Genomic DNA, 57,671 nt, shown 5'->3' on the forward strand with positions numbered 1-57,671 from the left:
GCTGGTCGCCCGCGCCGGTGGGCTGGTCCCCACCAACCGGCTCTCGGTACGGGACCTGGTGGTGCACGGCGACGCCCCGCGCGACGTGCTCGCCGACCCCAAGCTGGAACGCGACCCCTCCATCGCCCACCAGATCTACGCCCTCGCGGCGCCCCAGCCGCGCGACGTGTTCGTGGTGGCGTCCCAGTCCGGCATCAACGGCTCGGTGGTCGAGCTGGCGGCGCTGGTCACCGAGCGCGGTCACCCGTTGATCGCGGTCACCTCGGTCGAGCACACCGCGCGGGTGGCGCCACGGCACCCGTCCGGTCAACGGCTCGCCGACCTCGCCGACGTCGTGCTGGACAATGGCGCGCCGTACGGTGACGCACTGCTGCCGCTCGAGGGCGGCGGCGCGGTCTGTGCGGTCTCCTCGGTCACCACCGCGCTGCTGGCGCAGTTGCTGACCGCTGAGGTCGTACGACGGTTCCATCAGGCCGGGGAGGTACCCCCTATCTACCTCTCCGCCAACGTCCCCGGCGGGGACGAGCACAACAACGCCCTCGAGTCGCGGTACGCCGGGCGTCTCCGGCGCACCGCCTGACCCGAATTCCACAAGGAGAGACGACGATGTCGATTACCCCCGAGCACCCGGCCGCACTCGACCGTCGCACGGTGCTGCGTCGCGCCGCCGCCGTGGGCATGCTCGCCACTCCGGCCATCGGCCTGCTCAGCGCCTGCGCGACGAGCAGCGGCGGTGACAAGGACAACGAGAAGGCCGCCGAAGGCACCAAGAGCGCGACCAACCCGCTGGGCGTCAAGGAGGACGCCCCCATCGAGGTGATCATCTTCAACGGCGGCTACGGCGAGAAGTACGCCACCGACGTGCACGAGCCGCTCTACAAGAAGGCGTTCCCCAAGGCGGAGATCAAGCACCAGTCCACGCAGGCCATCTCCACCGTGCTCCAGCCGCGGTTCGCGTCCGGCAACCCGCCGGAGTTCGTGAACAACTCGGGCGAGAAGCTGATGGACTTCGGCGCGCTGGTCGCCGACGGTCAGCTCCAGGACCTCACCGAGCTGTGGGACGCCCCGTCGGTCGACGACCCGGCCAAGAAGGTCCGCGACACCGTGGTGCCGGGCACCGTCGAGGCGGGCTCGTTCAACGGCAAGCCGTACGTGCTGTACTACGTCTCCACCGTCTTCGGCATCTGGTACTCGGCTAAGCTGTTCAAGGACAACGGCTGGGCGCCGGCGAAGACCTGGGACGACTTCATCAAGCTGCTCACCGCCATCAAGGCCAAGGGCATCACGCCGTACGGCTACGCCGGGGCGAACGCGGCGTACTACCAGTGGAACGTGATCCTCACCCAGGCCGCCAAGATCGGTGGCGTGGAGGTGCTGAAGAACATCGACAACCTGGAGGACGGCGCCTGGAAGCAGGACGCGGTCAAGCAGGCGGCCACGGCGTGGGCCGAGGTCGGGGCGAAGTTCAGCGACAAGAGCTTCGAGGGGCTCAAGCACACCGACGTGCAGCTGCGGCAGAATCAGTACAAGGTGGCCCTGTACCCCAGCGGTGACTGGCTGGAGGGCGAGCAGAAGCAGGACACCCCGGCCGGCTTCGACTACCAGCTCATGCCGGTGCCGAGCCTCACCGCGTCGGACAAGCTGCCGGCCACCGCGCTGCGGGCCACCGCGGGCGAGGGCTACTTCGTCTCGGCGAAGAGCAAGAACCCCAAGGGCGGCCTGGAGTACATGCGCCAGATGCTGTCCACGGCGGGCGCGAAGGGCTTCACCGAGGTGGTCAAGGCCCCGACCGTGGTCACCGCCGGCTCGGAGGGCTTCGCCTTCCCGCCCGGTGTGGCCAGCTCGCAGGCCGCGCTCAAGGCGGCCGGGCAGGACGTGTTCAACCTGTACTTCGACGGCTGGTACAAGGAGCTCGACACCGAGGCGCGCAGCGCCACGAACGAGCTGATGTTCGGCCGGATCAACGCGGACGCCTTCGTGGAGCGGATCCAGAAGCGCGCCGACGCGATCAAGAAGGACAGCTCGGTCGCCAAGTTCAAGCGCTGATCGATCGGAGCTAGGGTCATGCGGCACGGCAAGTATCCATTCGTGATCGGGTTCCTGTTCGCCCCGGTCGCGCTGTACGTGACATTCGTGATCTGGCCGTACGCCCAGGCGTTCCAGATCTCGATGACCAACTGGCGAGGGCTCTCCGCCCCGCAGTGGGTGGGCTTCGACAACTACCGGAAGCTGCTCGACGACGGCGCCTTCTGGAAGGCGGTCCAGCACCACGGCGTACTGCTGCTTGCCCTGCCGCTGATCACCATCGCCATCGCATTGTTCTTCGCCTTCCTGCTCAACGTGGGTGGCAAGAGCAGTGGCGGGCAACGCCAGGGGGTCTGGGGGGCGAAGTTCTACCGGGTGGTGTTCTTCTTCCCCCAGGTCCTGGCGGTGGCGATCATCGCGGTGCTGTTCCAGATGGTCTACCGGCCGAACGAGTCGGGTCTGATCAACGGCGTGCTGATGAAGCTCGGCCTGGATCCGATCCTCTTCCTGGTCAAGCCGAACCTGGCCCTCTGGTCGATCCTCGCGGTGCTGGTCTGGCAGGCCGTCGGCTTCTACGTGGTGCTCTTCTCGGCCGGGATGGCCTCCATCCCGGGCGAGATCTACGAGGCCGCGGAGATGGACGGGGCGACCAGGGTGACGCTGTTCTTCCGGGTCACCCTGCCCCTGCTCTGGGACACCCTCCAGGTCGCGTGGGTCTATCTGGGCATCGCGGCGTTCGACGCGTTCGCCATCGTGGCCGTGCTCTCGGTCGACGGTGGTGGCCCGGACGGCGCCACCACCGTGCTGGCCATGGAGATCTACCGCAACGCGTTCGTCTACTCGAAGTACGGTTACGCCTCCGCGATGGGCGTGGCGCTGTTCTTCCTCACCCTCACGTTCGCGGCGCTGACGCTGCGGCTCACCAAGCGGGAAAGCGTGGAGTACTGATGAACCCGCAGTCGACGCTGCCGCCGACGCCGGCGGCCCTACCGCCGAAGACCGGCGACCCGTCGCCCTCCGGCCGACGCGGCAAGGGCCCCCGCTCGGAGGTGCGGCTCTTCGCCGGCCTGGGACACATCGCGCTCGCCGTGTGGGCGGTGATCGTGATCGTGCCGATCCTCTGGACCTTCCTCGCCGCGTTCAAGAACACCAGCGAGATCTTCAGCAGCCCGTGGACGCTCCCGGCGGAGCTGCGGTGGGAGAACTTCGGCCGGGCGTGGACCAAGGCGCACGTCGGCCGGTACTTCCTCAACAGCGTCCTCGTGGTCTCGTGCAGCACCTTCGGCACCATGCTGCTCGGCTCGATGGCGGCGTACGTGCTGGCGCGGTACCGGTTCTGGGGCAACCGGGCGATCTACTACCTGTTCGTCTCGGGGCTGGCGTTCCCGGTCTTCCTGGCCCTGGTGCCGCTCTTCTTCGTGGTGAAGCAGTTGGGCATGCTGGACACCTACCAGGGCGTGGTGCTGGTCTACATCGCGTACTCGCTGCCGTTCACGATCTTCTTCCTGGCCGCGTTCTTCAAGACGCTGCCGAGTTCGGTGGCCGAGGCGGGGATGATCGACGGCTGCGGGCACACCCGGCTGTTCTTCAAGGTCATGATGCCGATGGCGAAGCCGGGTCTGATCAGCGTGGCGATCTTCAACATCATCGGGCAGTGGGCGCAGTACCAGCTCCCGTTGGTGCTGCTCTCCAACGCCAAGGACAAGTGGGTGCTCACCCAGGGCATCGCCGACATCTCGGTCAACGCCGGCTACGAGGCGGACTGGTCCGGGTTGTTCGCCGCGCTGACCATCGCCATCCTCCCGATGATCATCGTGTACGCGGTCTTCCAGCGTCAGATCCAGGCCGGCCTCACCTCCGGCGCGGTCAAGTAGGCCGTCACCTCTGGCGCTCGTCGGCGTGGGCGTGCCACGAGCGCCAGAGGGCGGCGTACGCCCCGCCGGCCGCGACGAGGTCGTCGTGACTGCCGATCTCGGTGATCCGGCCGTCCGCCAGGACGGCCACCCGGTCGGCGTCGTGGGCGGTGTTGAGCCGGTGCGCGATGGCGATGACGGTCCGCCCGACGAGCACGGCGGCCAGGGCCCGCTCGGTCCGCCGAGCGGTGCTCGGGTCGAGCGCCGCGGTCGCCTCGTCCAGGATCAGCGTGTGCGGGTCGGCGAGCAGCAGGCGGGCCAGCGCCAGTTGCTGGGCCTCGGCCGCGCCGAGCTGCCGGGCGCCGTCGCCGAGCGCGGTGTCCAGACCCTCGGGTAGCTCGTCGTACCAGTCGGCGCCCACAGTGGCCAGCGCGGCGCGCATCTGCTCGTCCGAGGCGTCCGGCGCGGCGAACGCGAGGTTGTCGCGTACCGAGCCGATGAAGACGTGGTGCTCCTGGGTGACCAGGGCGATCCGCCGCCGGCGTTCGGCCGGGTCCAGGTCGGTGACCGGGCAGCCGCCGATGCTGACGACGCCCCGTCGTGGCGCGTCGATGCCGGCCAGCAGCCGGGCCAGGGTCGACTTGCCGGCGCCCGACGGGCCGACGACCGCCAGCCGTTCGCCGGGCCGCACCTCCAGGTCGATGCCGTGCAGCACGTCGTGCCCCTCGGCGTACGAGAACCGCGCCTCGCGCACGACGAGCCGCTCACCCCGCGAGGTGGCCGTGGTCCCCGGCGGCTCCGGTGGGACCAGCCCGACGCCGAGCACCCGGGCGTACGACGCGAAGCCGCGCTGCGCCTGCTCCGTCCACTGCAACAGCCGGTCCAGCGGGTCGATGGCCTGCTGGAGGTAGAGCGCGGCGGCGACCACCGCGCCGAGCGAGACCCGGTCGGCGGCGAACAGGTAGCCGCCGACGAGCAGGACCATGGCGACGGGCAGCGGATAGCTGGCCTCCACCACCGAGAAGAACACGGTCCGCAGCGCGAGGGTCGCCCGGCGGGCCTGCCACACCCGGGTGACGCGGGTGGTGCCGTGCCGGATCCGGTCGTCGGCCAGCCGCAGCGCCTCGACCGTGCGGGCCCCCTCGGCGGTGGTGGTCAACGCCTCGGTCAACTCGGCCGCCTGGGCACCCTCGGTGAGGTACGCGGAGCTGGCCCGACGCAGGTACCACCGGGTCACCGCCACGATCGACGGCAGCCCGGCCAGCGCCGCGACCCCGAGCAGGGGATGCAGCAGGAAGACCGCCCCGAACAGCAACGTCAGCTGCACCGAGGCGATGACGATGGTGGGCACCACGTCCCGGACGGTGGTCCCGACCGTCGCCACGTCGACCGAGCTGCGAGTGGCCAGGTCCCCGGAGCCGGCGCGCTCGACGACCGAGACCGGCAGCCCGAGGGTCCGGGAGACGAACTCCTCGCGCAGCTCGGCGACGGCCCGTTCACCGAAGCGGTGGCCGGCGTACTGGGCGTAGCGGGAGAGCAGGGCGCTGACCAGGACACAGCCGGCGATCGCCAGTGCCAGCCGGTCCACTGTGGCCAGGCCGGCGCCGGCGGTGACCCGGTCGACGATGGCGCCCAGCAGCCAGGGCGGGGCGAGGCCGGCGACCGCGGCGGCGCTGTGCAGCGCCAGCACGACGCCGACGGCCCGGCGATGCCGGCTGATCATGTCCCGGAGGGCACGGCGTACGGTGCCGCGGTCCGCGATCGGCAGCCGGGTCACCGGTACGCCTCCTCGGCGTCGGCGGGCCGCTCGGCCGCCGGATCGTCGCTGCCCCGGGCCACCAGGTGCCGGTAGCCCGGGTCGTGGTCGAGCAGGTTCTCGTGGGTGCCGGTGGCGGTGATCCGGCCTCCGCTCAGGTGCGCGACCACATCGGCGCGGCCGAGCAGCAGCGGCGACGTGGCGAGCACCACGGTGGTCAGCCCCGCCCGAGCGGTCCGCAGCCGCTCGGCGATGCGCGCCTCGGTGTGCGCGTCCACGGCCGAGGTCGGGTCCACGAGGATCAGCACCTCCGGCTCGGCGAGCAGCGCCCGGGCCAGGCGTACCCGTTGGCGTTGCCCGCCGGAGAGCGTCCGGGCCCGGGCGTCCAGCGGGGTGTCCAGCCCGGCCGGGAGGGCGTCGACGATGTCGTCGGCCGACGCGGTCCGCAGGGCGGCGCCGAGCCGTTCGTCGTCGGTCCCGGGGCGCAGGACGTCGCGCAGCGTCCCGGCGAAGAGGTACGAGTCGTGGTCGGCGACCAGGATCCGGGCACGGACCTCGTCCAGGGCGACCCGGGTCAGCGGTAGGCCACCCCAGGTGGTGTCGCTGACGACGTACCGGCCCAGCCGGTCGGCCAGCGCCACGGCCGCCGCCGGGTCGTCGGCGGCCACCGCGGTCAGCCGGCCGGCGCGTACGGTCAGCCCGGTCACCGGGTCGTGCAGGTCGGCGGGGCCGTTCGGCGCGACCACCGCGTGCGGGTGGCGCGCGTCGGGGACGGCGGACGGCCACCGGCGACCCGGCCCGCCGACGTCGTCCGGGGTGAGCCGGAGCAGGTCGGTGATCCGCCGGGCGGCGACCCGACCCCGGATCAGCTGGTGGCTGCCCTCCAGGAGAAACCAGACCGGCACGATCAGGCTCGCGACGATGCCGTAGACGGCGACGAGTTCACCGACGCTGACGGTGCCGCTGACCACCATCCGGGCCGTGAGCCACACCACCGCCGCCAGGAACAGGCCGGGGATGGCGACGGTCGCCGCGTCGATCCAGCTGACGACCGCGCCGACGCGGTAGCCCTCGGCGCGCAGGTCCGCAGAGCGGGCCGCGTACCGTCGGGCGAAGAGATCCCGGCCGCCCACCCCGGCCAGCACGCGCAGCCCGGCCACGATGTCGCCGGACCGGGCGGTGAGCGCGCCCTGCTGCCTCCGGTAGATCGACTCCGCCCGTTCCAGTCGGCGCAGCAGCGGCCCGACGACCAGCGCGACCGCCGGCATACCCACCAGCACGCAGAGCGCGAGCAGCGGGGAGATCGACCAGAGCACCACGGCGATGACCCCGTACGCGACGATCGCGCCGACCCCCGGCCCGGTCAGTGTCAGCACCTGCGCCGACCAGTCGATGTCGGAACCGCCCACGGTGGCGACCTCACCGGCGGCGGAACGGCGGGGCAGCGCAGCGCCGACCCGGGACAGCTGACGCAGCAGCACCTCCGCCGAGCGGGCCTTGGCGTCCTCCCGGATGAAGGTCATCGTGCGGTGTCGCATGATGCCCAGGTACGACAACGCCACCCCCGCCACGACGATCGCCACGACCCACAGGGCCAGGGCGCGGCCGTCGCGGGCGCGCAGGCCGTCGTCGACGGCGCGGGCGATCAGGTAGGGCCGGGCCGAGAGCCCGACCATCCAGGCCGTGCCGAGCAGGCTGCCGCGCAGCACCCGCCAGGGCTGGCACCGGACCAGCCACCACAGGTACCGCATCGGACCGCGGGTGTCGGGGGTGCCGGGGTCGGAGTGTGGGATCTGGGGAGGCACCTGGCCACGCTATCGAGCACCGGGCCGACGCACCGACCCGTTTTCCTGTCGGAGGGGGAAGGCAGAATCACATTCGTGCTGGTGGCGGTGGTGGCGGGCGAACGCGGTGGGGGAGAGCTGCGTCCGCTCGACGCCGCCGGCCGACCCGTCGGCCCGATCGAGACCGTCAGCGACCTCGCGGCCGCGATGGCCGCACGGGAGGCGGCCGAGCACCCACGGTGGGTCTGGGCCACCGCGGGCGCGATCTACCCGGCGCTGTTGCGGGCCGGGGTGCGCGTCGAGCGGTGCCACGACGTGGAGTTGACCGAGGCCCTGTTGCTCGGGCAGGCCGGCCGTTGGGGTGAGCCCCGCTCGCTGGCCGCCGCCTGGGCCCGCCTGACCGGCGCTCCGGTGCCGGCCGACCCGCCGCCGCGCGCCGCCGCGCCGCCCGGGCACGGCCAGGGTGCGCTCTTCGACACGCTGCCCGGTCCGCCGGGGCCGGGCATCGAGGCACTGACCCGGGTGTACGCCGACCAGCTCGCCCGGGTCGCCACCACCGAGCACCCGGGCCGGTTCCGGCTGCTGGTGGCCGCCGAGTCGGCTGGCGCGTTGATCGCGGTGGAGATGGGCGTCGCCGGGCTGCCCTGGCGGGCCGAGGTGCACGACGCGATCCTCGCCGAGCTGCTGGGGGAGCCGTCCCCGGTCGGCGGGCCGCCGCGCCGGTTGGCCGAGTTGGCGGCCCGGATCGCCGACGCGTTCGGCGTCCGCCAGCTGCACGCCGACTCCCCGGCCGAGCTGCTCAAGGCGTTCGCCCGGGCCGGGGTGGAGCTGCCCAACACCCGGGCCTGGGTGTTGCGCGGGGTGGACCATCCGGCGGTGCCCCTGGTGCTGGAATACAAGGAGCTGTACCGGATCTGGACGGCGCACGGCTGGTCCTGGCGTGAGCAGTGGGTGCGCGACGGGCGGTTCCAGCCGGAGTACGTGCCGGGCGGGGTGGTCTCCGGCCGCTGGGCGACCCGGGGCGGTGGCGCGTTGCAGATCCCCAAGGTGATCCGCCGGGCGGTGGTGGCCGACCCGGGCTGGCGGCTGGTGGTCGCCGACGCCGGCCAGTTGGAGCCCCGCGTCCTGGCGGCGGTCTCCGGCGACGCGCGGCTGGCGGCGGCGGGCGGCGCCGGTGACCTGTACGCCGCGCTCGCCCGGGACTCGTTCGGTGGTGACCGTCCCCGGGCCAAGGTGGCCCTGCTCGGGGCCATGTACGGGCAGACCGGCGGTGCGGCGGTGCCCGCGCTGGCGGTGCTCAAACGCAGCTACCCGACGGCGTTCGGCTACGTCGAGGCGGCGGCGCGCACCGGCGAGGCGGGCGGGTTGGTGCGCTCGTGGCTGGGGCGCACCTGCCCACCCGGCTCGGTCGGCCTCGGTGACCCCGACGAGGGGCCGACCGATCCGGACGCCGCGGCCGATCGGCAGAGCCCTCGGGCGCGAGCCGCCCGGTCCCGGGGGCGCTTCACCCGTAACTTCGTCATCCAGGCCACCGCCGCGGAGTGGGCCTCGACGCTGCTGGCCACACTGCGCACCGAGTTGTCCGGCACCGACACCGAGCTGGTCTTCTTCCAGCACGACGAGGTGATGGCGCACTGTCCGGCCGAGCAGGCCGAGGCCGTGGCGGCGGCGGTGAGCCGGGCGGGTGAGCGGGCCACCGCGCTGCTGTTCGGTGACACCCCGGTGCGCTTTCCCCTGGATCTGTCCATCGTCGACTGCTACGCCGACGCGGCCTGACCGGCTCGCACTGCGTGGCCGGTTCGGCGAGCGTGGCCGGTTCGGCGGAGGTCATCGCGCGCGATGATCGACTCCACATCGCCGATGTGGCGGCATCCAGGCACCTGGATACCCCCAGGTGGGCGACGTGGAGTCGATCGTCCACCCGGGGTGCGCCCGTCGGTCGCCGGGCCGTCCGGTGCTGCGGCGGTCGCGGAGTACGCCATCGCAGGCCTCGCCGTCGGTGGTCCGGTGCGTAACGGTTGCACTATTTTCCCTTTTCGCCCCGCCACTCATGCGCGGCCCTCCTCGTTGCAGTGTCCGTAGGAGGGGGCCGGCCGTCACGGTCGATCCCGTGCTTGAGGGGGCGCAGCTGAACCGGATCGCAGGAATGATCATCGCCGCAGGTGGGGGACGCCGCATCGGCGGTCCCGAGGCGCTGCTGCACCAGGGAGAAAAGCCCCTGGTCAACCAGATGATCGACACGATGACCGAGGCGGGCTGCGAGCAGATCGTGGTCGTGCTGGGGGCCGCCGCGGACCAGGTCCGGGAGACCACCGACCTGGGCAAGGCGACCGTTGTGATCAACAAGGCGTGGGGCACCGGGGTCGGCTCGTCCATCCGCGCCGGTCTGGCCGCCATGGACGACGCGGGGATCGAGGCGGTGGTGGTGGTGCCCGTCGACATGCCGGGCCTGACCGCCGCGGCGGTCCGCCGGGTGGCCGCGCTGCCGTACCCGGATGTGCTGGTCTGCGCCACCTACGACGGGCTGCGCGGGTACCCGATGCTGTTCGGCCGCCGGCACTGGCCCGGCATCGCGACCCTGGCCAGCGCCGACGTGGGGGCCCGGCCGTACCTGTTGGCGCACAAGGACCAGATCGTCGACATCGCCTGCGACTCGGTGGCCGACGGCAGCCGGGTCGACAGCCCGGAGCTGATGGCGCTCTACGGGCTCACCGTCCCGCCGCAGCGCGTCGGCGTCTAACAGATCACCACCCCGCCCCGCGCCGATCTTGTAGTTTCGGTTGTTGGAATGCGTTGAATGGGCAGAGTCGGCGCCGCCAGCGACAACGCCGCCATGGAATCCTTCTTCGGACTTCTGCCGAACAACGGAGCAATTGTCAAGACCTGTGGATGGATCGCTCAGGGGACGTAGACGAGGTGCACGCGGTAGCGGTATCCGGGCCCGTGCTCGAAGACGTGGACATCGAGGACCAGGTCGCTCCTGCCTTCTTCTTCGGTCCAGAGGTCGACCAAGCAGCGCCAGTGATCGCCGTACCACAGTGCAACGGACGTGTTCCAGGATTCGTCTGGTGGGGTGATCAGCGTGACCGCGCCGTAGTCGTCGACCGCCTGGAGGCATTGTTGCGAGATTTCGGGCGGAACTGGCTCTACTGACGGCAGAGCTGCGCCGATAACGGCGTCTCGTCGCACCAGCGAGTCCACGACCGCCTTGAGCGCCGGCCGCCAGACCTCTGGAATGGGAACCTCGAGCGAGGCATCCTTCACCGGATCGCCCACCTGTGCCTCCTCTGCGATGCCCACGGATGATTGAGTGATCTTGGTTAGGCTGCGGTACGGACCTTGGCTGGGGGCGTGCGGAGCCGGGGCGCGGCGTGGGGAGGCAAGCCGTTACTCCGCGGGCTGGTCCAGCTCGCCGGTGGCGGCCAGTCGCCGGTACCAGTGCGCGCTGTCCTTCCAGATGCGGTCCTGCGTGTCGTAGTCGACCCGGATGATCCCGAACCGGCGGTCGTAGCCGTAACCCCACTCGAAGTTGTCCAACAGCGACCAGACGAAGTAGCCCCGCACGTCCACGCCCTGCTCGCGGGCGTCCGCCACGGCGGAGATGTGCCGGCGCAGATAGTCGATCCGCCGGTCGTCGTGGATCCGGCCGTGGGCCGACACGGCGTCGTCGAAGGCAGCGCCGTTCTCGGTGATCATCAGCGGCTGCCCCGGGTACTCCCGGCCCAGCCGCAGCAGCAGCTCGGTCAGGGCCGGCGCATCGATGTTCCAACCCATCGCCGTGTACGGGCCGGGCTGCGGCAGGAAGTCGACGTCGTCGGCGCCGACCCACGGCGAGTGTGCCGACGCGCCGTGACCGTCAGCGTCCGAGCGGGCCGAGTGCCCGTCCCAGGCGCGAACCAGGGTGCTCGAGTAGTAGTTCACACCGAGCACGTCCAGGGGCACGGCGGCCGCCTTCTCGTCGCCCTGGTGCACGAACGACCAGTCGGTGACGCCCGCCGTGTCGGCCAGCAGGTCGGCCGGGTACGCCCCGTTCAGCATCGGGCCGAGGAACGCCCGGTTGGCCAGCGCGTCGATGCGGCGGGCCGCGTCGACGTCCGCCGCCGAGTCCGACGCCGGGCGGATCACGTGCAGGTTCAGCGTCACCGACAGCTCTGCGGTCGGGGCCAATTCCCGGACCACCCGGCCGGCCAGGCCGTGCGCGAGGTTCAGATGGTGCACCGCCGCCAGCGCGGCCGCCGGCTCGGTCCGTCCCGGCGCGTGCACGCCCGAGCCGTAGCCCAGGTACGCCGAGCACCACGGCTCGTTCAGCGTGGTCCAGGTGTGCACCCGGTCACCGAGCGCGGCGACGATCCCCGACGCGTACTCCTCGAAGCGCAGCGCCGTGTCCCGCACCGGCCACCCACCGGCGTCCTCCAGCTCCTGCGGCAGGTCCCAGTGGTACATGGTGGCGACCGGGCGGACGCGGCGCTCCAGCAGGCCGTCGACCAGCCGGGAGTAGAAGTCCAGGCCGGCCTGGTTGAACCGGCCGGATCCGCCCGGCTGCACCCGCGGCCAGGAGATCGAGAAGCGGTACGCGCCCAGGCCCAGCTCGGCGATGTGGTCGAGGTCCTGCGGCCAGCGGTGGTAGTGGTCGGCGGCCACGTCACCGGTGTCGCCGTTCAGCGTCCGCCCCGGGGTGTGGCTGTAGGTGTCCCAGATGGACGGCCCTCGGCCGTCCTCGGTGGCCGCGCCCTCGATCTGGTACGCCGCCGTGGCCGAGCCCCAGAGGAAGCTCTCCGGGAAGGTGCGTGCCGTCATCGTCCTGCTACCTCCGTCCCGGCGACCACGCAGTGGTACGCCGACGAGTCACCCGCCACCAGTTCCGCCGTGGCCACGCCGTCGCGGAAGCTCACCTCGAACTCCGCGCCCGGCCCCTCGCCGGGCGACGGAATCCGTACCCGTTGCCGTTGCCCCTCCGCCGGAGCGTAGAGGCGCAGTTGCACACCGTCCGCCCAGTCGTAGTCGGGCCGATCGGAGCGCGATCCGAACGGGATCACCGCGCCCGGCCGGGCGAGCACCGGCAGGCTGTCGAACTCGTGCTTCTCGGTCACCCAGGCCGGGCCGGTGAGCTGCGTGCCGGTCACCAGGTGCGTCCACGTGCCGGCGGGCACGTAGAAGGTGACCTGGCCGTCGGCGCTGAGCACCGGCGCGACCAGCACGTCGGAGCCGAGCATGTACTGCCGGTCCAGGTGCGCCGCGGCCGGGTCGTCCGGGAACTCCACGATCATCGGACGCATCATCGGGATCCCGTCGCGGTGCGCCTCCTGCGCGGCGGCGGCCAGGTACGGCATCAGGCTCAGCTTGAGCCGGGTGAAGTGCCGCAGCACGTCGACGGCCTCCTCGTCGTACGCCCACGGCACCCGGTACGAGCCGGAGCCGTGCAGCCGGGAGTGCGAGGAGAGCAGGCCGAAGGCGATCCACCGCTTGAAGACGGCCGGGTCGGGGGTGCCCTCGAAGCCGCCGATGTCGTGGCTCCAGTAGCCGAAACCGGACGACGCCAGGGACAGCCCGCCGCGCAGCGACTCGGCCATCGCGACGAACGTCGACTCGCAGTCGCCGCCCCAGTGCACCGGGAACTGCTGCCCGCCGGTGGTGGCCGAGCGGGCGAACACCACCGCCTCGCCCTCGCCCCGCTCGGTCTCCAGCAGCTCGAAGACGGCCTTGTTGTAGAGGTAGGAGTAGTAGTTGTGCATCCGCTGCGGATCCGAGCCGTCGTGCCACACCACGTCGGTCGGGATGCGCTCGCCGAAGTCGGTCTTGAAGCAGTCGACGCCCATGTCCAGCAGGACCTTGAGCTTGCCGGTGAACCAGCGGACCGCGTCCGGGTTGGTGAAGTCGACGAGCGCCATGCCGGCCTGCCACTTGTCCCACTGCCAGACCGACCCGTCCGGGTTGCGGACCAGGTAGCCGGCCTGGCGGCCCTCCTCGAAGAGGTACGAGCGCTGCGCGATGTACGGGTTGATCCAGACGCACACCTTCAGGTCGCGCTCGTGCAGCCGGCGCAGCATCCCCTCGGGGTCGGGGAAGGTCGCCGGGTCCCAGACGAAGTCGACCCAGTGGAACTGGCGCATCCAGAAGCAGTCGAAGTGGAACACCGACAGCGGCAGGTCCCGCTCGGCCATTCCGTCGACGAACTCGGTCACCGTCTTCTCGTCGTACGAGGTGGTGAAGGACGTGGACAGCCACAACCCGTACGACCAGGCGGGCACCCGGGCCGGCCGGCCGGTCAGCGCCGTGTACCGGCGCAGCACGTCCTTGGGGGTGGGCCCGTCGATGACGTAGTAAGTGAGGGACTGGCCCTCGACGCTGAACTGGTTCTGCGCCACGACCTCCGAGCCGACCTCGAACGACACGTGCTCGGGATGGTCCACGAAGACCCCGTAGCCGGCGCTGCTCAGATAGAACGGCACGTTCTTGTACGCCTGCTCGCTGGCGGTGCCGCCGTCGTCGTTCCAGATGTCGACGGTCTGGCCGTTCTTCACGAACGGGCCGAATCGCTCGCCCAGCCCGTACACCGTCTCGCCGACGCCGAGGGCGAGCCGCTCGTGCACGTGCCGGCGGCCCTCGCCGTCGGTGACGATGCCGACGCTGCGCGCGGTGGAGGCGGTGATCAACCGGTCGCCGTGCAGGAACTCGACCCGCCAGCCGTCGATGAGCGCCACCCGGGCGGTCAGTTCGCCGGTGGTCAGCGACGCGGTGATGCCGGTGATGTCGACGGTGACCGGGTGCGCGTCGTCGGTGGCCAACCCGAAGTGCGGCTCGCGGGGCAGCCCGCCGCTGTGGTGACCGATGGTCACCCCGACGACGCCGGGGGCGGGGGAGAAGAACCGGACGGTGACGACGGGCCGGTTGAGGGTGTCGCCCCGACCGGTGATCTGACCGGCCGGCGCGAAGACGGTGAAGCCGCGCTCGTCCGGCTCGACCGATTCCACTGTGCCGGGGCGCAGCACGCTGACCCCCGGGCGCAGTTGCCAGTACCCGTCGGTGAACTTCACTTCTCGGCTCCTGCCGTGATGCCGCGCGCCAGAGTGCGCTGGAAGATGAGGAAGAAGAGGATGGCCGGCACCAGGCTGATCAACGCGCCGGCGTTGGTCGTCGGGGCGTCCATCAACCGGTCGCCCTGCAACGACGCCAGCGCGACCGGGATGGTCTGCGTCTGGTTGTCGATGAGCATGACCAGCGGGATGAGGAACTCGTTCCAGGTCCAGATGAAGAAGAAGATGAGGAGTACGGCGAGCGTGGGCCGCAGGTTGGGGAAGACCACCCGCCACAGCACCGTCCACTTGCCGGCGCCGTCGAGCGCGGCGGCCTCCAGCAGCGAGCGCGGGAAGGTGCCCAGGACCGAGGCCAGCAGGTACGTGCCGAACGCGCTCTGGATCACCGTGAAGATGATGATCACCGAGAGCCGGGTGTTGTAGAGGCCGATCTCCTTCGCCACGTAGTAGAGCGGGTAGATCAGCGCCTCCTGCGGCAGCATGTTGGCCAGCAGGAACAACCCGACGATCCACAGCCGGCCGCGGACCCGGCCGATGCCCAGGGCGTACGCGTTGAGCAGGGAAACGACGACGCCGAGCACCGCCACGGAGCCGGCGATGAGCGCCGAGTTCCACAGCTTGAGCGGGAAGTTCACCTCGGTCCAGTACGTCCGCAGACCTTTGGTGTAGAACTCGCCCGGCCAGCTCAGCGGCCCGCCCGACGAATAGTCGCCGGGCGACTTGAACGCGTTGAGCAGCATGAACGCGAACGGCACCAGCATGACGAGCGCGCCGAGGGTGACTCCGACGAGCACGACCCAGCGGCTGACGCCGCGGTGGTGCCGGTCGCGGACGGGCCGGTGCACCGGCGTGAGCGTCACGGCCATGTCAGAACCCCCGGTCCCGGCGCTCGCTGCGCGCCTGCATCCAGATGAAGACCACGGCCACCACGACGATGATCAGCGTGAGCACGGTGGAGATCGCGGAGCCGTAGCCGACCTGGAGTTTCTTGAAGAACGTGTAGTACGCGAAGTACGACGGCACGTTCGTGGCGTTCTCCGGGCCGCCGCGGGTCAGCGCGAAGATCGGCCCGAACACCTTCAGCGCGGCGATGGTGCAGGTCAGGGCCACCACGAAGGTCTCCGGCCGGATCTGCGGGAGGGTGATCGCCCGGAACCGGTGCAGCCAGTTCGCGCCGTCGACCTCGGCCGCCTCGTACAGCTCCGGGTCGACCCGCTGCAACGCCGCCATGAAGACGACCACCGGGTAGCCGATCTGCACCCAGATCATCACCGCCATGACGGCCGGCAGGGCCGTGCCCGGGTCGCCGAGCCAGTCGTGGCGCAGCGCGCCGAGGCCGACCGCGTCGAGCAGGCTGTTGAACGCGCCGTCGGGGCGCAGGATCCAACCCCAGACGATGCCGGCCACCACCACGGGCAGCACCTGCGGCAGGTAGAACGCGGCCCGCAGCGCGGCGGCGGTACGCGGCTTGAACCGGCGCCCGATGACGTCGAAGAGCACCGAGGCGAGCAGCAGCCCGAGCAGGGTGGGCACCACCACCATCGCGACGATCATCGCCACGGTGTTGCGGAACGATGCCCAGAACACCTCGTCGTGCAGCAGGCGCTGGTAGTTGTCGAACCCCACGAAGGTGGGGTCGCCGATGCCCGACCACTTGGTCAGCGAGAGATAACCGGTGCCGACCAGGGGCGCGCCGATGACCAGGACGAACAGCACCGCTCCGGGGAGCAGGTAGAGCCAGTACGCCGCGTTGCGGCCGCGCGGTCCGCGGCGGGGCTTGCGCGGGGAGGGGGTCGCCGTCGGGTGTGGGGCGGCGACGGTCTCGGAGACTGCCATGGAAGATCCTTCCCGGCGGGGCGGGCGGGCACGCCGGTCGTGCCGGTCGTGCCCGCCGCTCGCCGTGTCACTTGCCGGTGATCTCCTTGACGCCATCGGCGTACGGCTTGGCGATCGTGTCGAGCACCTGGTCGGGGGACTTCGACCCGTTGATCAGGCCCTGGAAGCCACCGACCAGCACGTCGTAGTAGCCGGGCACCGGCCAGTCCGGGTAGAAGGCCAGGCCGTCCTGCTTGCTGACCGTGTTGAAGTCCTCGATCAGCTTGCGGTCCTTGGGGTCGCTGATCTTCGACGCGTCAGCGGCGACCGGGACGCCACCGTTGTTGCCGATCAGGTCCTGGATCTCCGGACGCAGGGTGATGTCGATGAAGTCGTACGCCAGGCTCTTGGCCTTGCTGTTCGACGGGACCACCCAGATGTTGCCCGACGAGCCGGCGTTGAGGGTGTTGCCGGGGAAGAGGAACGTGTCCCAGTTGGCCTTCATCTCGGTCTTGAACCGGCCGTACCACCAGCTGCCCGAGACGATCATCGGGGTCTTGCCGGCGATGAACGCGGTGCCCATGTCCTCGGCCTTGAGGCTCGCCGAGTTCTTGGCCACGTAGCCCTTGCGCACCCACTCGGCGAAGGTGTCCGCGCCGTACTTCAGCGGGTCGGCCTTGAAGTCGACCGGGTTCTTGTAGAGCTGGTAGTTGTCGACGAACTGCCGGTCGGCCTTGGAGAGCGCCAACTGGTAGAAGAGCTGCCCGGCCGGGTACTCCGCGCCGGCCATGCCCAGCGGCGTGACGCCCTTGCCGACGAAGGTGTCCATCGCGGCGGTCATCTCAGCCATGCTGGTCGGCACCTTGACGCCGTTGCGGTCGAACAGGTCCTTGTTGTAGTAGACCGTGACGTACTCGCCGTAGTTCGGCACGCCGAACCAGTTGCCCGACCCCATCACGCCCTTGTCGCTGTACCGGGCGGTGGTCTGGAGGCTGGGGCTGAGCTTGCCGGCCCAGCCGCGCTTGTCGGCCTCGGCGCTCAGATCGGTGAGCAGACCCTGCGACGACAGCAGGCCGGCAGTCGCGTTGCCCTTGTTGTACTCCATGATGTCCGGGCCCTCGGACGAGTTGATGATCATGCCGGCGTTCTGCTGGATCTGCTCGAACGCCTTGCGCTCGAAGCGCACCTCGACGCCCGGGTGCTCGGCCTTGAAGATCTCGATCGCCCGGTTCCAGCCGACCCCCATCGCGCTGTTCTCGCTCTCGTAGTGCCAGAGCTTGAGGGTCTTGGCCCCGCTGTCGTCCTCGCTCTCGCCGCCGCCGCACGCGGCCACGGTGGTCGTCGCGGTCGCCGCCAGGGCGATCGCCGCGACGATCCGGCGGAATCGCTGCATTGCTATCCTCCTCGTTGAGTATCGAGCCCGGTACTTCACTGGGTCCGTCGTCGCGTTGCCGCGCGACGGCGGGCCGTTTCGCTGGTCAGCCCCCGCCCGTCGGGGACGGTTCGGTGGTGACTCGTGCCGGCCGACGTGGCCCGGCGGTCGATCCCCGGATCTCCAGCGCGCACGGCAGCAGTTGCTGGTGGCGCTCGTGGCCGGGCCCGTCCAGGTGGCGCACCAGCGCCTCGATCGCGATCCGGCCCAGGGTCGACCCGGGCGACGTCATCGCGGTCAGCGCCGGGGTGGCCAACTCGGCGACCTGTGGCGAGGTGACCATCGAGACGACCGAGACGTCGTCGGGGACCGACAGCCCCCGTCCGGTCAGCTCGCCGAGGATGCCGAAGATCGCGGTCTCGTTCATCGCCAGCACGGCGGTCAGCTCCGGCGTCCGCGCGAACGCGGCGGCCAGGGCGGCCCGCCCACCGGCGGCGCTGTCCTCGGCCGGAATCATGACCGGCTCCAGGCCGTGCCCGGTCATCGCCGTGACGAACGCGTCCCGGGTGCGTAACGCGGGACCGTAGCCGCTGGCGAGCGTGGCGGCCGAGTGGTTGACGTAGACGATCCGGCGGTGTCCCAGGCCGACCAGGTGCGCGACGGCCTCCCGCACGGTCTGCTCGAAGTCGATGTCGACGTAGGAGAGCCCGGTGGTGTCGCCGGTGCGCCCGATCAGCACCAGCGGCACGCCCGCCTCCTGGAGCACGGTGACCCGCTCGTCGGCGAGCTGCACCTCCATCAGCACGACGCCGTCGAGCATCCGCTGGCTGGCCAGCCGCCGCAGGTCGTCGAGGTTGCCGCCGCCGACCGGCGAGAGCACCAGGTGATAGCCGACGGCGCTGGCCGCGGCGGCGGCGCCGGTGACGAACGCGGTCTCGGTCGCGCCCAGGCCGCGCTCGTCCATCGGCATCAGCAGGCCCAGGATGCGGCTGCGCCGGCTGGCCAGCCCGCGGGCCATGGCGTTGGGCTGGTAGTCGAGCTCGGCCATCGCGGCGAGCACCTTGTCCCGGGTGGCCTGGGAGATCGGCCGGGTGCCGGTGAGCACGTACGACACGGTGCTGACCGAGACCTGCGCAAGGCGGGCGACGTCGTGCATCGTGGCCACCGCGCACCTCCTCCGGCCCGGCGTGGGATCGCTCCCGAATGATCGTCGAAGCGTTTCGACGAAGCGTTTCGACAGACGCTAGGCCACCTGTTACGGCGACGTCAATAGCCGATGTCGAAAACAAGTCGGGCCCACTGGCCCGGCTGGGGCGGCCCCGGCTGGGGCGCTTTACGGCAGGTCGAACAGGGTGGCGGCGTTGTTCCAGCAGACCGCGCGTAGCCAGTCGTCACCGAGGTCCAGCCGGGCCAGCCCGGTCAGCTGGTCGGCGTACGGGTAGGGGATGTTGGGGAAGTCGCTGCCCAGCAGCACCTTGCCGGCGAGGCCCAGGTCGCGCAGCCGGGGCAACTCGTCGGCGGGAAAGGGCACGAACCGGTCGAAGAACGGCGTGAACGCCATGGTGGTGTCCAGCCGGACCCGCTCGTACGCCTCGGCGAGGTCGAGGAAGGCCCGGTAGTCCGGCGCGCCGAGGTGCGCCACCACTGCGGTCAGCCGGGGGTGCCGGGCGAGCAGGTCGGCGAACGGGGCGGGCCCGGTGTGTGTCGTCCCCACCGGGGCGTGCCCGGCGTGCACAACCACCGGCACCTCGGCGTCGGTCAGCGTCCCCCACACCTCGTCCAGTGCCGGGTCGGTGGGGGAGAAGCCGCCGACCTGCACGTGCACCTTGAACAGCCGGGCTCCGTCGGCCAGCGCGGCCTCGACGTACGCGGCGGCGCCGGGCTCGGGGAAGAAGGTCGCCGAGGGCAGGCAGCCCGGGGTGTCCCGAGCGAACTGCAGCGTCCAGCGGTTGAGGTCCGCCGCCATGCCCGGTCGATGGGGGTACGCCAGCGCGCTGAACGCCCGTACCCCGAGGTGGCGCAGGTGGGCGACGCGGTCCGCGTCGCTCCACCGGTAGCGGATCGGCCACTCGGTGCCGACCAGCGGCCCGGCGGCGTCGAAGTACTCCCACACGCGGCGCAGCAGCCTCGGCGGCAGGAAGTGCACGTGCACGTCCGCCAGCCCGGGAAGTCCCAGCGCGCGCCAGAACTCCGGCACCCGCGCGTCCTCGGCCGGCGGTGACGGCGGGCTCTCCGCCGGGGGTGACGCGGGGTCGGCGTGGGTCATACGTCGATGTTGAACCGTTGCAGCACCGATGGCGCGACCAGGCCGGCGGTGGCGAGCACCGAGACCACGGTCAGCACGGCGCGCAGCACGACCACCTCGGTCTTGCTGCCGGTCCGCAGCGCGATGCTGTTGGGCAGGCCGATCATCGTCCACATGCGTCGGCGGATCGGGATCGGCCAGAGGATCGGCACCCCGGCTCTGGTGATCATGTCGCCGAGGATGTGCACGAAGCAGCCCACCCCGACAGCCGTGCCGATCAGGGGGTAGCCCCGCCCACCCGGCAGGTTGGCGAAGGTGAACCAGGCCGCGCCGGCCGACGCGAGCGTCACGATCACCCAGCCGGCCCGTTCGGCCCACTCGTCGAAGAGCCCGCGCAGGGCGAGACCGAACATGAAGAACAGGATCGTGATCACCGCCCACTTGCCGTACGCGGCGCAGAGGGCGGTGGTGCCCCAGCCGACCAGCAGCGTGAACGGAAGCGTGTGGGTCAGCGTCCGGTGCCCGTTGTTGCGACGCGGATCCTTGCTGAGCTTCGTCGCGTAGTAGACACCGAGCGAGATCTTCTCCATCACCTCGGCGACGAAGAGCGAGAAGACCCCGAACGTACGGGCGACGGTGGCGCCACCCTGGTTGCGGGTCACCTTGCCGGACAGGTCGAGGTCGGGAAAGAGCGCTCCGCCCGCGCACACCGCCGTGCCCACCGCCAGCGCCAGCGGCGACTGGTGGTAGTCGGCGAACTGGTCCAGCGCCCAGGACCCGGCCAGCCATACCGCCGCGCCGGACAGCGCGTGCGACGGTCCCATCATCTCGGCTCACCCTCCCCAGGGATCTTGAGCGCCAAAACTACGCCACTGTAGCCAGCGCCGGTGTCGCAGGGGCGTCAGTCATGCGGTCCATATCGGACAGTGTCAGAGGGTGGGCGTGAAGCTCTGCCGGATCATCACGAAGTATGCCGCGTTGACCTGCCAGTCGAACTCTTTTGTCAACCACGAGACGGTGTAGGCGCGCCCGGCCGAGGTGTTGGCGAGCAGCCGGATGCTGTGCACCCGCTCACCGGCGGCGTTCTCCCAACTGCACTCCCAGAGGGCCCCGCCGTCGAAGACGTCGAGCGCCGAGATGTCCACCTTGCGGTAGCCCGGCAGCGCGCCACCGGCGACGAGCCGCTTCTCCTCGGCCTTCCAGTGCGCCACCGGATCGACCTGCGGCGGCCCCGCCTCGACGCTGAGCACCCGGGCCCCGCTGGGCTCCCGGAAGCAGGTCACCGCCCCTTCGGTCCAGCGTGCCCAGGCCACCGGCGCCGCGATGCGAAAGCCGGTCGGGTCGACGTGCCAGGTCCAACCGTCCCGCAGCCCGTACCGCGCGTCGCTGGGCGGCGACGCCGACGGCACCGGGGTGGCCGTCGGCGGCGGAGGTGCCGCGCAGGCGAACGCGGCCGGTCGGGTGGCGGTCGCGCCACCTCCGGCGCCGGACGGCGGCATCCGCTCGTCCTGGTGGTTGAGCAGCGTCGCCGTGACACCCCCGGCGACGAGCAGGACGGCGGCGGTCGCCGCGCCGCTGAGTGCGATCAGCCGTCGGCGTCGGCCGTTCGGGCGGGCCGTCGGCGGGCGGATCGACGGCGCCGCGTCGTCCGGCGGACCCGCCGGGCCGACCGGGGTGGACGCTGCCGACCGGCCCGCGCTGCGGACCGCCGCCACCGCCGAGGTGGGAGCCGGCCCGGCTGGCCGGTCGCGGTCGGCGGCCGCGGCGCGCAGCAGCTGCTCGGCCTCGATGGCGGTCAACCGCCGCCAGGGGTCGCGCTGCAACAGGCCGGTGATCACCGGACGCAACGGGCCGGCCCGGCGCATCGGATCCGGCGGTTCGGTGGCCAGCGCGCTCAGCGTCGCCATCGCGCTGGACCGGGCGTACGGGGACTGCCCCTCGACCGTGGCGTAGAGCGTCGCGCCCAACGACCACAGGTCGGTACGCGGATCCGACACGCCTTCGCGGGCCCGCTCCGGCGCGACGAACTGCGGCGAGCCGAGCACCAGGCCCGGGCCGGTCATCGCCCCGTCCCCGCCGTCGAAGGTCGCCAGCCCGAAGTCGGTGAGCACCACCCGCCCGTCGTCGGCGACCAGCACATTGTGCGGCTTCACGTCGCGGTGCAACACGCCGGCGCTGTGCGCCGCTCGCAACGCCGCGAGCACGGCCAGCCCGATCCGGGCGGTACGTTGTGGACTCAGCGGGCCCTCGGTGTTGATGATCTGCTGCACCGACCGGGATGCCACGTACTCCATCACGATCCACGGATTTTCCCGGTCGTGCACCACGTCGTAGAGACGCACGACGTTGGGATGGTTGAGCCGGGCCGCCGTGCGGGCCTCGCGCATCGTCCGCAGTCGTAGTTCGGCGCGCTCGGCCTCGGCCAGCCAGGATGGCGGCACAACCTCCTTCACCGCCACGTCCCGGTGCAGCATCTCGTCGCGGGCCAGCCATACCCGGCCCATCCCGCCGGTGCCGACCAGGTCGAGCAGCCGGTACCGACCCGCGATCAGCAACTGCTGCACGGTCGCTCCCCCTCGGTCACCCCGAGTTACACGATAGCCACCAACGCGGCTTTTCTCATCCGCTGAGCGGCCTCGATCCACGCCGGACGGAGGGCCGAGCAGGGCCATACGGCGCAGGTCAGCGGGGTGGTCGGAAACTCTCTCGCACCCTCGTCCAGTCCGCGTCGGCGGCCGTCCAGTCCCGGTCGTCGGTGATCCAGCCCAGGGTCCAGCGCTCGTCCGGGAGGACCTCCTGCCGGGCGTGCAGCACCGGGCCGTACGGGGCCGTCCACCGGCACTCCCACTCCGCGCCGCCGCCGCCCGCGGCGAGCCGGATCTCGTCGTAGTTCGGCAGCGCCCCGACCCGGGCCGCGTCGTCGCGGGCCGACCGCAGTCGGGTCAGCGGGTCGGCCTCCGCACCCTGCGCGATGCTCAACGCCCGACCGGTGGCCGGGTCCTGGAAACAGACCACCGCGCCTTCGCGTGAGTAGTGCCAGGTCGCCGGCACGGAGACCCGGAAGCCGGTGCTGTCGGCGTGCCAGACCCAACCCGTGGGTGGCCGCAACCGCTCGCCCGGCAGGGGTGACCCGGCCGCGACCGGCGGCCCCGCGACGTCCGGATGGACGCAGGGGAACGGCGGCGGGGGCACGTCGCGGCCATTCGGCGGCGGGCCGGGCCGGCCGGGGCCACCACCGTCGTACGGCCCGCCGGGCCCGCCACCGCCGTACAGGCCGCCCCGGTCATCGCCGGAGCCCCCGTTCGTGCCGCTGGCGTCGTTCGGACGATCCGCAGGTGTCGCGGTGGACCGCCCGGCGGTGTCGGTCGGGGCGTCACCGGCGACGGCCAGCGCGGTGCCCACGCCAGCCGCGGCGGCCACGAGCAGCGCGGTGACGACCAGCGCGGCCCGCCGCGCCGTCGGCCGCTCGCTCAGTCGTCCGCCCAGTCGTCCGCCCAGTCGCTCGGACGTCGCAGGGGCGGGGGTTGTCGCATCCGCCGAGGCCCGGACGTCCGGTTCGCTGCTCGGGCGGGCGTCGGTCGCAGCGTTTCCCGGTGGAACGGCCTCGCTGCCGCTGGTGGTGGCGGTCGGGTCGGACTCGGGCAGCGCGATGGTGACGTCCTGGTCGGCCGGTTCCCCGGAGGCGGACGCCGCCGAGGCCGAGGAGTCGGCCGCAGCCGAGGAGCCGGTCGAGCCGGTCGAGGCCGAGGAGCCGGTTGGGGCCGGGGAGCCGGTCGCGGGCGAGGAGTGGGTCGGGGCGTCGGCTGCGGCTTCCCGCGAGTGCGCCGGCGGGCTGGGGTGGCCGGTCGCGGCGGTGAGCAGCCGGCGGGCCCCGTCGTGGTCGAGGCGGTCGCGCGGGTCGCGGCGCAGCAGCCCGGCGAGCACCGGGGCGAGCGGTCCAGCGTGCGGGGCCGGGTCGGGTGGGCCCGCGGCCAGGGCGCTGAGCGTGGCCATCGCGTTGCTGCGGGCGTACGGGGAGCGGCCCTCCACGGCGGCGTGCAGGGTGGCCCCGAGCGACCACAGGTCGGCGGCCACCGTGGACACCCCCTCGGCGGCCCGCTCCGGGGAGACGTACTGCGGGGAGCCGAGCACCAACCCGGGGCGGGTCATCGCGCCGTCCCCGCCGTCGAAGGTGGCCAGCCCGAAGTCGGCGAGCATCACCCGGCCGTCGTGGGCGACGAGCACGTTCTGCGGTTTGACGTCGCGGTGCAGCACTCCGGCCGTGTGCGCGGCCTCCAGCGCACCGAGCAGGGCCAGGCCGATCCGGGCGGCGCGGGCCGGCTCCAGCGGCCCCTCGGCGTCGACGACGTCCTGCAGGGTGCGCGACGGGACGTACTCCATCACGATCCACGGGCTGCCCTCGACCGGGACGACGTCGTAGAGCCGGACCACGGCGGGGTGGTTGAGCCGGGCCGCGGCGCGCGCCTCTCGCAGCGTGCGCGAGCGCAGCTCGGCCCGTTCGTGGTCGGCCAGCCAACTGGGCGGTACGACCTCTTTGACCGCGACCTCGCGGTGCAGCATCTCGTCGCGGGCTCGCCACACCCGACCCATGCCCCCGCGACCCACCAGGTCGAGCAGCCGGTACCGACCGGCGATCAGCACCTGCGCACGCTCCTCCTCAGCCGCTGTCCGGGGTACACCCTAACCAGTGGATCGGAAGTCACCTATCGGTCGTCCGACTTGGCTCAGCAGGCGGCGTGGTCGGCGGCGGCGAGCAGATTGCCCTCCGGGATGGCGATCCGGTCACGCCCGCCGGCCAGTCGGGCGGCGGCCCGCCGGGCCTGGAGCGGGCCGTGTTCGCGACGGGCGGTGGCATAGGTGGCGGCGGTGCGGGCCGCGATGCTGGCCCAGCCGTACCGCTCGCCGACCATGCTGCGGGCCCGTCGGGCCACCCGCCGGGCGAAGACCTCGTCATCGAGCAGTTGGTCGACCGCGCCCGCGAGGGCCGCCGGGTCGCTGTGCGGGAACGTCACACCGGTCACGCCGGACTCGACGATCTCGGCGAGGCCGCCGGTGCGGGCCACCGCCAGCGGCGCTCCGGCCGCGGCCGCTTCCAGGGCCACCATGCCGAACGGCTCGTAGAGGCTGGGGACCACCGTCGCGTCGGTCGCGCCGAGCACCGCCGGCAGTTGGGTGGCGTCGAGGAAGCCCGTGAAGCGGACGGTCGAGCCGAGCGCCAGGCGGCGGGCCTCGGCCTCCAACTCGGGGCGGTACGGGCCGTCGCCGGCGATCACCACGCGCAGGCCGGGGTGCCGCTCGCGCAGCCGGGGCACCGCGTGCACGAGGTGCTGCACGCCCTTCTCGTACACCAGGCGTCCGGCGTACCCGACGAGGGGGCCGTCCGCGGCGAACCGTGCGCGGGCCGTGGCGACCGCGCGCGGGCGGGCCCGCCAGGCCCGGTCGTCGACCCCGTTGGGCACCACGTCGACCAGCCCGGTCGGCACGTCGAACAGCGCGCTGACCTGGTCGCGCATGTAACCCGAACAGGTGATCACCCGGGTGGAGGACCCGCTGAGCCAGTGCTCGACGCCGTGGATGGTGCGGTTCATCTCCTCGGGCAGCCAGCCCTGGTGCCGGCCCGCCTCGGTGGCGTGGATGGTGGTGACCAGCGGCAGGTCGAGGTGTTCGGCGAGGGTGGTCGCGGTGTGGGCGACGAGCCAGTCGTGGGCGTGGATGACGTCGTAGCTGCCGGCCTGGGTGGCGCGTAGGGCGGTGCGGGTGAGGGTGTGGTTGAAGGCCATGGTCCAGGCGAGCAGGGAGCTGGTGGCGAGGGGGAAGGTGACGGGGTCTTCGGGTGCGCGCAGGATGCGGACGCCGTCGGCGTATTCCTCCAGGGGTGCGCCGTCGGCGTGGCGGGTGACGACGGTGACGTCGTGGCCGGCGGCGGCGAGGGCGACGGAGAGGGCGTGCACGTGTCGGCCGAGGCCGCCGACGAGCACCGGCGGGTACTCCCACGACAGCATCAGCACCCGCAGCTGACGGGCGGGGTGGATGTCGATCACGTGGGCGTCGGGTGACATGCGGCCCCCTTTGAGTTGTCCCCGGGCGCGCGCCGACCGACACCGGAGTCGGTGTCGCCGTCGCGTCTGGATCGGGGCCAATCCTGCCGGGGCCGAGATAACCAGCGGAGACACCGCCGTTGCGGTCGTGTAAAGCGCTACTGGCCCTTGCGGCGCACCCGCAGCAGCTCGGCCACCGACCACGCCTGGAACGGGCAGCCGGTCGCGGAGTGCGGCGCGACGCCGTCGGCCGTCTCGCTTACCGAGCCTAGCCCATATTCGGTCAGATGGGACTCAATACCGATCAATACGTCATCGACTGACATCTTGCCTCGGCGGCAGGCGTCCACGTACGGCCCGAGCAGCCACGGCCACACCGTGCCCTGGTGGTAGCCGCCGTCGCGCTCGGCCGGGCCACCCCGGTGCCGACCTACGAACTCGGGCGAGTCCGGGGCGAGGCTGCGGGGCCCGAGCGGGGTGAGCAGCCCGGCCGCGATCCGGCGCAGCGTCGGCTCGTCCGGCTCCAGCGGCGCGAACGGCAACGACCAGGCCAGCAACTGGTTGGGGCGCAGGGCGTCGTCGTCGTGCAGGGCCGCCCCACCGAGTGGGTACGCCGGCGCGGGCGCGTCCAGCACGTCGTGCAGCCAGCCGGTCGGGGACGGGAAACGGTCCCGGAACGACGCGGTCGCCTGGGCGTGCCGCCGCCACAGCTCGCCGGCGTCCTGCCCGGCCAGCTCGGTCAGCTCGGCGAGACCGGCCAGCCCGTTGATCCACAACGCGTTGACCTCGACCGGCTTGCCCGTGCGCGGGGTGACCGGCACCCCGTACACGCGGGCGTCCATCCAGGTCAGGGCGGTGCCCGGGGCGCCCTGGGCGAGCAGCCCGTCGGCCGGGTCGACGGCGATCCCGTAGCGGGTGCCGGCCACGTGCGCGTCGACGACCGTGCGCAGCGCCGGCAGCAGCTCGTCACCGAGATCGGTGTCGCCGGTGACCGTCACGTGCCGGCTCACCGCGTGCAGGAACCACAACGTGCCGTCGACGGTGTTGTACTCCACCCGCCCGGTGTCGGCCGTGTTGGCGAGCATCCCCTCGGACAGCGTCGCCGCGTACGCCCGCAGCAGCTCGCGCCCCTCGGCGGCCCGGCCCGTGCAGAGGAACAACCCCTCGTACGAGATCATCGTGTCCCGCGACCAGGCGCCGAACCACGGGTACCCGGCCACCACGTCGATCGCCGCGCCGCCGGGACGGACCACGAACGCGTCGGCGGCCAGCGCGAGCGTCGCGTCCACCTCGTCGGCCGGCTTCGCCGCGGCCACCACCTGCCGGTTGCGTCGCCGGGCCGTCGCCACGATCTCGGCGGCCGGCGGCGGCTCCTCGTCCAGCCGGCCCGCCCAGGCCCGCACCGACACCGTGTCGCCGGGTCGTTCCAGCTCGCCGGCGAAGCGTCCCGCGTACCAGATGTCCTCGTCCGGGTGCAGGCCCCGGGTGGCCTCCTCGCGGTGGTGCACGCCCAGCCACCACTGCCCCTCCGGCGTCCAGCCGGGCCCGGCGAGCCGGTACGCGCCCTCGACCACCGCGCCGTCCGCGACCGCCTCGACCTGCGGCGTCGGGCCGTCGGCCCGACGCTCGCCGTGCGCGTCGCGCCAGGTGCACGCGGCCGACAGCTCCAGCCGGACCGGACCGCCGGCGACCAGCCGGTGGACGACCGCCACGCAGGAGCGGCCGGGCAGCATGGCCAGCTCCCGCTCGATCACGACCGCGCCGATCCGCCACCGCCACCGGGGCAGCCCGTCGACCAGGTCGAAGCGCTCCAGCAGCTCGAAGCCGCGCGGGTCGACGACGCCGGAGGACCACTCGTGGGCGCCGAGCCGGACCCGGGCGCCGGACGGCAGGGTGACCGCCGGGTCGAGGCTGACGAGTCCCACCTGGCGGGACGCGGGAGTTTCGCCCGGCACCACCAGCAGACCGTGGTAGCGGCGGGTCCGCAGCCCACCGACGGTGCCCATCGCGTACCCGCCGATGCCGTCGGGCACCAGCCACTCCCGGCTGGACGCGCTGGTCAGATCGCCGCAGACCTGCGGGCCGAAGTGAATGTCGATCAACTTTCCTCCACCGCCGCCGAGGTGTAACACGCCACGACGAGAATGGCCGCTGTGGTGAAGTACCTCGGCGGCGTCAAAGATGTGCACGTGATCACTGACCGATCGTCCTCCGACGCCTCGCCACCCGACGCTGAGCGGCTCCGGCTCGCCCAGGCCGACTCGGGGGAGCAGGACTGGCGTGCATGGGGTCCCTATCTGTCCGAACGGGCGTGGGGGACGGTACGGGAGGACTACAGCGAGCACGGTACGGCGTGGGACTACTTCCCGCACGACCATGCGCGGTCCAGAGCCTACCGCTGGAATGAAGACGGGATGGCCGGCGTCTGCGACGACCGACAGACCTTCGCCTTCGCCCTGGCGCTGTGGAACGGCAAGGACCCGATCCTCAAGGAGCGGATGTTCGGCCTCGGCGGCGACGGCGGCAACCACGGGGAGGACGCCAAGGAGTACTGGTGGTACGAGGACTCCACGCCCACCCACTCCTGGATGCGCTGGCGCTACCACTACCCGCAGGCCGCCTTCCCGTACGACGAGCTCGTCGCGGTGAACGCGCTGCGCGGCCGGGACGACACCGAGTACGAGCTGGTGGACACGGGGATCTTCGACGACGACCGGTACTGGGCGGTGACCGTCGACTACGCCAAGGCGTCACCGACCGACCTGTGCATGGTGGTGACCGTGGCCAACCGGGGCGATGAGGCGGCGACCCTGCACGTGCTGCCCACCCTGTGGTTCCGCAACACCTGGGCCTGGGGGCTGCCCGGCGGCGACCGGATCCCTCGGCTGACCGGGGAGGGCACCCGACTGGTCGGTGAGCACCGGGTGCTCGGCCAACTGCTGCTGGAGGGCGACGGCGGCCCGGTGCCGCTGCTCTGCGACAACGACACCAACGCCGAGCGGCTGTGGGGGCTGCCCGGCCGCTCGCCGTACCCGAAGGACGGCATCAACGACCACGTGGTCAACGGCGCCCCCACGGTCAACCCGGCCCGCGAGGGCACCAAGGGCGCGTTGCACTACGTGCTCGACGTGCCGGCCGGCGGCCAGCGCCAGATCCGGCTGCGGCTGACCCGTACCGCGTCGCCGCCGGCCGCCGCCCCGCCGCCCCCGGCCGACCTCCGGGACGGCTTCGAGGCCGTGGTGTGGGCACGGCGGGCCGAGGCGAACCGCTTCTTCGCCGGCGTGATCCCGGAGGCCGCGACCGCGGACGAGGCGCTGGTGGCGCGGCAGGCCATCGCCGGGCTGATGTGGGGCAAGCAGTTCTACCACTTCGACGTCAAGCGCTGGCTGGACGGCGACCCGGGCTCGTCGCCCCCGCCGGCCGGGCGCCGGCACGGGCGCAACAGCGCCTGGTGGCACATGACCAGCTTCGACGTCATCTCCATGCCCGACCCCTGGGAATATCCCTGGTACGCGGCGTGGGACCTGGCCTTCCACTGCGTGAGCATCGCCCGGGTCGACCCGGGCTTCGCCAAGGAGCAGATCCTGCTCCTGCTGCGCGAGTGGTACCTGCACCCCAACGGGCAGATCCCGGCGTACGAGTGGGCGTTCGGGGACGTGAACCCCCCGGTGCACGCCTGGGCGGCGCTCAAGGTGTTCGAGATCGACGGCGGCAAGGACTTCGAGTTCCTGGGCCGGGTGATGCACAAGCTGCTGCTCAACTTCACCTGGTGGGTCAACCGCAAGGACACCGGCGGCAACAACGTCTTCGAGGGCGGCTTCCTCGGGCTGGACAACGTCGGGCCGTTCGACCGCTCGGCGGCGCTGCCGGTGGCCGGCGTGCTGGAGCAGTCCGACGGCACCGGCTGGATGGCCATGTACGCCCTCAACCTGCTCGACATGGCCATCGTGCTGGCCGAACATGACCGGACCTGGGTGGACACCGCCACCAAGTTCTTCGAGCACTTCCTCTACATCGCCGCCGCCGCGTACGAGCAGGGGCTGTGGGACGACGAGGACGCCTTCTTCTACGACGTGCTGCGCCTCGCCGACGGCACGAAGGTGCCGCTGAAGGTCCGCTCGGTGGTCGGGCTGCTGCCGCTGGCCGCCACCACCCGCCTCACCGCCAAGACCCTGCACCGGCTGCCGGAGCTGGGCGCGCGGCTGCGCTGGTTCCTCACCAACCGCCCCGAGTACGCCCAGGTGATCGGCACCCGCCGGCTCGGCCCGGACGGCCGCCAGCAGCGGCTGCTGTCCATGGTCGGCCAGGATCAGGTGGTCCGGCTGCTCGCCCGGATGCTCGACCCCGACGAGTTCCTCTCCGACTTCGGCCTGCGGACGCTGTCCCGCGCGCACCTGGACAAGCCGTTCTCGGTCACTCTGGGCGGGCAGGAGTTCTCCGTCGGCTACGAGCCGGCCGAGTCGACGAGCGGCCTGTTCGGCGGCAACTCGAACTGGCGCGGGCCGATCTGGATGCCGACGAACTTCCTGCTGATCAGCGCACTACGCGACTACGCGGCGTTCTTCGGCGACGACCTCCAGGTGGAGTATCCGACCCGCTCCGGGGTGAAACGCTCGCTGGACGAGATCGCCGACGACCTGTCCGCCCGGCTGATCTCGCTCTTCACCCAGGACGACTGGGGCCGACGGCCGATCTACGGCGCCGCTCAGATGTTCCAGACCCACCCGGACTGGCGCGACCTGATCGCCTTCCCGGAGTACTTCCACGGCGACAACGGCGCCGGCCTGGGCGCCTGGCACCAGACCGGCTGGACGGCCCTGATCGCCGACCTGATCCTCACCCTGCGCCGCTGACCCGCGCCCCGCCCCGCCCGCCGCGCCCCGCCCTGCGTACCGCATGATCGTGCTCGATCCAGGATGTAGTGGTGTCGGTGGCGTGGTGAGGCGACTCGATCCTGGATCGAGCACGATCATGGAGCGGCGCTCACTCGTGCGGCGCGGCCTCGGCTGCCGATCTGCCGAGGAGGCAACAGTCACCAATCTGTCATGAGGCGGATACGAACAGTGCTGGTCGTTACGCTCGGCCCGTGTCCGTACCTGCCGAGGAGGCAACCGAAGAGGACCGGCGACATCTCATCGTCACGGCCGCCCGCGAGCTGGCCGAGGCTGAGGGTTGGACGGGGCTGAACGGCCGACGGCTCGCCGAGCGGGCCAACGTGGACGTCGGCGACCTCTACCGGCATTTCGCCGACCAGGAGGCGGTGCTGGCCGCCGTCGCGGTGCACGGCTTCGCCGAGCTGGCCGCCGAGCTGACCGCCGCCCACGCCGACAACCCCTTCCCGGAGCGGGCCTGGGCGGTGATGGCGAACGCGTACCTCGACTTCGCGTACGCCAATCCAGCTGTCTACGACGCGATGCTCGCGCTGACCCCGGACCTCGCCCTCGGCGCGGCCGGGGTGCCGGCGGCGCCGCGGGCGGTCTTCGCCGCGCTGCGGGCGGCCCTGCTCCCGCTGGCTCAGGGGCGTGATCCGGACACCCTCGCCGAGGTGGGCTGGAGCCTGCTGCACGGCGTCGTGATGCTCACCCGCGGCGGCCGGCTGCGCCCCGAGGCGCAGGAGGAGCGGGAGGCGATGATCACGGAGAGGCTGCTGTGGTGGCCCTGCCCGGCGGACGGGAACTCGCTGGGTGCCCGGGGCGCAATGCCCTAGAGTTCGCGTCCCGCACGAGCATGATCGCGAGGAGGTGCCGGCATGACCACGGACCAGGCGGCCCGTCGACGGGCACAGGTATTGATCTTCGACGCGGACGACACGTTGTGGGAGAACAACGTCGTCTTCGAGCGGGTGATCGACGACTTCCTGGCCTGGCTCGACCACCCCACCCTGGACCGGGCGGAGACCCGGGCGATCCTCGACGACATCGAGCGGGCCAACGCGGTGGCGCACGGGTACGGCAGCAAGGTCTTCCTCCGCAGCCTCGCCGAGTGCCTGGAGCGGCTGCGCGAACGGCCGGCCACCGACGCCGAGCGCCAGGAGATCGACCGGCTGGCACTGGCGCTGGTGGAGCACCGGGTGGAGTTGATGCCCGGTGTCGCCGAGGCGCTCGACGAGTTGGCCGGCCGGCACGAACTGCTGCTGCTGACCAAGGGCGAACGGGAGGAGCAGCAGCGCAAGCTGGATGCCTGCGGGCTGCTGCACCACTTCGGCGCGGCGCACATCGTCGCCGAGAAGAACGTCGACACCTACCGGTGGCTCATCCGCGAGCACGGGTTCGAGCCGGCCGACGCGTGGATGATCGGTAACTCCCCGAAGTCCGACATCCTCCCGGCGCGGGCGGCCGGGCTGAACGCGGTGTTCATTCCGAACGAGAACACCTGGGTGTTGGAGGACGACGAGCTGGACCCGACCGACACCGGCGTGCTGCGACTGGCCGCCTTCCGGGACCTGCTTCGGCACTTCTGACCGTCGAACCCGAACAGCGTCGAAGATCATGGTCGCGTTACGCGCACATGCCGCTTTTTCCCCTTGAGATCAGTCACGTCCCGGACGGTCCCGCAACGCTTGTCCGCCCCGTCGGGATCCGCCTAACCTGGGCCGGCGCTCACGGCCTTTCGGGGTGTACCGGGGGCGCACCGGTGTCCGGCGGGTGGGCACCGTGGAGCTGAGTGCAGGGCGGCCGGACCTCCCCGCCGGGCCGCGTGGCGTCGTGCCGCGCCCACGCGCGCGGTGGGTGCCGGACCTGTCCGCTCCCCGTCGGACGGCCGGACGTCAGGACCGGGTAGTTGCGGACCCGGTCCTGACCCGGCCACTGCGATCGGTGCCGGCCCGCTAGGCGCGGTGCCGGCCGTCGTCGGTGGGGCGGGCGTCCGGCTCGTCGGACCCGCCGCGGACGATCGAGATCGCCACCCGGCAGAACTCGTCCATGTCCGGGTTGAACCCGGCCGCGATGTCGGGATGCAACCCGGAGCGGGTCTCGTCCAACAGCCGCTGGCACACCTGCTCGACCGGCTCGCCGGCGTAGCCGGCGCGAATCCGGTCGGTGGCTGCCTGGAGAGCCGAGGTCAGCTGGTCCTCCAGCGGCCCGCGCAGCTTCTGCTGCACGGGATCGAGCCCGCGCGGGTCGAGCGTGACATGTGGCTCCGACATCGTGCTCCCTTCGTCGGCGTCCGCGATACCCCACCGCGGCCGTCGGTCAAACGCCGGAAGGTACGGCGGCTACCCGCACCTGGTACGAGAAGTCCTCCGCCGGCTCCTCGTGGTACGACAAGCGGCGGATCTGCCGGTCGTCGTCGTAGAGGGCGACATCCACCAGGACGCCGAGGTGCGCCAGGCCGATGGTGGAGACCCGCTTCTTGTTCTGCAGCACCGCGCAGACGCCGCCGAGCAGGGTGCTGGCGTCGGATGTCCGGTGCCCGGGCGGGCAGCGCAGAACCAGGTCCACCTCGATCGGCCCGGGCAACGGCGTCCAGCCGGTGCGCTGGGCCGCGCCCAAGGCGGCCTGGAGCAGGGTGCGGACCCTCGTCGCCTGCCGGTGTCCGGCGGCGAAGATGGACAACGCTTCGGTCTTGACCGGTGGCAGGCCGCTCACCTCGAAGGTCAGGGCGAGAGCGCGGGTGTCCTGCACGACGGCACCTCCCTCATTGGGACGATCCTGCCGAACCGGTGCAGCGGCGGTGGGACGTTCCCGCGATAACCAACCGATCGGGCAGGCTGGGCCGGCCGGAGGCGTGTCGACGTCGGCGGCGAACGCGCTGGCTGCGGCGCTACGGAAACGCTAGTCGACGCCGCCCGCGCTGGGTAGTGGGTCGTTCACCCGGTGGTGCGTGGCGGAAAGGCGCAGAACTCGTTGCCCTCCGGGTCGGCCAGCACCCACCAGCCGACCTCGCAGTCGGGTTCGCGGACCAGCCGGGCGCCGGCCGCGAGCAGCGGCGCCGGCTCCGCCCCCGCCAGCCGCAGATCCAGGTGTACGCGTGTCTTGCCGACCCGAGGCTCGGGCACCTGGTTCACCCAGATCGACTCGGCGTCCGAACGCGCGGAGCGGGGGTCGACGCGGGTGTCGCTGCCCCCGGCGGCCCTGACGCAGCAGTGTCCGGGATGTTGTGCGGATCTTGCGGCGCGTTGGCCCGGGAGAGTGCGCGGTCAGCGCTGTTTGGCGTAACCGATGAATGCCTTCCAGGCATTCGGGGTGACGTGCAGGGTCCCGCCGTCGCGGTCCTTGGTGTCGCGCACCAGCACGACGCGCGGCAGGTTGTCGGCGACCTCGACGCAGGAACCGCCGTTGCCGCCGGACCTGGTCGACTTGCGCCAGCGTGGAGTCAGGGCATCCATGACTTCGCCACTTCCTTGATCAGCTCGATTGACTGCCGGCGGGGGAGGGCCTCGTTGCGAACGATCTCCCACGTCTTGGCCAGCTTAGCGACGTCGGTCGACGTGTCGACGAACTGCGCGATGAGCTGATTGTCGGCGTGCGCCACCCGCTCGCCGTCCGGCATCTCGGCGATGATGAACTGACCGGCCAACCCCAGGTACATCCCCGCGTCCACCGGGACGACGTGCACCTGGATGTGCTCCTGGGCCGCCAACTCCACCAGGTGCTCGCACTGTTCGAGCATGAGGCCCGGCTGGTCGAGCACCGGCCGGCGCAACACCGCTTCGTCCAGCACGGTGATGAGCTGCGGCGGGCGCGGGCGTCGCAGGATCGCCTGCCGCTCCAGCCGTGACGCGACGATGCGGTCGACGTCCTCGGCGTCGAACCGGCCGCCGGCCAACGTGGCGCGGGCGTACCGCTCGGTCTGGAGCAGGCCCGGCACGTACGCCAACTCGAACCAGCGCAGCGTGGTCGCCTCCCGCTCGAACTCGATCCACTCACGCAGCCAGGCCGGTTCGGCGTCGAGCCGGCCCAACCGCTCCAGCATCCGCTGGAAGCGCTCGCCGGTCCGGTGGTGGTTGTCGACCGCCCGCATGAACTCCTTCGTGGGCGGTCGCCCGCCCGTCTCGACGGAGCTGACGTGCGAGCCCGAGTAGCCGATGCCTCGACCGAAGTCGTCCTGGCTGAGCCCTGTCTCCGCCCGGAGGGTCGCTCCCGTTCCCCCCTTGCGGGAGCGGCCCCTTCCCCATGCGCGAGGAGGCCGATGTGCTGAGCCCGACAGACCACCACGACGAGACACGGTGGTGGTGATGGTGGTTCGTCCGCCCACCCCGCATGTCGCCATGCGTCCGCTGTGGCGGTGCCGCAATTGCGGCCGGGAGTGGCCCTGCCAGCCGGCCAAGCTCACCCTGTTGACGGAGTACCGGACCGACCGGACGGGTCTGCTGATCTACCTCGGCACCCTGATGAACGAGGCGACCCACCAGCTCACCCAACTCCACCCGGACCACCCGCCGACACGGATGACCGAACGCTTCCTCTCCTGGGCGCGAGCCCGGGGCTGACGCTTGTCGGTCGGGGCGGGGTGCTCGTCTTGCCCGTTGCGGGCAGGTTTCGCGGCGCGGGGAGTGGGGCAGTGTAGCCGCACGGAGCATCCGGGCCTGGTCATTTCCGCAGCTCATCGGCCCGGAAAGGTCTCGCCGTGCGCCGGGGCACGGATGCCCCTCCCCGGTTTCTCGCCGAAGAGAGGGGGAGAGCGATGACGGACCCCGAAACGGCTCGACACCGGCGTCGGCCGGCTGCCCGGCTTGGCGCCGCGGCCGCCGCGCTGGCGCTGGTCGCGCCGTTGGCCGCCTGCGGCGCCGACGACGGTGGCGGCGGTACGCCGACGATCAACCTGTACTACCCGCCGGAGCAGAACCTGCAGAAGGTGGTCGACGACTGCAACGCGCAGGCCCAGGGACGATACAAGATCGTTTACCGGGTGCTGCCCCGGCAGGCCGACGACCAGCGGGTGCAGATGGTGCGCCGGCTCGCCGCCGAGGACGCCGGCATGGACGTGCTCGGCCTGGACGTCACCTGGACCCAGGAGTTCGCCAGCGCCGACTGGATCCGCGAGTGGACCGGCCAGGAGAAGTCCGACGTCGAGCAGGGCACCCTTGCCGGGCCGCTGGACACCGCCCGCTACGAGGACAAGCTCTACGCCGCGCCGAAGAACACCAACGTCCAACTGCTCTGGTACCGCAAGGACCTGGTGCCGCAGCCGCCGACCACCTGGGACCAGATGATCACGGCCGCCCAGCAGCTCAAGGACCAGGGCAAGCCGTACCAGGTGCTCACCATGGGCGCCCAGTACGAGGGCCTGGTCGTCCTCTACAACACCCTGGCCGAGAGCGCCGGCGGAAAGGTCCTCTCCGACGACGGCAAGAAGGCCGTGATGGACGACGGCACGGTCCGGGCGCTGGAGCAGTTGCAGCGGTTCGCCACGTCGGGCGTGACCTCGCCGTCGTTCAGCAACGCCACCGAGGACCCGGTCCGGCTGGAGTTCCAGTCCGGCTCGGGCGCGTTCCAGGTGAACTGGCCGTTCGTCTACCCGGCGTTGCAGGAGGCCAACCCGGAGCTGGCCAAGCAGGTCGGCTGGGCGCGGGTGCCCGGCATCGACGAGAACACCCCCAGCAAGGTCACCATCGGCGGCGTGAACCTGGCGGTCAGCTCCTACTCCCGGCACCCGGAGCAGTCGTTCGAGGCGGCCCGGTGTCTGCGCAGCCCCGAGCACCAGAAGTTCTCCGCCATCAACGACGGCGTGCCACCGACCATCGAGGCGGTCTTCGACGAGCCGGAGATGACCGAGGCGTACCCCATGAAGGACACCATCCTCGAAGAGCTGAAGGAACCGGCGACCCGTCCGCTGACCCCGGCCTACCAGAGCATCTCGACCGTCATGTCGGCGATCCTGTCGCCGCCGTCGGCGATCCGTCCGCAACAGACGGCCGATGAGCTGCGCGGCGCCATCGCCGACGCCCTCCAGTCCAAGGGGGTCCTGCCGTGAGTGTCAACGCCACGCCGGCCGGCGCGCAGGTGAGCGCCGAGGCGGAACGGGCCACCACCGTCCCCACCCAGCGGGGCGGCCGTCGCAGGCCGCCGCTGAGTGAGAACAAGAAGGCCGAACGGCGACTCGGTTGGCTGCTCTGCGCGCCCGCCGCGCTGGTGATGGTCGCGGTGACCGCGTACCCGATCATCTACTCGGTCTGGCTGTCGTTGCAGCGCTACGACCTGCGCTTTCCCGACCAGCGTGAGTTCATCGGGCTGGAGAACTACGTCACCGTGCTCACCAACGAGTTCTGGTGGACGGCGTTCGGGGTGACCACGCTGATCACGGTGGTCACCGTGGCCGTCGAGCTGGTGCTCGGCATGGGGCTGGCGCTGATCATGCACCGTACGCTTGTCGGGCGCGGCCTGGTGCGGACCTCGGCGCTCATCCCGTACGGGATCGTCACGGTGGTCGCCGCGTTCTCCTGGCGGTACGCCTGGACGCCCGGCACCGGCTACCTGGCGGACGTGTTCAGCGACGGTGCGCCGCTCACCGAGCGGGCCAGCTCGCTGGCGATCATCATGCTGGCGGAGATCTGGAAGACCACGCCGTTCATGGCGCTGCTGCTGATGGCGGGGCTGGCGCTGGTCCCGGAGGACCTGCTCAAGGCCGCCTCCACCGACGGGGCGACCGCCTGGCAGAAGTTCACCAAGGTGATGCTGCCGGTGATGAAGCCGGCGATCCTGGTCGCGCTGCTGTTCCGCACCCTGGACGCGTTCCGGGTCTTCGACAACATCTTCGTGTTGACGGCCGGCGGCAACGAGACCTCGTCGGTGTCGATGCTCGCCTACAACAACCTGATCCGGGGTCTCAACCTCGGCATCGGCTCGACGATGTCGGTGCTCATCTTCATCACCGTGGCGATCATCGCGTTCGTCTTCGTGAAGCTGTTCGGCACCGCTGCCCCCGGCAGCGACGACGGGGAGAGGCGCTGACATGGCTGTCGAAACCACCACCCGGGCGAAGGTGCGCTGGGGTCTGCTCGACGTCCTCGTGGTCGTCTTCGCGATGGTCCCGGTGCTGTGGATCGCCTCGCTGTCGTTCAAGACGCCGGCCACCCTCACCGACGGGAACTTCATCCCCCGGGAGTGGACGCTGGACAACTACCGGACGATCTTCGACACCGACCAGTTCGTCCGCGCGCTGATCAACTCCATCGGCATCGCCCTGATCGCCACGCTCATCGCGGTGGTGCTCGGCGCGATGGCCGCGTACGCGATCAGCCGGCTGGACTTCCCCGGCAAGGGGTTGCTGGTCGGGGTGTCCCTGCTGATCGCGATGTTCCCGCAGGTGTCCCTCGTGTCGCCCCTGTTCGAGATCGAGCGGCAGCTCAAGATCTTCGACACCTGGCCGGGGCTGATCCTGCCGTACATCACCTTCGCGCTGCCGCTGGCGATCTACACGCTGTCGGCGTTCTTCAAGCAGATCCCCTGGGACCTGGAGAAGGCGGCGAAGATGGACGGCGCCACCCAGGCACAGGCGTTCCGGCGGGTGATCGCGCCACTGGCCGCGCCCGGCCTGTTCACCACGGCGATCCTGGTCTTCATCTTCTGCTGGAACGACTTCCTGTTCGCCATCTCGCTGACCTCCACCGAGCGGTCCCGCACGGTGCCGGCCGCGCTGTCGTTCTTCACCGGCGCGTCGCAGTTCGAGGACCCCACCGGGGCGATCTGCGCCGCCGCCGTGGTGATCACCGTACCGATCATCCTGTTCGTCCTCTTCTTCCAGCGCCGCATCGTGTCCGGCCTGACCTCCGGCGCAGTCAAGGGATAGGTGAGTAGTCATGGCTGACATCGTGCTCGACAAGGTGAGCAAGAGTTTCCCGGACGGGACCGTCGCCGTGCAGGACGTCGACCTGGAGATCGCCGATGGCGAGTTCGTGATCCTGGTCGGCCCCTCGGGCTGCGGCAAGTCCACCACCCTCAACATGATCGCCGGGCTGGAGGACATCAGCTCCGGCGAGCTGCGCATCGGCGGCCAGCGGGTCAACGACAAGGCCCCCCGGGACCGGGACATCGCGATGGTGTTCCAGTCCTACGCGCTGTATCCGAACATGACCGTGCGGGAGAACATGGCGTTCCCGCTGCGGCTGGCCAAGCTGGACCGGGAGACCATCAACGCCAAGGTCGACGAGGCGGCCAAGGTGCTGGAGCTGGTGCCGCTGCTGGACCGCAAGCCGGCCAACCTCTCCGGTGGGCAGCGTCAGCGGGTGGCGATGGGCCGGGCGATCGTCCGCCAGCCCAAGGCGTTCCTGATGGACGAGCCGCTGTCCAACCTGGACGCGAAGCTGCGCGTGCAGATGCGCACGGTGGTGTCCCGGTTGCAGAAGCAGCTCGGCACCACCACCGTCTACGTCACCCACGACCAGACCGAGGCGATGACCCTCGGCGACCGGGTGGTCATCATGCGGGGTGGCGCGATCCAGCAGGTCGGGCCTCCGCAGGAGCTGTACGACCACCCCCGCAACCTCTTCGTGGCCGGCTTCATCGGCTCCCCGTCGATGAACTTCCTGCACGCCGCCGTGCAGGACGGCAGCCTGCACACCGCGCTGGGCGAGGTGCCGCTCGGCGACCGGGTCCGCCGCGAGTTGGAGGCGGCCGACGCGCCCCGCGAGCTGATCCTCGGCGTACGCCCCGAGCACTTCGAGGACGCCGAGCTGGTCGACGAGGACACCCGCCGCCGGGGCCTGGAGTTCGAGGCGCCCGTGGAGATCGTCGAGTCGATGGGCTCGGACAAGTACGTCTACTTCACGGTGGAGGGGGAGCGGGCCAGCGCCGCCGAGTTGGAGGAGCTGGCCGCCGACGCGGGCGGGGGCGACTTCGCCGGCACCGGTGGCAACCTGGTCACCCGGTTGTCGGCCGAGTCGCCGGTCGCGGAGGGACAGTCCCGCCGCGTCTGGTTCAACCTGGAAAAGATCCACCTGTTCGATCCGACCAACGGCCGCAACCTCACCCTGCACGAGGGCAGGTCGGCCGGCGCGCTCGCCGACTGACGGCCCGACCCCGCCGCCAGTCCCGCCGATCTTGCAGTCTCCGTTGTCGACCTGGGTCGAATGTCCCCTGTGTCGTGACAGGAACCGCAGGATCGGCGGGGGCAGGGTGCGCTGCGGTCGGTGGGTGGGCGTGGCAAGGTGGTCGAAGGTCGCATCGTGAGGCGGGGGGCGGGATGGACCGACGACTGGCCGCGCTGGCCAAGGCGTACGGCGTGTCCACCTGGTACGAGGACTGGCGGCACCGTCGAGTCGAGGTCGCACCGGAGACCGTCGTGGGCGTGCTCGGCCTGCTCGGCGTGGACGCCACCAGCCCAGCCGCCGTGGCCGACGCGCTCGCCGCCGCCCGCGCGGTCGATTCGACCGCGTTGCCGGCGACGGTGGTGCTGACCCAGGGCACAACCCGGGCGCTGCCCGGCCCGGGCGTGGTGACCCTGGAGGACGGCGGCCGCCGCGACGTCGACGGCGAGTTGCCGGAGGACCTGCCGCTGGGCTGGCACCGGTTGGGCTGCGCCGGCCGCGAGACGACGCTCGTGGTGGTGCCCCGTCGGCTGCCCGTGCCGCCGCGCACCTGGGGTTGGATGCTCCAGCTCTACGCGCTCACCTCGGAACGCTCCTGGGGCATGGGCGACCTCGGCGACCTGGCCGAGTTCACCGGCTGGGCCGGTGCCACGGGCGCGGGGCTGGTGCTGCTCAACCCGCTGCACGCGGTGGGACCCGCGCACCCGGTGGCCGCCTCACCGTACTCACCCGCCAGTCGGCGCTTCGTCAACCCGCTCTACCTGCGCGTCAGTGACACCGCCGCGTACGCCGCGGCAGACCCGGCGACCCGGGCGGTCGTGGACGCGCTGCGCCCCGACCGCGGCGACCTGATCGACTACGACGAGGTGTGGAGCGCCAAGCGGCACGCCCTGGAGCTGCTGCACCCGTACGCCCAGCCGGTCGACCTGGCCGCGGACCCGGCGCTGGCCAGCTTCGCCACCTGGTGCGCGCTGGCGGAGCGGCACGGCAACGACTGGCGTGCCTGGCCGGCGGAGCTGCACCACCCGGACGCCCCGGCGGTCGCCGAGCAGCGTCGGCAGCTCGCCGACCGGGTGGCCTTCCACGCCTGGCTGCAACACCTGTGCGACGAGCAGCTCGACGCCGTCACCGCGGCGGCCCGGGCGGCCGGGATGCCGGTCGGCGTGGTGCACGACCTGGCCGTCGGCATCGACCCGGGCGGCGCGGACGGCTGGCAGCTCGCCGACGTCCTGGCCCGGGGGGTGCGGGTCGGCGCCCCACCGGACGACTTCAACCAGCTCGGCCAGGACTGGGGCCTCGCCGCATGGCGGCCGGACCGGCTCGCCGAGACCGGGTACGCGGCGTACCGGGACATGCTGCGGCGGACCCTGCGGCACGCGGGCGGCCTACGGGTCGACCACGTCGCAGGGCTGTGGCGGCTGTGGTGGGTGCCGCCGGGCGCCGGCGCCGCCGAGGGTACCTACGTCCGATACGACGCCGAGGCGATGCTCGGCATCCTCGCGCTGGAGGCCCACCGGGCCGGCGCGGTGGTGGTCGGCGAGGATCTCGGCACGGTCCAACCCGCCGTGACCCGGGGCCTGCGGGGGCGCAACATGCTCGGCTCGACCGTGCTGTGGTTCGCCCGGGACGACGACGGCACCTTCGTCCCGCCGGCCCGCTGGCCGCGTAACGCGCTGGCCAGCATCTCCACCCACGACCTGCCCACCGCGCCGGGCTTCCTGACCGGGGAGCACGTCCGTGTCCGCGACGAGTTGAAGTTGCTCGGCACCGACGTGGCGGTCGAGCGCGCCCGGGCCGCCGCCGACCGCGAGCGGCTGCTGGCGATGCTGCGCGACGAGGCGCTGCTGCCCGAGCCGGCCGACCCGGGGTCGACGCCCGGCGGCGAGCCGGGCCCACCCGACGACGACGTGGTGGTGGCAATGCACGCGGCGCTCGCGGCCAGCCCCACCCGACTGCTCGGCGTCTCCCTCTACGACGTGCTGGGTGAGGTGCGCCAGCCCAACATGCCGGGCACGGTCGACGAGTATCCGAACTGGCGGCTGCCGCTGCCGGCGACCGTGGCGCAGATCCGCGCCGACCCGAGGGTGACGCGGGTCGTCGACCTCCTCACCGCCGCGCGTCCCCGATCGACCGCCCCGCGCCGGTCCGGGACGAGCAGCCCTCAGGCCGACCAGTCGTAGCGGGCGGGCAGCCCGAGGAAGTCGGCGTACCGCCCCAGGGCCTGCTCCACCCGGGCTCGCTCGCCGGCGTCCAGCGTCGTCAGCGGCCGGATCGCCACGGTGACGGCGGCCCGGCCGAGCGTGCGCTTCCAGACGCCCACCACCCGGCCGGCGCGGACCACGGTCGCCTGGAAGATGCCGTTGTTGCCGGGCACCACGGCCGCCTGGTGCGCGGGGTCGAGCATCAGCGTGCGGTCCCGGTAGCCGAGCAGGTACTCGTCGAAGCCGGGCAGCGCCAGCACGTCGGCCTGCGACGCGCGCGCACCGGCCAACGCCGTGTCACACAGCGCCGCGTCCACGTGCATCGGCTCGCCGTCGACGAGCACCGTGCTCAGCAGTTCGCCGGCGGCTGCCAGGCCGCGCCGCGCGTCGGTCAGGGTGAGGCCGCTCCAACCGGCGAACTCGCGGGCGGTGACCGGCCCGTGCCCGCGGACGTAGCGGTGGGCGAGCAGGGCCAACGCCTCGTCCCGATCCAGGTGGCGTTGCTCCGGCGCCCACTCGTCGAGCAGGGCGAAGGTCTGGTCGGTGCCGACGTTCGGCGCCACGCAGGTCACCCCGCGCACACTCGCGTACCAGAGCAGGTGGTAGCCGCGCTGGTCGTCCGTCGACAGGCCCGCCGCGCGAAGGGCCGCCAGGCACTCCGCCCGCGTGAGCCGGCGCCCGCCGACCAGCGCGGCGCCGAGCACGTCCAGCGCCCGGTCCGCGTCGGCCTCGGTGAGCCCGAGTTGCGTTCGACGGGCCGCGGCGCCGGCCAGCGAGCGGACGCCGGTCAGCTCCAGCATCCAGCGGGTGTCGGCGGGAGGAACGAGGTGCACGGTGCCCCGCATCGGCCAGGTGCGCAGAGCTTCGCGGCGCTCCAGCGCCGCCTGCACGTCGGACCTGGTCCACCCCGGCAACCGGGCGCCCAGCGACCACAACCCGCTCGCCAGATCCTGCGCCTGCATCGCGCCGAACCACTCGACCACCTCGGCCACCGCGCCGGGCCGGATGCTCGGGTGCGGTCGCAACAGCAGGCTCGTCATCCGCAGACCGAGCGCCTCGGACGCGGTGAGTTCCGTGGTCATCGGACTCCCTTTCCCGGAGGTGGCTGCGTCAGGGTAGGGCACCCGGCCGACAGTGCCTCGTGTGCATAACCACCTGAGCAGCGGGAAGGCGGCCCCCCGGAAGTACGCGAGCCGCGCGTACGGAGGGGGAGTCTCATGACTGCCGCAAGCGAGCCGGCCCGGGGTGCCGGCGTACCGGCCGGGTCTCGGAGCCACCGGGGGGAAGCCAACGCGAAGACCAGTGCGGCCGCCACCTTCGCTCTGGTGTTCGGCGTCGCCGGCCTGTTCAGCGTGTTGACCGCCATCCTCGCCTGGCTGGGGCTGGTGCTCGGCATCATCGGAATCATCCTCGGCATCGTCGGGCTCAAGATGGCGCAACGACCCGGGGTGACCGGCCGCGGGGTGTCGATCGGCGGTCTGGTGCTGAGCATCCTGGCGGTGCTGATCGGCCTCGGCCTCGCCGCGGGCATCACCACCTTCGTCAACAACGAGAACGCGGTGGACCGCCTCCAGACGCAGGTCAACAAGCTGCGCGACAAGCTCGACTGACGCGGGCCGCCCCGACGGGGAGCACGTTCGACGACGCGGGGCGGGTCGCGACCCGGGCCCCAGTAGGGTGGGCGACGTGCTCCGCCAGGTCAACGCCATCCGCTACGTCACGCCGCTGCGCGAGGGTGGCTCGCTGCCGGGCGTCGTGGAGGCCGACGACCTCGGCACGTACGTGGCGAAGTTCTCCGGCGCCGGGCAGGGGCCCAAGGCGCTCATCGCCGAGGTGATCTGCGGTGAGCTGGCCCGCCGGCTGGAGTTGCGGGTGCCGCCGCTGGTGGTCCTCGACATCGACCCGGTGATCGGGCGGGCCGAGCCCGACCAGGAGGTGCAGGAGCTGCTGCGCAACAGCGGCGGCGCCAACCTGGGGATGGACTTCCTCCCGGGAGCGCTCGGCTTCGACCCGGTCGCACACCCGGTCGATGCCGTGCTGGCGTCCCGGGTGCTCTGGTTCGACGCGTACGTGGAGAACGTCGACCGGAGCTGGCGCAACCCGAACCTGCTGGTCTGGCACCGGGAGCTGTGGCTCATCGACCACGGCGCCGCGCTGTACTTCCACCACAACTGGCCGCGCGCCGACGCCGCAGTGCACCGGGCCTACCGCGCGGACGATCACGTGCTGGAGCCGTACGCGTCGCGGCTGGCCGAGGCCGACGCGGAGCTGGCACCCCGGGTCACCCCGGAGCTGCTGCGGGAGGTGCTGGCGCTGGTGCCGGCCCAGTGGCTGACCGCCGCCGACTTCGACTCGGCCGACGCGGCGCGGGAGGCGTACGTGGCGCACCTGTCTCGGCGGGTCGCCCGCCCGACGGACTGGCTACCGGCGGGGAGCGTGGCGTGAGGCATCCCTTCGAGTACGCCCTCATCCGGCTGGTGCCCCGCATCGAGCGCGGCGAGCAGATCAACGTCGGGGTGCTGCTCTACTGCCAGCAGCGCGACTTCCTGGCCGCGCGGACGCACCTGGACGCCGATCGGGTCCGCGCGCTGGCATCCGACGTCGATCTGCCGGCCGTGGCCGCGGTGCTCGACTCCCTGGACCGGACCTGCTCCGGTGACGGGCCGGCGACCCGGATGCGGCTCGGTGAGCGGTTCCACTGGCTGGCCGCGCCCCGCAGCACGATGATCCAGGCGGGCCCGGTGCACACCGGCCTGACCGCTGACCCGGCCGGCGAGTTGGACCGGCTGATGGCGGCGCTGGTCCACTGAGCGCACCCGGCCGGGAGGTTCGGGAAGAGCCCCTGATCGCGCTGCGCCAGCGTCGTTGCCAGCGGAGCGCGATCCCCCGTTCAGGCGCCCGGTGCCATCCGGCGGCAGGATCGCGCCGGCACCGATGGCATCAGGATGGCCGCCCGCGCGGGCGGCCGGGCCGCAACGACCGGGAACTTGCGGAAAACTTGAGCCCGGACGACCGGAAGGCCGCTGTCGGCGTCGTTTGTCACCGCACCTGGGGGGTAGTCGCGGGAGCTGACCCGAGACGAGAAGGGGACAATCTGATGGCTGCCCAGACCAAGGTAGCGGTGATCTATTACAGCGCCACCGGCATCACGTACCAGATGGCGCAGGCCACGTGCGAGGCCGCCGGGGAGGCCGGCGCCGACGTGCGCCTGCGCAAGGTGCGGGAGCTGGCGCCGGACGAGGCGATCCGCTCCAACTCCGGCTGGCAGGCGCACCACCTGGAGACCCAGGACGTGCCCGAGGCGATGATCGACGACCTGGCCTGGGCCGACGTGGCGATCTTCGGATCCCCCACCCGGTACGGCATGATCGCCGCCCAGCTGAAGCAGTTCATCGACACCACCGGTCCGCTGTGGGCGCAGGGCGCGTTGGCCAACAAGGTCTACGCGGGCTTCACCTCGACGGCGACCTCGCACGGAGGGCAGGAGACCACCCTGACCTCGCTCTTCAACGTCTTCTACCACTGGGGTGGTGTCGTGGTGCCCCCCGGCTACACCGACTCCAGCCAGTTCATCGCCGGCAACCCGTACGGCGCCTCGCACACCAGCAACAACGGGGAGATCGCCCCGGACGCGGTGGCGCTGGGCGCCTGCGCCCTCACCGCCCGCCGGGCGGTGCAGATCGGCGCCGCGCTCAAGCAGGGCATGGGCGGCTGACAGATGGTGCGACCGGTGGCGCGGGCGGGGGCTCTCGGCCCGCTCGCACCACCGGTCGCACCAGCCCTACCCCACGGGGGCGGTGGCTATGCCGAGCGGACGCGGCCGGTCGGCTACGCCTGGTGGGCCGGGCCGGTCGGCGATGCCTGCCGGGCCGGGCGTGGCGCCGGCAACAGATCGGCCAGCAACTCGGTCAGCACGGTCAGCCCGTCCGGGCTGAGCACCGACTCCGGGTGGAACTGCACCCCGGCGAAACCCTGCCCGCGCAGGGCGTGCACGGACCCGTCGCGCGCGTCCCGGGCCAGCTCCACCGTCCCGTACGCGGTGTGCAGCCGGTCCGCCTCGGCCCGCGCGGTGAACGAGGAGTAGAAGCCGACCCGGCGGGCCCGGCCGAACAGGGCGACCTCCCGTTGCAACCCCTGATAGGGCGCGTCGCGGCGGTGCAGGGGCAGCCCCAGCAACCCGGCCAGCACCTGGTGCCCCAGGCAGACCGCGAGGGTGGGCCGGCCGGTCGCCAGCAGCCCGTCCAGCAGCTTGCGCAACGCGGCCATCTTCGGGTCGTCCGAGCTGCCCGGGTCGCCCGGCCCGGGCCCGGCCACCACCAGGTCGTACTCGTCGACCGGGCCACCTGCGTGCCACGGCCGCAGGGTGACCGCGAGACCCAACGCGCCCAGTTGGTGCGCCAACATGCCGGTGAAGGTGTCCTCGGCGTCCACGATCAGTGCCCGCAGACCGACCAACCCGGGCAGCCCCGGCGCGTCCGGCGCCCGCTGGTCCAGCCAGAACCGGGCCAGCGGCGTGTTCCGCGCGGCGAGCGCGTCGCGTACCGCCGGGTCGTCGGCCAGCCGCACGACCGGCCCGCGGTCGCCGGCGGGCGCCGCCGGGCCGAGACCGAGCGCGGCCAGCACTCCGGCGGCCTTGGCGTGCGTCTCGGCCACCTCGCCGGCCGCCGTGGAATGCCGGACCAGGGTCGCGCCGACCGGCACCCGCAGCCGGCCGGTGGGGGAGATCTCGGCGGTACGGATCAGGATCGGCGCGTCCAGCGTCTGGCGACCGGCGTCGTCGTGACCGAGCAGGGCCAGCACGCCCGCGTAGTAGCCCCGGCCCCGGCGCTCGTGCCGGGCGATCACCCGGCAGGCGTTCTCCATCGGGCTGCCCGTCACGGTGGGCGCGAACATCGTCTCCCGCAGCACCTCCCGCACGTCGCGGGTGCCCCGCCCGGCGAGCAGGTACTCGGTGTGCGCCAGGTGGGACATCTCCTTGAGGTACGGGCCGATGACCTGGCCGCCGTGCTCGGCGACGGTCGCCATCATCTTCAGCTCCTCGTCGAGCACCATGTAGAGCTCCTCGACCTCCTTCGGGTCGGCGAGGAACCGCAGCAGCGCTTCCCGGTCCGGGGCGTCGCCGCCGGGCCGGAAGGTGCCGCTGATCGGGTTCATCATCACGAGCCCGTCGTCGACGCTGACGTGTCGTTCCGGGCTGGCGCCGACCAGGGTCCGGGTGTCGGTGTGCACCACGAACGTCCAGTAGGCGCCGCGCTCGGCGACCAGCAGCCGGCGCAGCGCGGCCAGCGCCGCCACCAGCGGGGCGCCCTGCACGCTGGCGTGCAGGGTGCGGTGGATGACGAAGTTCGCGCCCTCGCCGCGGCCGATCTCCTCGGTGAGCACCCGCTGCACGATCCGCGCGTACTCCTCGTCGCTGACGTCGAACGCGGCGTCGCGGGTGCGGACCGGCTGGTCGGGCAGCGCGGCCAGGGCCTCGGCCAGGGGGATCCGCCGGTGCTCGCGGACCTGGAGGCACTCCAGCGGGGCGTCGTCGTCGACGCAGGCGAAGCCACGCTCGGCGATCTGCCGGAACGGCACCAGGGCCAGCGTCCGCGCCCCGGGCGCACCCGGCGACAGCGGGATGTCCGCCAGGCGGTCGACGGTGGCGACGACGCCGGTGAACAGTTCCAGCTCGTCGGCGCCCTCGCGGCGCAACAGCGCGAACGGGCCGGGGTCGTCGCCACGGGAGATGGCGGCGAGCAGGTCGGTCAGGTGGGTCAGGCTGGTCATCGTGGTCTCCGTGGGCCGGGCGCCGCCAGCGGTGGCGGCCATCCGGGCCGGGAGATCCGGCGGCCGCCTCGTGGCGGCCGCGTGGATGGAGCTACGCGCGGGGGGTGGCCGCCGGGTCGGCGGGCCACCAGGAGGTTGGGTGCGCGAGCATGCGGTCCACCTTACGCGGCCGCGGGCCGGCTCGGGACCCCTTCGGGCGTACCGGTGTGCCCGGCCGGACCTCCGTTCCCGCGCGGCCGGCACCGGGTAACTTGACCGGCGATGAACATTCTCGCGCTCGACCTGGGCACCTCCTCCGTACGGGGGCTGGTGCTGGACGGGGAGACCCAGCCGCTGCCCGGCGCCCTGGCCCGGCGGAAGGTCAACCTCGCCCTCGGTGACGACGGCACCGGCACGCTCTCCGGCCCCGACTACCTCGCCTGTCTCATCGAGTGCCTGGACGAGCTGGCCGAGGCGGGGCACCTGCACGACGTCGACCTGGTGGCGACCTCCGCGCAGTGGCACTCGGTGCTTCCGCTGGACCGCGACGGCACTCCGCTGGGCCCGGTCGTCACCTGGTTGGACACCCGGCCCGCGCCGGTCGGCGACACGTCCGGCCCGGCCGACCCGGACGCCTTCCACCAGCGCACCGGCTGCTGGTGGCACCGCTCCTACTGGTCGCTGCGCCTGCCCTGGCTGCGGGAACAGTCCGGCACGCCGATCGCCCGGTTCGTCGGCCTGCCGGAATACGTGCTGGGCGAGCTGCTGCAGGCGGCGCCCATGTCGGTCTCCCAGGCCTCCGGCACCGGCCTGCTGGATCTGCGCAGCCTGCGCTGGGATGAGGAGGCGTTGACGCTGGCCGGTGCGCGACCGCGCGACCTGCCGACCCTCAGTGAGCTGGACTGGCACGGCCGGCTCCGGCCCGACCGCGCCCGCCGCTGGCCGCAGCTGGCCGAGGCCCGGTGGGCGCCGCCGGTGGGTGACGGCGGGGCGTCGAACGTCGGCTCGGGCTGCGCCGACCCGAGCCGGGCCGCGGTCACGGTGGGCACCTCCGCGGCCGTACGCCTGATGCAGCGGATCCCGGCCGGAGAGCCGCTACCACGACTGCCCGAACGACTCTGGCGCTACCGGGTCGACCACGACCACGTGGTGACCGGGGCTGCGTACTCCAGCGGTGGCAACCTGTTCGCCTGGGCGAACAGGGAGCTGCGACTGCCCCACGGGGATGAGCTGGACGCGGCGCTGGCGTTGGTGCCGGCGGGCGGCGGCCGGCCGACCGACCCCCGTTTCGGGGGCGACCGGCCGCCCGGGTTGGCGCCGGCCGGCTCGGGCGAGCTGCGCGGCCTGAGCTTCAGCACCACGGCGGTGGACATCCTGGCCGGGTTGATGCAGGGGCTGTGCGAGCTGGTCGCCGACGATCTCGCGGTGCTGGAGTCCACGGTCGACAAACCGGTCGGGGTGGTGCTGGGTGGCGGCGCGGTGGCCGCCTCGGTGTGGTGGCGGCAGGCGTTCGCCGCCGCGCTCGCGCCGCGACCGGTGTCGCACCAACGCAACCCGGAGATCGGTGCCACCGGCGCCGCGTTGGTCGCGCTGGGCCGCTTTGGTGCGGCGGCCGAGCTCGCCGACATCGGCCAGACGGATGAGCTGGTCTTACCGACCACGACAGGACGATCCCACCCGCAGTATTCTTCCTGAACTTTCGCCCTGCCCGGGCCGTTGACAGCGCTACCGAGCCTGGTTGGATGGACTGCGCTCCCCGGGTCGCGGTGGACGCGGCAGGAGGAGGCAGGGTGGCGGGAGGTCCCGATCCGGCGACCGGCGGGGTGTCGAATCACCGCCGGCGACGCTTCGACGTCCGCGTCGTTCCGCATCGACGCCGCTCGCCGTTCCGGCTGCGGGACTGGCGGATGAGCACCAAGCTGGCCACCGTGCTGGTGGTGCCGTCGGTGGCGTTCCTGGTGCTCGCGGGCGTGCAGACCAGCGCCCTGGTCGGACGGACGACCGCGCTGAACGACTTCTCCCGGCAGGTCGGCATCGGCCGGCAGATCACCGCAGTGGTGCACCAGCTCCAACAGGAGCGGGACCGTTCGGCGGGTGAGCTGGGCGAGCTGCGCCGCGGTGGCGACCGGCAGGCCGCCGCCACCGCGCTGCGACCGTTGCAGGCGGCCTCCGACCGGGCGATGGCCGACCTGAGCCGGGCGGCCGGGCCGCTGGCCGATGCCGACGCGTCCTGGCGGGTGGCCTTCTCCGAGGCGCAGGAGGCGTACGACCAGGTGATCGACATCCGTCCGGCGATCCCGCCGGCGGTGCTCAGCAACGACACCATCCTGAGCAACTACCACCGGGCCGTGGGCGCGCTGCTGGACCTGCTCGCCGAGCCGACGCCGGGTCAGGACCGGGCGGCGCTGAGCGACTCGGTGCTGCGCTACGTGCAGCTGGCCCGGGTCAAGGAGCTCTCCTCCCGCGTCCGCGCCCAGCTCTACGCCGCCGCCCGCGCCGGCCGGTACGGCACGGAGGACCGGGTGGTCCTCACCGACCTGCGCGCCCAGCAGTTGACCGCCCTCGGCGCGTTCCGGGTGGCCGCCACCACGGATCAGATCCGCCGGTACGACGAGACCTCGGTGAACCCGCTGTTCCTGGTCGCCACCCAGCTGGAGGAGCGCAGCCTGCCGGCCGGGAACGCCGCGCCCGAGGTGCTGCCGTCGGAGCAGTGGTGGTCGGCCAGCCAACAGCGCCAGGAGTTGCTGCGCCAGGTCGAGGCGGGGGTGCTGGACGACGCGGTGCGCCAGGCCGACGACGCCAGCAGCGGCCAGTTGCGGGCCACCCTGCTGGTGGTGGGCGGTGTCGTCGCCGTGCTGCTGGTCGCCCTGCTGATCTCATTGCTGGTGGGGCGGTCGGTCGCCCGGTCGATGCGGCTGCTGCGCAGCCAGGCGCTGCGCATCGCGCAGGTCGAGCTGCCGGACGCGCTGGATCGGCTGCGGACCGTCACCGGCGGGGTGCCGAGCATCGACGTCGCGCCGGCTGTGGTCCGTTCGCTCGACGAGATCGGTGAGCTGGCGGAGGCGTTCGTCGCGGTGCACCGCAGCGCCGTGACCGTAGCCGTCGAGCAGGCGCTGATGCGTCGCAACGTCAATGCGATGTTCGTCAACCTGGCCCGCCGCAGCCAGGTGCTGGTGGAGCGCCAACTGGAGTTGCTCGACGACCTGGAGCGCGAGGAGAGCGACCCGGACCAGCTCGGCAACCTGTTCAAACTCGACCACCTGGCCGCCCGGATGCGCCGTAACGACGAGAGCCTGCTGGTGCTCGCCGGTACGGACTCCACCCGTCGGTGGAACCGTCCGGTGGGTCTCGGCACCGTGCTGCTGGCCGCCGCCGCCGAGATCGAGCAGTACCAGCGGGTCCGGCTGGATTCGGTGGGCGAGGTCAACGTGGTGGGGCACGCGGTCGGGGAACTGGTGCACATGCTGGCCGAGCTGCTGGAGAACGCGACCGCGTTCTCCCGTCCGGACACGGTCGTGCTGGTGACCGCCCGGGTCGAGGCGTCGGGCGCGTTGATCGAGATCGTGGACGACGGCCTGGGCATGAGCCCGACCGCGCTGGCCGAGGCGAACGCGGTGCTGGCCAGCCCGCCGGCCGCGGACGTCGCGGCGGTCGAGCGGATGGGCCTGTTCGTGGTCAGCCACCTGGCGAGCCGGCTGGGCGTGCGCGTGCAGCTCGACGCACGCCAGAGCGGCCTGGTCGCGCGGCTGGTGCTGCCGGCCGCCCTGCTGGCTCCGGCCGGTGCGGTGGAGCTGGATCCGCCGGCGCCGGCCCGGATGCTGGCGGCGAGTGCGGCGCGGGGCGCCGCGGCGCAGCGGATGGCGGGGGCCCCCCGGTCGGCTGGTGCCCGTGGGCCGGCCGTCGCGCCGCTGGACCTGCCGGTGGCCGGTCGCCCGCCGGCTGCCACCGTGCCGCGCCAGACCCGCCCCGTGCCGGTACGCGCCGAGGACGTGTTGGCTCCGGCCGCCTCCGATGACGGCGGCGGCTGGTGGTCCCGGCAGGGGCCGACCGGGGCGGCGGCCCCCGGCCCGGCCGCGCCGCCCGCCACTCCGGTGACGGCCGGCACGAATGAGCGGGGCCTGCCGGTACGCGTGCCGATGGCGCAACTCTCCGCGGTCACCCGCCCGGCCCAGCCGGAGTCGGCGCCGGCGCGCGCCGAACTGGACCCGGAGGCGGTCGGTGGCATGCTTTCCCGGCTCTACAGCGGGGTACGGCGTGCCGAGGCCGAGGACACCACCGAGATATCGGTGCCACCCTCGTGGGGGCACGACGAAGGAGGACGACGACAGTGACGACGTTGAGCCAGGAGGCACGTGACCTGAGCTGGCTGGTGAGCGCGTTCGCAGAGCGGGTGCCGGGTGTGGCGCACGCGGTGGTGGTCTCCTCCGACGGGCTGCTGGTGGCGATCTCCGACCATCTGCCCCGCGACCACGCGGACAAGCTCGCCGCGGTGACGTCCGGGCTGATGAGCATCACGGCGGGCGCGGCGCAGATGTTCGACGGCGACATCGTCAAGCAAACGGTGGTCGAGATGGGCCGGGGCTACTTCCTCGTGATGCAGGTGCGCGACGGATCGATCCTGGCCACGCTCGCGGCCGGCGACGCGGACATCGGCGTGGTGGGCTACGAGATGGCCCGGCTGGCGAAGCAGGCGGGGGAGATGCTCACCCCTGCCCTGCGGGCGGAGTTGCAGCAGGCGCTGCCCCGCTGAACGTTGCCGACCGTGACCCGGACGGTCACCGGCTCACCCGGAGCCGAGCCGTCCGGGCCCGGCCGTCCGGGCGGCCCGCTCAGAAACCGCCCTCGGCGATGACGGAGCGGTACCAGTGGGCGCTGCGCTTGAGCACCCGGCGCTGGGTGGCGTAGTCCACGTAGACCAGGCCCCAGCGTTGGTCGTACCCTTCGTCCCACTCGAAGTTGTCGAGCATCGACCACACGTGGAAGCTCTCCAGCGGCACTCCGGCGCTGATGGCGCGGTGCGCGGCGGCCAGGTGGTCGCGCAGGAAGGTGATCCGGCCGCTGTCGTCGACGGTGTCGTCGGCGGCCAGGGTGTCGGGGGTGGGCAGGCCGTTCTCGGTGACGGTGAGCGGGATCGGGCCGTAGTCGCGGGTGACCCGGGTCAGGATGTCGTACATCCCGTCGGGGTAGATCTGCTGCCAACCGGCCTCGGAGGTCGGCCACCGGTGTTCGGTGCTGCCGTCGGCCGTGACGTAGATGGGCGTGTAGTACTGCACGGCCAGCAGGTCGACCGGCGACGAGATCACCGCCAGGTCGCCGTCGCGGATGCCGCGAACCATCCGGCTCTGCGGGCCCAGGTCGGCCAGCACGTCCTGCGGGTAGCTGCCCTTGAGCAGCGAGTCGAGGTAGAGGCGGTTCTCGTAGCCGTCGTAGAGCTGGGCGGCGGCGCCGGCCTCGGGGGAGTCGTCGGTGGGGTAGCAGGGGTGCAGGTTGAGCGCGGGGCCGATCCGGCCGGTGCCGTTGGCGGCGCGCAGCGCGCGGACCGCGAGGCCGTGGGCCAGTTGCAGGTGGTGGGCGACGAGGTAGGCGGCGTCCGGGTCCTGCCGGCCGGGCGCGTGGTGGCCCATGAGATAGCCGTTCTGGACGACGGTCTTGGGCTCGTTGATGGTGAGCCAGACCGGCACCCGGTCACCGAGGGCGGTGAACACCGCGTCGGCGTAGTCGGCGAAGCGGTGGGCGGTGTCGCGGGACTCCCAGCCGTCGGCGTCCTGCAACGCCTGCGGCAGGTCCCAGTGGAACAGGGTGGCCATCGGGGCGATGCCGCGCTCGTGCAGGCCGTCGAGGAGGCGGCGGTAGAAGTCGAGCCCGCGCTGGTTGGGCGCGCCGGTGCCGTCGGGCTGAACGCGGGGCCAGGAGATGGAGAAGCGGTAGCTGCGCAGACCCAGGTCGCGCATCAGGTCGAGGTCTTCGGCGTACCGGTGGTAGTGGTCCGCGGCCACGTCGCCGGTGTCGCCGTTGCGGGTACGCCCGGGGACACGACTGAAGGTGTCCCAGACCGACTCGCCGCGGCCGTCCTCCTTGGTTGCGCCCTCGATCTGGTAAGCGGAGGTGGCCGCGCCCCAGCCGAAGTCGCGGGGAAAGCGCAGCGGGCCGGCGGGCCCGGTAGGTATCGACATGGATTCTCCTCGTGGATACGGGGCCGCCGCCGAGATTCGGGAGCGCTCCCAGAATAGGCCAGGAGCGGCCGGCCCCGTGAGCCGGCCGTCACGGCGGCCGGACATGGCGGGTCGAGGCGGGTGAGGGCCCCGGACAGCGAACGAGGCCGACCGGGCGGCGCTTGGCGCCTGTCCCGTCGGCCTCTTTTCCCATTGTGTACGGGGGTTTAGTGTGGGGACGGGGGAGGGCAACCCCCGTCCCCACCGTAACTGCACACACACGGGCGGAATTTGGGTCCTGCCGTGCGTGTCGCGCGGGAGCCGGGCCACGCGAGTGGCTCTGGTTCCACCTCCCTCCCTGTGGCGGGATGATGGCTGACGGCGGCGTCCGGGCTGGCCCGCCGTCGGCCTTCGGGTTGGTTCCCCGGGGCCCGCCACGAGGACGGTCCCGGTGATCTTCCAGTTGGAACCTTTGTCGATGGAAGCGCTCCCATCGACCGATGTTGCGACTGTAACGCCCGTCACGCCTTTGTGAAAGACCCAAAACGAGATCGAAACAACTGGGTGATCCCGTCCCCTGTGCGCTTGTTGTGGGAGCGCTTCCATGGCACACTGTCGATTCAACGCGACAGGAGCCAGATCGCGTGGGCGCGGGTCCGCCGAGGGCAGCCGGCAGCACGACTTCCGGTCACGGCACCCGAGCGCAGCCGGCGGGACCCCCTCCCGCGCGGGCCGCACCGCCGCACCCCGGCCGGGCCCGGGGCAACCACCTTCCCGGCGCCTCGAATCCCCCGCGTACCACCACACCCGCGGGCAGGCGCCTCGCCGGGGACCATCCCGGCCTGGTCCGAGGAGACACCGCGCACATGAGACAACTGGCACGACGCCGCCGAGTGGCGATCCTCGCCGCCGCCGCGCTCGCCATCGGCGGGGTGACCCTGCCCGCCGGCGCCGCGCAGGCCGCACCCGCCTGCGACGTGGTCTACGCGACCAACGACTGGAACACCGGCTTCACCGCCAACGTGACCATCAAGAACCTGGGCGACGCGGTCAGCAACTGGACGCTCAAGTGGACCTTCCCGAACAGCAGCCAGCGCGTCACCCAGGGCTGGTCGGCCAGGTTCAGCCAGTCCGGCAGTGAGGTCACCGCGACCAACGAGTCGTACAACGGCAACCTCGGCACCGGGGCTTCCACCACCATCGGCTTCAACGGGTCCTACTCGGGCAGCAACCCGAAGCCCACCTCGTTCACCCTGAACGGCACCTCCTGCAACGGCACCCCGGCCAACCAGCCGCCGACGGTCTCCCTCGCCCTGCCGAGCGGGCCGTTCACCGCCCCGGCCGACGTGCCGCTGACCGCCACGGCCAGCGACCCGGACGGGACGATCAGCAAGGTCGAGTTCTACCGCAACGGCCTGCTGATCAACACCGACACCACCGCGCCGTACACGTACACGCAGGAGGACCTGCCGGCCGGCAACTACACGGTGCAGGCCAAGGCGTACGACAACGCCAACGGCATCGGGGTCGCCGAGAAGGCGTTCACCGTCGGCGCCGCCAGCGGCCCGACGCTGATCGCCACGCCGTCCGCGGTGAGCGTCAACGAGGGTGGCACGACCACCTTCAACCTCAAGCTCAGCGCCGCGCCGACGGCCAGCGTGCCGGTCACCCTCACCCGCAGCGGAGACACCGACGTCACGGTCTCGCCGAGCACCGTCACCCTGACCCCGAGCAACTGGAACACCGGGGTCACCGTCACGGTCGCCGCGGCGGAGGACACCGACACCGTCGGCGGCACCGCCACCATCACCGCGTCCGCCACCGGTCTCGCACCCCTGGCGGTCACCGCCACCGAGATCGACAACGACACCCCCGGCGGCGACAACGCCTACATCAAGAAGTTCCTCGCCCAGTACGGCAAGATCAAGAACTCGGGCTACTTCAGCCCCGAGGGCGTGCCGTACCACTCGGTCGAGACGCTGATCGTCGAGGCGCCGGACTACGGCCACGAGACCACCTCGGAGGCGTTCAGCTTCTGGATCTGGCTGGAGGCCCAGTACGGCCGCGTCACCCAGAACTGGGCGCCGTTCAACAACGCCTGGACGGTGATGGAGAAGTACATCATCCCGTCGCACGCCGACCAGCCCACCGCGGGCTCCGCCGGCACACCGCAGTACGCCGCGGAGTACAACCTGCCCAGCCAGTACCCCTCGGCGCTGAACCCGAACATCTCCGTCGGGCAGGACCCGCTCCGCTCGGAGCTCCAGTCCACCTACGGCACCGGCGACATCTACGGCATGCACTGGTTGATGGACGTCGACAACACCTACGGCTTCGGCCGCTGCGGTGACGGCACCACCAAGCCGGCGTACATCAACACCTTCCAGCGGGGCACCCAGGAGTCGGTGTGGGAGACCGTCCCGCAGCCGTCCTGCGACACCTTCAAGCACGGCGGTCAGTACGGCTACCTCGACCTGTTCGTCAAGGACACCGGCACTCCCGCCAAGCAGTGGAAGTACACCAACGCCCCGGACGCCGACGCCCGTGCCGTGCAGGCCGCGTACTGGGCGCTGACCTGGGCCAAGGCGCAGGGCAAGCAGGCCGACGTCGCCGCCACCGTGGCCAAGGCCGCCAAGATGGGCGACTACCTGCGGTACGCGATGTTCGACAAGTACTTCAAGAAGATCGGCAACTGCGTCGGGGCCAGCACCTGCCCCGCCGGCAGTGGCAAGGACTCGGCGCACTACCTGCTGTCCTGGTACTACGCCTGGGGCGGCGCGTACGACACCAGCCAGAACTGGTCCTGGCGAATCGGTTCCAGCCACAACCACTTCGGCTACCAGAACCCGTTCGCGGCCTGGGCGCTGACCAACACGCCGGAGCTCAAGCCGCAGTCGTCGACCGCGGTCGCCGACTGGACCAAGAGCTTCGACCGGCAGCTGGAGTTCTACACCTGGCTGCAGTCGTCCGAGGGCGGCATCGCCGGCGGCGCGACCAACAGCTGGGACGGCAGCTACGCCCAGCCGCCGTCGGGCACCAGCACCTTCTACGGCATGTTCTACGACGTCGACCCGGTCTACAACGACCCGCCGTCGAACCAGTGGTTCGGCATGCAGGCGTGGTCGATGCAGCGGGTCGCCGAGCTGTACCTGCAGACCGGCAACGCGAAGGCCAAGGCGCTGCTGGACAAGTGGGTGCCGTGGGCGATCGCCAACACGACGGTCGGCACCAACTGGTCGATCCCGTCGGACATGAAGTGGACCGGTCAGCCGATCACCTGGAACCCGTCCAGCCCGCAGCCCAACACCAACCTGCACGTCGAGGTGATCAGCAAGGGCCAGGACGTCGGCGTCGCCGCCTCCTACGCCCGGACCCTGATCGCGTACGCGGCCAAGTCGGGCAACGCGGCGGCGAAGACCACCGCCAAGGGCCTGCTGGACGCGCTCGACGCCGCCAGTGACGCGAAGGGCGTCTCCACCACCGAGACGCGGGGCGACTACAAGCGCTTCGACGACACCTACGACGCGTCCACCGGGCAGGGCCTCTACGTCCCGCCGGGCTGGACCGGGAAGATGCCCAACGGCGACGCCATCGCCGCCGGCAAGAGCTTCCTCGACATCCGGTCCTTCTACAAGAACGACCCGGACTGGCCCAAGGTGCAGGCGTACCTGAACGGTGGTGC

General features: G+C 71.9%; 44 protein-coding genes and 2 pseudogenes (2 of these 46 only partly in view). 23 read left to right on the forward strand and 23 right to left on the reverse strand.

The genetic code is table 11. From position 1 onward, the window contains the following. The 4 genes in view from ACFYPR_RS12470 to ACFYPR_RS12485 are tightly spaced (at most 26 nt apart) and all read left to right on the forward strand, a layout consistent with a single transcriptional unit that may run on beyond the window. Positions 1 to 580: the 3' portion of an SIS domain-containing protein gene (locus ACFYPR_RS12470; protein WP_354858387.1), read on the forward strand. 170 nt of this gene lie to the left of the window's left edge; 580 of the gene's 750 nt are visible here — the last part of the coding sequence; its start codon lies off the left edge, out of view; the stop codon is at positions 578 to 580. 26 nt (positions 581 to 606) lie between these two features. Continuing rightward, positions 607 to 2,046 carry an N-acetylglucosamine/diacetylchitobiose ABC transporter substrate-binding protein gene (gene ngcE, locus ACFYPR_RS12475; RefSeq protein ID WP_354858384.1) on the forward strand — a complete coding sequence of 480 codons (1,440 nt, stop codon included), beginning with the start codon at positions 607 to 609 and terminating at the stop codon, positions 2,044 to 2,046. An 18-nt stretch (positions 2,047 to 2,064) separates the two neighbouring features. Next, positions 2,065 to 2,973: a sugar ABC transporter permease gene (locus ACFYPR_RS12480; RefSeq protein WP_355067162.1), complete on the forward strand. Its 909-nt coding sequence runs from the start codon at positions 2,065 to 2,067 to the stop codon at positions 2,971 to 2,973. Continuing rightward, positions 2,973 to 3,899: a carbohydrate ABC transporter permease gene (locus ACFYPR_RS12485; protein WP_354858380.1), complete on the forward strand. Its 927-nt coding sequence runs from the start codon at positions 2,973 to 2,975 to the stop codon at positions 3,897 to 3,899. Before ACFYPR_RS12480 ends, ACFYPR_RS12485 begins: the two co-directional genes overlap by 1 nt. A gap of 4 nt (positions 3,900 to 3,903) precedes the next feature. Here ACFYPR_RS12485 and ACFYPR_RS12490 read toward each other — a convergent pair whose 3' ends face one another. Continuing rightward, on the reverse strand, positions 3,904 to 5,601 hold the full coding sequence (locus ACFYPR_RS12490) for an ABC transporter ATP-binding protein (protein ID WP_387260010.1): 1,698 nt from the start codon (positions 5,599 to 5,601) through the stop codon (positions 3,904 to 3,906). Positions 5,602 to 5,651: 50 nt separating this feature from the next. Beyond that, positions 5,652 to 7,385 carry an ABC transporter ATP-binding protein gene (locus tag ACFYPR_RS12495; protein ID WP_387260013.1) on the reverse strand — a complete coding sequence of 578 codons (1,734 nt, stop codon included), beginning with the start codon at positions 7,383 to 7,385 and terminating at the stop codon, positions 5,652 to 5,654. Positions 7,386 to 7,484: 99 nt separating this feature from the next. Between ACFYPR_RS12495 and ACFYPR_RS12500 the strand changes: the two genes are divergently transcribed. Next, positions 7,485 to 9,194 carry a bifunctional 3'-5' exonuclease/DNA polymerase gene (locus ACFYPR_RS12500; RefSeq protein ID WP_387260016.1) on the forward strand — a complete coding sequence of 570 codons (1,710 nt, stop codon included), beginning with the start codon at positions 7,485 to 7,487 and terminating at the stop codon, positions 9,192 to 9,194. A gap of 370 nt (positions 9,195 to 9,564) precedes the next feature. Further along, positions 9,565 to 10,158 (forward strand): NTP transferase domain-containing protein, encoded by a 594-nt coding sequence (locus ACFYPR_RS12505; protein WP_354858441.1) that lies wholly within the window; start codon positions 9,565 to 9,567, stop codon positions 10,156 to 10,158. A 158-nt stretch (positions 10,159 to 10,316) separates the two neighbouring features. On the opposite strand, the gene ACFYPR_RS12510 is transcribed toward ACFYPR_RS12505, so the two are convergent. The 13 genes from ACFYPR_RS12510 to ACFYPR_RS12570 all read right to left on the reverse strand — a co-directional run bounded on the left by ACFYPR_RS12510 (position 10,317) and on the right by ACFYPR_RS12570 (position 28,024). Further along, complete coding sequence (locus ACFYPR_RS12510; RefSeq protein ID WP_354858377.1) at positions 10,317 to 10,694, reverse strand: hypothetical protein; 378 nt, start codon at positions 10,692 to 10,694, stop codon at positions 10,317 to 10,319. A 111-nt stretch (positions 10,695 to 10,805) separates the two neighbouring features. Beyond that, a complete protein-coding gene (locus ACFYPR_RS12515) occupies positions 10,806 to 12,215 on the reverse strand; it encodes a GH1 family beta-glucosidase (RefSeq protein WP_387259838.1) in 1,410 nt (469 codons plus the stop codon). Further along, the gene (gene yicI, locus ACFYPR_RS12520; RefSeq protein ID WP_355067165.1) at positions 12,212 to 14,452 is read right to left on the reverse strand and encodes an alpha-xylosidase; all 2,241 of its coding nucleotides are present in this window, start codon (positions 14,450 to 14,452) and stop codon (positions 12,212 to 12,214) included. Before yicI ends, ACFYPR_RS12515 begins: the two co-directional genes overlap by 4 nt. Next, positions 14,449 to 15,318 (reverse strand): carbohydrate ABC transporter permease, encoded by an 870-nt coding sequence (locus tag ACFYPR_RS12525; RefSeq protein WP_387259841.1) that lies wholly within the window; start codon positions 15,316 to 15,318, stop codon positions 14,449 to 14,451. Before ACFYPR_RS12525 ends, yicI begins: the two co-directional genes overlap by 4 nt. 1 nt (position 15,319) lies before the next feature. Beyond that, a complete protein-coding gene (locus ACFYPR_RS12530; protein WP_387259844.1) occupies positions 15,320 to 16,288 on the reverse strand; it encodes a carbohydrate ABC transporter permease in 969 nt (322 codons plus the stop codon). Positions 16,289 to 16,355: 67 nt separating this feature from the next. Continuing rightward, entirely contained in the window at positions 16,356 to 17,660 is a 1,305-nt protein-coding gene (locus ACFYPR_RS12535) for an extracellular solute-binding protein (RefSeq protein WP_354858366.1), read from the reverse strand. A gap of 85 nt (positions 17,661 to 17,745) precedes the next feature. Beyond that, the gene (locus tag ACFYPR_RS12540) at positions 17,746 to 18,795 is read right to left on the reverse strand and encodes a LacI family DNA-binding transcriptional regulator (RefSeq protein ID WP_387260019.1); all 1,050 of its coding nucleotides are present in this window, start codon (positions 18,793 to 18,795) and stop codon (positions 17,746 to 17,748) included. A gap of 177 nt (positions 18,796 to 18,972) precedes the next feature. Further along, positions 18,973 to 19,905 carry an amidohydrolase family protein gene (locus tag ACFYPR_RS12545; protein WP_387259848.1) on the reverse strand — a complete coding sequence of 311 codons (933 nt, stop codon included), beginning with the start codon at positions 19,903 to 19,905 and terminating at the stop codon, positions 18,973 to 18,975. Next, the gene (locus ACFYPR_RS12550) at positions 19,902 to 20,711 is read right to left on the reverse strand and encodes a metal-dependent hydrolase (protein ID WP_355067169.1); all 810 of its coding nucleotides are present in this window, start codon (positions 20,709 to 20,711) and stop codon (positions 19,902 to 19,904) included. Before ACFYPR_RS12550 ends, ACFYPR_RS12545 begins: the two co-directional genes overlap by 4 nt. Positions 20,712 to 20,813: 102 nt before the next feature. Continuing rightward, positions 20,814 to 22,448, reverse strand: a complete 1,635-nt coding sequence (locus ACFYPR_RS12555) for a serine/threonine-protein kinase (protein ID WP_387259851.1) — start codon at positions 22,446 to 22,448, stop codon at positions 20,814 to 20,816. A 118-nt stretch (positions 22,449 to 22,566) separates the two neighbouring features. Continuing rightward, a complete protein-coding gene (locus ACFYPR_RS12560; RefSeq protein WP_387259854.1) occupies positions 22,567 to 24,525 on the reverse strand; it encodes a protein kinase in 1,959 nt (652 codons plus the stop codon). An 83-nt stretch (positions 24,526 to 24,608) separates the two neighbouring features. Next, complete coding sequence (locus ACFYPR_RS12565; protein WP_387259857.1) at positions 24,609 to 25,943, reverse strand: glycosyltransferase family 4 protein; 1,335 nt, start codon at positions 25,941 to 25,943, stop codon at positions 24,609 to 24,611. 137 nt (positions 25,944 to 26,080) lie between these two features. Next, positions 26,081 to 28,024 (reverse strand): amylo-alpha-1,6-glucosidase, encoded by a 1,944-nt coding sequence (locus tag ACFYPR_RS12570; RefSeq protein ID WP_354860942.1) that lies wholly within the window; start codon positions 28,022 to 28,024, stop codon positions 26,081 to 26,083. A 42-nt stretch (positions 28,025 to 28,066) separates the two neighbouring features. Here ACFYPR_RS12570 and ACFYPR_RS12575 point away from each other — a divergent pair, with 42 nt between their 5' ends. The 3 genes from ACFYPR_RS12575 (at position 28,067) to ACFYPR_RS12585 (ending at position 32,382) form a co-directional block, all read left to right on the forward strand. Next, positions 28,067 to 30,775, forward strand: a complete 2,709-nt coding sequence (locus ACFYPR_RS12575) for a glucosidase (protein ID WP_354860943.1) — start codon at positions 28,067 to 28,069, stop codon at positions 30,773 to 30,775. Between the two features lie 233 nt (positions 30,776 to 31,008). Then, a complete protein-coding gene (locus tag ACFYPR_RS12580; protein WP_387259860.1) occupies positions 31,009 to 31,629 on the forward strand; it encodes a TetR/AcrR family transcriptional regulator in 621 nt (206 codons plus the stop codon). A gap of 42 nt (positions 31,630 to 31,671) precedes the next feature. Continuing rightward, positions 31,672 to 32,382, forward strand: a complete 711-nt coding sequence (locus tag ACFYPR_RS12585; protein ID WP_354860946.1) for an HAD family hydrolase — start codon at positions 31,672 to 31,674, stop codon at positions 32,380 to 32,382. Between the two features lie 366 nt (positions 32,383 to 32,748). Here ACFYPR_RS12585 and ACFYPR_RS12590 read toward each other — a convergent pair whose 3' ends face one another. The 5 genes and pseudogenes from ACFYPR_RS12590 to ACFYPR_RS12610 all read right to left on the reverse strand — a co-directional run. Further along, positions 32,749 to 33,066, reverse strand: a complete 318-nt coding sequence (locus ACFYPR_RS12590; protein WP_387259863.1) for a hypothetical protein — start codon at positions 33,064 to 33,066, stop codon at positions 32,749 to 32,751. Positions 33,067 to 33,112: 46 nt separating this feature from the next. Continuing rightward, positions 33,113 to 33,544, reverse strand: a complete 432-nt coding sequence (locus ACFYPR_RS12595; protein ID WP_387259866.1) for a hypothetical protein — start codon at positions 33,542 to 33,544, stop codon at positions 33,113 to 33,115. Between the two features lie 185 nt (positions 33,545 to 33,729). Further along, a pseudogene (locus tag ACFYPR_RS12600) lies at positions 33,730 to 33,951 on the reverse strand (VOC family protein); the annotation flags it as partial. Positions 33,952 to 34,059: 108 nt separating this feature from the next. Further along, positions 34,060 to 34,248, reverse strand: a complete 189-nt coding sequence (locus ACFYPR_RS12605) for a DUF397 domain-containing protein (protein ID WP_387259869.1) — start codon at positions 34,246 to 34,248, stop codon at positions 34,060 to 34,062. Then, positions 34,236 to 34,994, reverse strand: a pseudogene (locus tag ACFYPR_RS12610) (helix-turn-helix transcriptional regulator); the annotation flags it as partial. The gene ACFYPR_RS12605 and the pseudogene ACFYPR_RS12610, both read right to left, overlap by 13 nt. A 103-nt stretch (positions 34,995 to 35,097) precedes the next feature. Here ACFYPR_RS12610 and ACFYPR_RS12615 point away from each other — a divergent pair. From ACFYPR_RS12615 to malQ, 6 genes are all read left to right on the forward strand, one after another. Then, on the forward strand, positions 35,098 to 35,352 hold the full coding sequence (locus ACFYPR_RS12615; RefSeq protein WP_354860951.1) for a flavin reductase: 255 nt from the start codon (positions 35,098 to 35,100) through the stop codon (positions 35,350 to 35,352). A 194-nt stretch (positions 35,353 to 35,546) separates the two neighbouring features. Next, positions 35,547 to 36,836 carry an ABC transporter substrate-binding protein gene (locus tag ACFYPR_RS12620; RefSeq protein ID WP_387259872.1) on the forward strand — a complete coding sequence of 430 codons (1,290 nt, stop codon included), beginning with the start codon at positions 35,547 to 35,549 and terminating at the stop codon, positions 36,834 to 36,836. Beyond that, the gene (locus ACFYPR_RS12625; protein WP_354860953.1) at positions 36,833 to 37,813 is read left to right on the forward strand and encodes a sugar ABC transporter permease; all 981 of its coding nucleotides are present in this window, start codon (positions 36,833 to 36,835) and stop codon (positions 37,811 to 37,813) included. The genes ACFYPR_RS12620 and ACFYPR_RS12625 overlap by 4 nt, the downstream gene beginning before the upstream one ends. A gap of 1 nt (position 37,814) precedes the next feature. Then, the gene (locus ACFYPR_RS12630) at positions 37,815 to 38,651 is read left to right on the forward strand and encodes a carbohydrate ABC transporter permease (RefSeq protein ID WP_354860955.1); all 837 of its coding nucleotides are present in this window, start codon (positions 37,815 to 37,817) and stop codon (positions 38,649 to 38,651) included. A gap of 10 nt (positions 38,652 to 38,661) precedes the next feature. Beyond that, positions 38,662 to 39,870 carry a sn-glycerol-3-phosphate ABC transporter ATP-binding protein UgpC gene (locus ACFYPR_RS12635; RefSeq protein WP_354860957.1) on the forward strand — a complete coding sequence of 403 codons (1,209 nt, stop codon included), beginning with the start codon at positions 38,662 to 38,664 and terminating at the stop codon, positions 39,868 to 39,870. 173 nt (positions 39,871 to 40,043) lie between these two features. Next, complete coding sequence (gene malQ / locus ACFYPR_RS12640) at positions 40,044 to 42,068, forward strand: 4-alpha-glucanotransferase (protein WP_387259875.1); 2,025 nt, start codon at positions 40,044 to 40,046, stop codon at positions 42,066 to 42,068. On the opposite strand, the gene ACFYPR_RS12645 is transcribed toward malQ, so the two are convergent. Continuing rightward, positions 42,050 to 43,171, reverse strand: a complete 1,122-nt coding sequence (locus ACFYPR_RS12645; protein ID WP_387259878.1) for a winged helix DNA-binding domain-containing protein — start codon at positions 43,169 to 43,171, stop codon at positions 42,050 to 42,052. The two genes, malQ and ACFYPR_RS12645, sit on opposite strands and share 19 nt — an antisense overlap. A gap of 135 nt (positions 43,172 to 43,306) precedes the next feature. Here ACFYPR_RS12645 and ACFYPR_RS12650 point away from each other — a divergent pair, with 135 nt between their 5' ends. The 4 genes from ACFYPR_RS12650 (at position 43,307) to wrbA (ending at position 45,804) form a co-directional block, all read left to right on the forward strand. Next, on the forward strand, positions 43,307 to 43,699 hold the full coding sequence (locus ACFYPR_RS12650) for a hypothetical protein (protein WP_354860962.1): 393 nt from the start codon (positions 43,307 to 43,309) through the stop codon (positions 43,697 to 43,699). Between the two features lie 76 nt (positions 43,700 to 43,775). Beyond that, positions 43,776 to 44,534 (forward strand): HipA family kinase, encoded by a 759-nt coding sequence (locus ACFYPR_RS12655; protein ID WP_354860964.1) that lies wholly within the window; start codon positions 43,776 to 43,778, stop codon positions 44,532 to 44,534. After that, on the forward strand, positions 44,531 to 44,899 hold the full coding sequence (locus ACFYPR_RS12660; protein WP_354860965.1) for a DUF3037 domain-containing protein: 369 nt from the start codon (positions 44,531 to 44,533) through the stop codon (positions 44,897 to 44,899). Before ACFYPR_RS12655 ends, ACFYPR_RS12660 begins: the two co-directional genes overlap by 4 nt. Before the next feature lie 287 nt (positions 44,900 to 45,186). After that, positions 45,187 to 45,804 (forward strand): NAD(P)H:quinone oxidoreductase, encoded by a 618-nt coding sequence (wrbA, locus tag ACFYPR_RS12665; protein ID WP_354860967.1) that lies wholly within the window; start codon positions 45,187 to 45,189, stop codon positions 45,802 to 45,804. A gap of 113 nt (positions 45,805 to 45,917) precedes the next feature. Here wrbA and ACFYPR_RS12670 read toward each other — a convergent pair whose 3' ends face one another. Continuing rightward, the gene (locus ACFYPR_RS12670) at positions 45,918 to 47,849 is read right to left on the reverse strand and encodes an anthranilate synthase family protein (protein ID WP_355066822.1); all 1,932 of its coding nucleotides are present in this window, start codon (positions 47,847 to 47,849) and stop codon (positions 45,918 to 45,920) included. A gap of 270 nt (positions 47,850 to 48,119) precedes the next feature. On the opposite strand from ACFYPR_RS12670, the gene ACFYPR_RS12675 reads away from it, so the two are divergent. The 3 genes from ACFYPR_RS12675 (at position 48,120) to ACFYPR_RS12685 (ending at position 52,587) form a co-directional block, all read left to right on the forward strand. After that, entirely contained in the window at positions 48,120 to 49,532 is a 1,413-nt protein-coding gene (locus tag ACFYPR_RS12675; RefSeq protein ID WP_387259881.1) for an FGGY family carbohydrate kinase, read from the forward strand. Positions 49,533 to 49,627: 95 nt separating this feature from the next. After that, positions 49,628 to 52,168, forward strand: a complete 2,541-nt coding sequence (locus ACFYPR_RS12680; RefSeq protein WP_355066807.1) for a nitrate- and nitrite sensing domain-containing protein — start codon at positions 49,628 to 49,630, stop codon at positions 52,166 to 52,168. Positions 52,169 to 52,173: 5 nt separating this feature from the next. Then, on the forward strand, positions 52,174 to 52,587 hold the full coding sequence (locus ACFYPR_RS12685) for a roadblock/LC7 domain-containing protein (RefSeq protein ID WP_197281421.1): 414 nt from the start codon (positions 52,174 to 52,176) through the stop codon (positions 52,585 to 52,587). 79 nt (positions 52,588 to 52,666) lie between these two features. Here ACFYPR_RS12685 and ACFYPR_RS12690 read toward each other — a convergent pair whose 3' ends face one another. Further along, positions 52,667 to 54,010: a GH1 family beta-glucosidase gene (locus tag ACFYPR_RS12690; protein ID WP_354863185.1), complete on the reverse strand. Its 1,344-nt coding sequence runs from the start codon at positions 54,008 to 54,010 to the stop codon at positions 52,667 to 52,669. A gap of 845 nt (positions 54,011 to 54,855) precedes the next feature. On the opposite strand from ACFYPR_RS12690, the gene ACFYPR_RS12695 reads away from it, so the two are divergent. Next, positions 54,856 to 57,671, forward strand: partial view of a glycoside hydrolase family 48 protein gene (locus ACFYPR_RS12695; protein WP_355066806.1) — the 5' portion only. Its footprint extends 91 nt past the window's final position; only the first 2,816 of its 2,907 coding nucleotides appear in the window; its start codon is at positions 54,856 to 54,858; the stop codon falls past the right edge of the window.

The sequence above is a fragment of the Micromonospora sp. NPDC005254 genome (genome assembly GCF_042872525.1).
Taxonomy (GTDB): Bacteria; Actinomycetota; Actinomycetes; order Mycobacteriales; family Micromonosporaceae; genus Micromonospora.

What these genes read in the sequence shown, in the direction of transcription:
- ACFYPR_RS12615 (WP_354860951.1), top strand. Translation starts at nt 35,098, where the DNA reads ATGGTGGTTCGTCCGCCCACCCCGCATGTCGCCATGCGTCCGCTGTGG.
- ACFYPR_RS12515 (WP_387259838.1), bottom strand. Translation starts at nt 12,215, where the DNA reads ATGACGGCACGCACCTTCCCGGAGAGCTTCCTCTGGGGCTCGGCCACG.
- ACFYPR_RS12565 (WP_387259857.1), bottom strand. Translation starts at nt 25,943, where the DNA reads ATGTCACCCGACGCCCACGTGATCGACATCCACCCCGCCCGTCAGCTG.
- ACFYPR_RS12635 (WP_354860957.1), top strand. Translation starts at nt 38,662, where the DNA reads ATGGCTGACATCGTGCTCGACAAGGTGAGCAAGAGTTTCCCGGACGGG.
- ACFYPR_RS12540 (WP_387260019.1), bottom strand. Translation starts at nt 18,795, where the DNA reads ATGCACGACGTCGCCCGCCTTGCGCAGGTCTCGGTCAGCACCGTGTCG.
- ACFYPR_RS12525 (WP_387259841.1), bottom strand. Translation starts at nt 15,318, where the DNA reads ATGGCCGTGACGCTCACGCCGGTGCACCGGCCCGTCCGCGACCGGCAC.
- ACFYPR_RS12495 (WP_387260013.1), bottom strand. Translation starts at nt 7,385, where the DNA reads ATGCGGTACCTGTGGTGGCTGGTCCGGTGCCAGCCCTGGCGGGTGCTG.
- ACFYPR_RS12550 (WP_355067169.1), bottom strand. Translation starts at nt 20,711, where the DNA reads ATGATGGGACCGTCGCACGCGCTGTCCGGCGCGGCGGTATGGCTGGCC.
- ACFYPR_RS12545 (WP_387259848.1), bottom strand. Translation starts at nt 19,905, where the DNA reads ATGACCCACGCCGACCCCGCGTCACCCCCGGCGGAGAGCCCGCCGTCA.
- ACFYPR_RS12590 (WP_387259863.1), bottom strand. Translation starts at nt 33,066, where the DNA reads ATGTCGGAGCCACATGTCACGCTCGACCCGCGCGGGCTCGATCCCGTG.
- ACFYPR_RS12645 (WP_387259878.1), bottom strand. Translation starts at nt 43,171, where the DNA reads ATGACCACGGAACTCACCGCGTCCGAGGCGCTCGGTCTGCGGATGACG.
- ACFYPR_RS12575 (WP_354860943.1), top strand. Translation starts at nt 28,067, where the DNA reads ATGGCCGCTGTGGTGAAGTACCTCGGCGGCGTCAAAGATGTGCACGTG.
- ACFYPR_RS12690 (WP_354863185.1), bottom strand. Translation starts at nt 54,010, where the DNA reads ATGTCGATACCTACCGGGCCCGCCGGCCCGCTGCGCTTTCCCCGCGAC.
- ACFYPR_RS12505 (WP_354858441.1), top strand. Translation starts at nt 9,565, where the DNA reads ATGATCATCGCCGCAGGTGGGGGACGCCGCATCGGCGGTCCCGAGGCG.
- malQ (WP_387259875.1), top strand. Translation starts at nt 40,044, where the DNA reads ATGGACCGACGACTGGCCGCGCTGGCCAAGGCGTACGGCGTGTCCACC.
- ACFYPR_RS12650 (WP_354860962.1), top strand. Translation starts at nt 43,307, where the DNA reads ATGACTGCCGCAAGCGAGCCGGCCCGGGGTGCCGGCGTACCGGCCGGG.
- ACFYPR_RS12535 (WP_354858366.1), bottom strand. Translation starts at nt 17,660, where the DNA reads ATGCAGCGATTCCGCCGGATCGTCGCGGCGATCGCCCTGGCGGCGACC.
- ACFYPR_RS12480 (WP_355067162.1), top strand. Translation starts at nt 2,065, where the DNA reads ATGCGGCACGGCAAGTATCCATTCGTGATCGGGTTCCTGTTCGCCCCG.
- ACFYPR_RS12530 (WP_387259844.1), bottom strand. Translation starts at nt 16,288, where the DNA reads ATGGCAGTCTCCGAGACCGTCGCCGCCCCACACCCGACGGCGACCCCC.
- ngcE (WP_354858384.1), top strand. Translation starts at nt 607, where the DNA reads ATGTCGATTACCCCCGAGCACCCGGCCGCACTCGACCGTCGCACGGTG.
- ACFYPR_RS12605 (WP_387259869.1), bottom strand. Translation starts at nt 34,248, where the DNA reads ATGGATGCCCTGACTCCACGCTGGCGCAAGTCGACCAGGTCCGGCGGC.
- ACFYPR_RS12485 (WP_354858380.1), top strand. Translation starts at nt 2,973, where the DNA reads ATGAACCCGCAGTCGACGCTGCCGCCGACGCCGGCGGCCCTACCGCCG.
- ACFYPR_RS12490 (WP_387260010.1), bottom strand. Translation starts at nt 5,601, where the DNA reads ATGATCAGCCGGCATCGCCGGGCCGTCGGCGTCGTGCTGGCGCTGCAC.
- ACFYPR_RS12630 (WP_354860955.1), top strand. Translation starts at nt 37,815, where the DNA reads ATGGCTGTCGAAACCACCACCCGGGCGAAGGTGCGCTGGGGTCTGCTC.
- ACFYPR_RS12585 (WP_354860946.1), top strand. Translation starts at nt 31,672, where the DNA reads ATGACCACGGACCAGGCGGCCCGTCGACGGGCACAGGTATTGATCTTC.
- wrbA (WP_354860967.1), top strand. Translation starts at nt 45,187, where the DNA reads ATGGCTGCCCAGACCAAGGTAGCGGTGATCTATTACAGCGCCACCGGC.
- ACFYPR_RS12675 (WP_387259881.1), top strand. Translation starts at nt 48,120, where the DNA reads ATGAACATTCTCGCGCTCGACCTGGGCACCTCCTCCGTACGGGGGCTG.
- ACFYPR_RS12620 (WP_387259872.1), top strand. Translation starts at nt 35,547, where the DNA reads ATGACGGACCCCGAAACGGCTCGACACCGGCGTCGGCCGGCTGCCCGG.